Here is a 56,452-nt window from a genome sequence, read left to right on the forward strand (position 1 = left end):
GTGGCAGCGCAGCGAGCGACGCCTCCGCTCGGGGCGGCGTCGGCCCGCCCTCGGAATAGGAGGCGAGTCCCGCGGGATTCAGCCACAGTGGCCGGTCGGTACGGACGGCGTGCGCCGCAGGTGAGCCACCCGACAGGGGCAGACGGTCCGGCAGCCGGTACTCCGAAGTGGCACATCCGGCCGTCTCCACCAACCGAAGCGCCTCATTCCCGACGCCGGACACATAGACGGCTGCCAGCGCCGCTCCGGCGAACGCCAAGGCCCGATCACTCGCGGCGGCCTCCGGCACCGGAGGCGGCGAACCGGTGGCCGCGGCGTCGGCCTCGGATGCCCGCAGCTCCGAGACTCCGGCCCGGGCACGGCCGTCATGAGGCATGTCCGCGACGTACCTCCCGTCCATGCAGCAGGTGCCGGCATGTTGAGATGGCGCACCCACACAATCGAGCATCCACATACCAGAATCGCATATGTGGACCAACCGGACGGATCCACTTGATTGCCATCGGTGGCAGGCCCGGCCACCGGGGTCACCGGTCCTCATGCTTCGGGGCTCGCTCCCCATTCACGTCGCGCGATGCGCACATCGACGGCCGGAAGCGCTGCGTTCGCAGATCACAGACGCCGGTGTCACACTTACGACGTGGCCGTCCTGCCACGTCCACGCCGTACGTTCCGGTGCCCGTTCGGCGCCGGCATCGTAGCCGTCCGACGGCTGCTGGACTTCCGCCCGGCAGTACGCGCGGCCTGGTGAGGAGGCCGGGTATGGGCATGCTCGCTGAGGGAGCCGCCGGTGCCGGGCCGGTCGGACCGAAGGCCCACCTCGCAGGGGCAGGCGACGCCGCTCCGCTGCCGCCACAGCCGCAGCCGCAGCCGCGTGTGAGGACCGGTGTTCGCCCGGATATCCCTGCCGACGTGCCTACCTGGCTCAACGCGGCCCGTGCCCTCGCGTCGCGTCCCACTCGGCCCCCAGACCCGGCTGCCGCACAAACGAACCCTTGACGCCGCACTGCACCCGGACGTCATTCCCTTGGGAGGCCGGTCGCGGTCAACGGTGAGCGCCCCCTCGCCGCACAAGGTGAAGTACAAGGGAGGTCTCGCACATGAAGGCCTGCATCCGGGGCGCGGCCGTCGTCATGACCGCGATCTCGACGGCCGTTGTTCTCGCGGCCTGCGGGCAGGGCGCCGGGAACGACCCCGACGGGGGGAACGCGCCGCGGATCGGTCTGCTGCTGCCCGATGCCGTCACGGCTCGATGGGAGACGCAGGACAGACCCTTGCTGGAGAAGAAGATCACGGAGCTGTGTGCCGACTGCACCATCGAGCACAGCAATGCCAAGGGCGATGTGGCCACCCAGCAGGAACAGATGGACTCGATGATCACCAAGGGGATCGACGCCATCCTGCTCGTGGCGGTGGACGCCAGATCGCTCGGCGTCACGGTCAAGAAGGCGCATGAGGCGGACGTCCCGGTCATTGCCTACGATCGCCTCGCCGAGGGCCCGATCTCGGGTTACGTCTCCTTCGACGGCCAGGAGGTCGGCAGGCTCCAGGGCAGGGCACTGCTGCAGGCCATGGCCGAGAGGGCGAGCGGTGACCAGATCGTCATGATGAACGGCGACCCCAGCGACCCCAACGCGGTGTCGTTCAAGAAGGGCGCGCTGTCCGTACTCCAGGGGAGAGTGAAGATCGGCAAAGCGTACGACACCCTCCAGTGGAGCCCGGAGACCGCGCACCTGAACATGTCCGGCGCCATCTCCGCGCTCGGCGTCGACAACATCGACGGCGTGTACGCCGCCAACGACGGCCTCGCCGGCGGCAGCATCTCCGCCCTCAAAGCGAACAAGGTCGCCCCGCTGCCCCCCGTCACCGGGCAGGACGCGGACCTGGCAGCCTTGCGGCGCATTGTCGGCGGCGATCAGTACATGACCGTCTACAAGCCCTTCGGACCCGAGGCTTCCGCCGGCGCCGCCATGGCCGTGGCCGCTGCCCGCCGTGAAGGCCTCGACCGGGTTGCCACGGGCAAGGTGAAGGCCGGTGGTGGAAAAACGGTTCCGGCCGTCTTGCTCACCCCTATGTCCGTGACCGTCGACAACATCAAGAACACCTTGGTGAAGGACGGCGTGTACACGATCCAGCAGATCTGCACCCCCCAGTTCGGGGCCGCCTGCAGCAAGGCCGGACTGACCTGACAAGCCTGATTCCGACCGGGTCCGGGCCCCGGGGGAAGGAGATGGTTTCCGTGTCGACTCCCCCCTTGCTGGCGCTGCACGGCGTGTGCAAGCGCTTCGGCGTCGTCGAGGTCCTCACGGACATCGAGCTGGAGATTCACGCCGGCCAGGTCGTCGCACTCATGGGCGACAACGGGGCCGGCAAGTCCACCCTGGTCAAAGTGATCTCCGGCGTTGCCCCCGCGGACAAGGGCGCCATCGAGTGGGAGGGCCGGACGGTCCACGTCAGGCGCCCGCACGACGCCCGGGACCTCGGCATCGCCACCGTCTATCAGGATCTCGCGCTCTGCGGGAACCTCGACGTCGTCGGCAATCTGTTCCTCGGGCGGGAGATCTCCCGGTACGGGTTCCTCGACGAGGTGGAGATGGAGCGTCGCACCAGACACCTGTTGGAACGCCTGACCAGAGCCATCCCCGATCTGCGCGCCCCCGTCGTCTCACTGTCCAGCGGCCAACGACAGACGGTCGCCATCGCTCGCTCGCTCCTCGGCGACCCGCGGGTCCTCCTCCTGGACGAGCCGACCGCGGCTCTGGGATTCGAGCAGACCACCGAGGTCCTGGACCTCGTCGACCGGCTGCGCGACCGCGGCGTGGGGGTACTGCTCATCAGTCACAACCTGGGCGATGTCAAAGCTCTCGCGGACCGGGCCGCTGTGCTGCGGCTCGGTCGCAACAACGGCTTCTTCGACGTGAACACGGCGTCTCAGGAACAGATCATCTCCTCCATCACCGGAGCCACGGAAGACTCGTCCCGCCGGACGGCCCCCCACGAGGCGAGGTGGTGAAAGGGATGCACGACATGGCGGACAACACGCGGGCCGAACCCACCGCGCCCGACGCCGATGGCCGTCGGCCGCGCCGCGGGCCGCCCCTCGCCCGTGCCGTGGAGAGCTGCGTCGCCCTCTTCCAGCGCAAGCTGAGGGCCGGTGAACTGGGCTCGCTTCCCGTCGTCCTCGTCCTCGCCGCGGTCTGGATCACCTTCCAGTCCCTGAACGGGAACTACCTCTCACCCCGGAACCTGTCCAATCTCAGCGTGGACATCGTGGGCACGGGTCTGATCGCGGTCGGCATCGTCTTCGTGCTGCTGATCGGTGAACTCGACCTGTCGGTCGGCTCGATCAGCGGTCTCGCGGCGGCTGTGTTCGCCGTTCTGAACGTGAACAACGGCGTGCCGGAATGGCTTGCCGTCATCGTCGCGGTGCTCGCGGGTACCGTGGCGGGGACCGTTCAGGGCTTCTCCTTCGCCAAGACCCGGGTACCGGCGTTCGTCGTCACCCTCGCGGGTCTCCTCACCTGGAACGGCTTCATGCTCTACGTCCTCGGGAGCAGCGGCACCATCAACCTCGACGAGGACGGGCTCGTCGCCTTGCTGACCAGCTATTACTTCAGCAACGACGGCGCCGCCTACGGCCTGGCGGCGGTGGGCGCGGGCATGTACTTCCTGATGTCCTACCAGGACAGGCGGCGCCGCAAGGCCGTAGGCATGCCGCACCGCTCGCTCCGGGGAACAGCGGTGCGCACGGGAGTACTCGCGGTGATCGCGTTCGCCGGCGCGTATGAGCTCAACCGTTTCCAGGGTCTGCCGCTCGCGCTCCTGATCTTCCTGGTGATGGTGGCAGGCCTGGACATCGTTCTCCGCCGCACGCGCTACGGCCGGCAGGTCTACGCACTCGGTGGCGGCGTCGAGGCGGCCCGTCGCGCCAGCCTCGGTGTGACGCGGGTGCGGACCGCGGTGCTCGCGGTCTCGGGCACCATGGCCGCGGTCGGCGGCCTGTTCATGGCCTCGCGCATCACTTCGGTGAGCCAGAGTTCAGGCTCGGGTGTCCTGCTGCTCAATGCCATCGCGGCAGCCGTCATCGGTGGCACGAGCCTGTTCGGAGGCCGCGGTACCACCTGGTCCGCGGTGCTCGGCATGCTGATCATCCAGTCGATCGCCTCAGGCATGGCGATCACGAGCACCCCCGCTGCCGTCCAGTTCATCATCACGGGCGGGGTGCTCTTCGCCGCAGTGCTCATCGACTCACTGTCGCGACGCTCGCAGGAGGCACACGGGCGGGCTTGACGCGTCAGTTCCCCGGCCCGTCCGGGTCGGTTCAACTGCCCCCGAGGCGGTGTGGCGTTCCCATCACCCGCCCGTCCAGGCTCGATGAGCGCAGGGCCCTCATCGGAGGCGACCGGAGCGAGGCGACGGGTACACGAGTCGGCATGGCGGCTGCGAACCGAGCCGCCGCTCTCACGGATTCCCCGAGGTCAACGCACTCTTCCACGCGGCTTCAGCGGCACCGGCGGGAGTTCGGGAGCAGACAGCGGCGCACCGTCGTAGCCCACCACCTCGCCGAACCGGGAACCCGTCATCCAGTCCGAACGAGCCTGCTCGATGTCCTCCTGGGTGCGGCCGATGAAGTTCCACCACATGATCAGCTCCTCCTCGAAGGGCTCGCCGCCCAGGAGCATGACGGACGCGTCCGACTCCGCGCGCAGCGGGAGTTCGGTGCGGCCGCAGCCGAGGTAGAGCATCGAGCCGGGGAGCACCGGTACACCGTCGACGTGGGCCTCGCCGGACATGGAAAGGACGGCGTACTCGAAGTCGGGCTCCAGCGGCAGTCGCACGTCGGTGCCACTCGCCAGGGCCAGGTCGGCGCCCACGATCGGCGTGTACGTCGTGCCGGGCGAGGTGGTGCCGTCGAGGGTGCCCAGGATGAGCGTGGCCTGGAGGCCGGGAGCCGTGACGACGGGCAGTTCGGCGTGGTGCTCGAAGTGCGGGTCGGTGTGGCGGTGGCCGTCCGGGAGGGCGACCCAGAGCTGCGCGCCGTGCAGGAAGCGGGCGTGCGACTTGGGGCTCTCCTCGGAGTGACTGATGGCCCGGCCCGAGGTCATGAGGCCCAGCTGGCGCGGGCGGATCGTCTGGAGGCTGCCCGTGGAGTCGCGGTGCAGCACCTCGCCCTCGTGCAGCCAACTGACGGTCTGCAGGCCCATGTGCGGGTGCGGCGGGACCTGCATGCCGGGCTCGTCGGCGATGTCGTCGGGCCCGTAGTGATCGACGAAGCACCACGCGCCGACCATGCGACGGCCCAGGTTGGGCAGCAGGCGCCGGACTTCGGTGGACTCGCCGAGCTTGACCCGGCGGGGACTGAGGAGTTCGCGCACCGGCTCGGCCACCACGAAACCGCGGCCACCACAGAGGGCGGGAACCGCCTCGCGATCAAGATTGCTCATGGCGCCAAACCTAACCCCGTCGGGGACCGTCCGTCAGGTCATCGACCCGCCCATTGAGGGGCACTTGACTCAGAACAGGCACGGGTCCTACGACCTCGGCCCCAGGCGCGTACGCCGTTGGTCGGACATGTCGTCGGGATAGTAGCCATGGATATAATAGCCATGTACGGTTTCTGGCATGAGTTCGATGAGGTCGGTATCCGAGAACGCGACGCCCGGTTTCCTCGTCTGGCGTCTGTCGATGAAATGGCGCGTGGCCATGGACAGGGCCCTCGCCCCGCTGAGCCTGACCCACGCGCAGTACTCGCTGGTGGCGTCGCTGTACGGCATGCACAGGGACGGGCGACAGCCCAGTCAGCGTCAGCTGGCCGACCACACCGGACTCGAAGCGCTCTACGTATCGAAGCTGGCCCGCGCCCTGGAAGCGGCCGGCCTCGTCGACCGCACCCGTGATCCCGCGGACCCCCGGGCGGTCCGGTTGACCCTCACAGCGGAGGGGCGCGAGATCACCCGCCGCGCGATCGGGGTGGTCCAGGACCTCCTGGACCAGCTCCTCGAACCCCTCGGCGGGCTCGCCGGCGAGCGCACGAAGGCGTTCAGCCACGAGTTGGCCACGCTGCTCGACGTACCACTCGATCCATCGCAAGAGACGACATATTCCCAGCGCGAGCACTCCGAGAAGGAGCAGTCATGACCACCACCACTCCCCCCGTCAACGGCCAGGTCATAGGCCTGGCCCACTACGCGAGCCGCGCCGCCCTGGAGACCGTGCTGGCCCGTACCGGAGCCACCTTCAACCAGTCGGTGGCCCTCAGGGCCGTCTCGGACAACGGCGGGACCGTCGAGCGCGACTGGCTCGTCGGCCGACTGACCGGCGCGCTGAAGATCGAGGAGGCGGCGGCCCGAGAGACCGTCGAGGAGATGACGGTCCTGCAGCAGCTGGCGGAGCCCACGGCCGGGCAGGTGTCGCTCACCGACAGCGGCCGCGAGCTGTTCGAGACGATCCGCGCCGGCGGCAATGAGATCGCGGCCCGGTTGTACGCCGGCATTCCCGCCGAGGACCTGGCGATCGCGGGTCGCGTGCTGACCCTTGTCACGGAGCGGGCCAACGCGGAGCTTGCCGGGGCGTAGTCGACCCCAGGAAGTCGTGGAATATTCAACCACCGCATCCCGTTGTGGCCCGTCGAAGGAGGTCAGCAGTGGAAACGACGTACTACGACCACGGAACGGCCGCGGAGCGCTGGGAGCGGGCGCGGATGTTCTTCGAGGCCAAGGACTACGCCGCCGCGGCGCGGATCCTGGACGGGCTGGTCGAGGAGGTGCCGGAGCAGGTCGGACCCCGGCTGCTGCTGGCGCGCTCCTATTACCACTCGGCTCAGCTGCGCCGCGCCGAGGCGGAGTTGCGTGTGCTCGTGGAGCTCGACCCGGTCGAGCACTACGCCCGGCTGATGCTGGGGCGCACACTGCAGCGCCAGGGGCGGCACGACGAGGCGGAGTCGCATCTGCGCATCGCCTCGGCGTTCGCGGGCGACTTCGCGCAGGTGTGACCACACCGTTCAGGCCCCTTTCGGGGATGGGCCGGTCACTTCGGTGACCGGCCCTTTTGACGCGCAGGGCCGATGAATTCACTGACGCCGGCAACGACGAGTGCGCGTACGTCACCGATGAATTCACCCGCGCCGCCGGTGAGTTCACTACAGCGGCGTGGCCGCGTGCAGGATCAGGATCCTCGTCACGGCCGAGTTCGCCGAGGCCATGGCGGACACGAGTGTGCCGACGGCGGCACCCCAGACGGCCAGCCCCACCGCCGTGAACACGGACGGCCGGTTGCGGGCCGTCGGCGCGGGCTTCGGCAGGGCGGCGACCCGGCGTGGCGCGGGACCCGCGGACGCGAAACCCGCGAACCCTCCGGTTCCGGACAGTCCTGCCGCCCCGGCGAAGGCCGACACCGAGCCGCCGGACAGCAGAGCGGCCTTCCCGATCGCAGCCGCCCAGGCGCTCCTGCACCCAGGCGGCGGTCACCGGGGCGTCCGCCTCGCGCAGCGCCCCGAGCACCTGGACCTCCGACTCGCCCTGCCCGCGGCGCCGGGAGCGTCGGTGCGGCTCCTCGCGGTTGCGGCGCGCCATGTCCGTCTCCCTCCGGGGGTCGCGTGTCCGATCACGCTGCCTGGCCGCCGTGGGTGCGCTTCCCCTTCCAGTACGCGATCTCGCCGAGCAGCACGTCCAGGGCGATGAACACCGCCAGCGGGATGCCGAGCAGCGGGACGAAGTAGCCGAGGACCGCGACGGCCGCCATCGCCGGAACGAGGATCTGCGGCGGGACCTGCTGCCAGGCGCCGCGCGGGATGGGCCGCCCGAACGCGGAGGCGCGGCCACGCTGCCACCACATGCGGTAGCCCCACACGATGAGCAGGATCAGCGAGAGGGCGAGAGCCATCAGGGCGATCTGGTTGACCAGCCCGAAGAGGACGCCCGTGTGGGCGTCGATGCCCCAGCGGGTCAGCTTGGCGAGCAACGGGTAGTCGGCGAAGCGGAGTTCGTCGGTGACCTTGCCGGTCGCCGGGTCCACGGCCACCGAGTCCTGCTTCTCGGGCCAGCTGCGCCGGATCTGCTTGACGACGTAGGCGGAGTCGGCGTCGGCGGGCGCGACGATCTCGACGGGATCACCGAGGCCCTTGGCACGAGCGGCCGCGAGGATCTTGTCGACGTCGAGGGCGATGTCCCGTGCCGTGGCCTCACCGGTCCCCGCGCCGGCGTGGCCCGCGTGCTCGCCGCCCGTCGCCGCCGACACCGAGGGAGTCGCCTGTCCCAGCGAGGTCCGGAGGGTGTCGATGTTCGCGCCGGCATACGTCGACCACGTCAGACCGGTTGCCGAGAGGAAGATGAACCCCGCGGCCGCCCAGACACCGACCGTGCCGTGCAGCCCCAGGGTGCGGCGGCGCCCAGTGGTGCCGCGCACCTTGCGCTGCGAGCGACGGCGGCCGAACCACAGCACGAGGCCGCCGCCCGCGATCACCCACAGCCAGCTCGCGGCGAGTTCGCTGTAGAGCCGGCCGTTGTCACCGAGCTGCAGATTGGCGTGGAGTCCGTCGATCCAGGTGCGCAGAGGCAGCGCGCCGGTGGAGCCGTACTGTTCGAGGTTTCCGCGCACCTTCCCCGTGTACGGGTCCACGAAGACCGCGAGGGTGTGGTCGGCGCCGACGCCCGGGACGCCGGAGATCAGCACGCGCGTGGTCGCGTCCGTCTCGGCCGAGGGACGTACGGCCGAGACCGTGCCCCCGGGGTGGGCCTTGCGGGCGGCGGCCACCTGCTGGGACAGCGTCAGCGTGTGGTCGCCGACGGGGACGGTCAGCTCGTGCGCGTACACGATCTTCTCTGCCTGGAACGAGGCGGCGTACAGGAAACCGGTCGCGGCGGCGACGAGCAGGAACGGGGCGACGAGCAGGCCGGCGTAGAAGTGCAGGCGCAGAACCAGGGGGCGCAGCGGGGACCAGGTTCTTCGGGACGGCGCGGGAGCGCCGGACTGCGGGGACTCGTCCGTCGTGGTCGAGGGAGCGGTGGGCATACGGCGGTTCTCCGGTCGGGCAGGGGACGGAAACGGGCCGTGGGCCGGGGAGTTGGGTTCCCTTCGCCGGTGGCGGTCCAGTAGTCGGGGCGCCACGGCACCCAGTTCCCCGGCAGATACGTGGCGTGCGTCACATGCGGGAAGATGCGGGACGCGCCTGGCTCCGCCTCGCTCAGCGCGATCCGTGTTGGCATCCTGGCGCGATGGCATCCGAACGTGACCCCAGCACCTCCCGCCCCCTGAGCGACTGGGTCGAGGAACTTCTCGCCCACGAAGGCCCCTTGCCGATCGTCGCCGCCGGTGACCCGGTGCTGCGCCGGCCGGCCGAGCCCTTCGACGGCCAGCTGGACCCGGGGCTGCTGACCCGTTTCGTCGCCGCCCTGCGCGCGACGATGCACGCGGCGCCGGGCGTCGGCCTCGCGGCGCCGCAGGTCGGCGTGCCGCTGCGGCTCGCTGTCATCGAGGATCCGGCTCCCGTCTCCGAGGAGGTACGGATGGCACGCGGGCGGGTGCCGCAGCCCTTCCGGGTGCTGGTCAATCCGTCGTACGAGGGTGTCGGCGCGGGTCGGGTCGCGTTCTTCGAGGGCTGCCTGAGCGTTCCGGGCTGGCAGGCGGTGGTGGGCCGGCACGCCGAGGTGCGGCTGACGGCGCTGGACGAGCACGGCCGCGCGATCGACGAGGTGTTCAGCGGCTGGCCCGCGCGCATCGTCCAGCACGAGACGGACCACCTGGACGGCATGCTCTACCTCGACCGCGCGGAGCTCCGCTCACTGTCCTCGAACCAGGCGATGGCCGACCGCTGGAATCAGCCGACGCCGGAGCGGGCGGCCGAGGCACTGGGGTTCGAGCTGCCCGAATGAAACGGCGGACGCCGAAGCCCGGCACGTGAAACGGCGGACGCCGAGGCCCGGCACGTGAAACGGCGGACGCCCAAGCCCGGCACATGAAACGGCGGACGCCCAAGCCCGGGCATGAGGTGAAGCCCGACCGGGACCGAAAGCTCGTACTGGCGGAAAATCCGTCGCTCCCGAGCAGATCCCTCGCTAGCCTGACCGCATGTCTACGCCCCGCATCTCTTAGCTCAAGGACCCGCTTCCACGCCATCCGTGTGTCCTTTTGCTGATTGATTCCCCGGAGCGTATTTCCATGATCACCGTTCGCGGTGTCGACGTGCGCGTGGGCGCCCGTCTGCTGCTGTCCGACATCTCCTTCCACGTCTCCCCCGGCGACCGCATCGGCCTGGTCGGCCGCAACGGCGCGGGCAAGACCACCCTCCTGAACACTCTTGCAGGGCAGTCGCGGCCCGCCGCCGGTTCCATCTCCCGTACAGGAGCGCTCGGTTACCTGCCCCAGGACCCCCGCGCCGCCGACCCGACGGTCACGGTCAGCGACCGGATCCTGTCGGCGCGTGGCCTGGACGAGGCCGTACGCGCGCTGCGTGCCACCGAGGCCGCCATGGCCGACGGATCCGAGCGGGCGATGAACGCCTATGTGCGCGCCGAGGCCGAGTTCCAGGCCCGTGGCGGGTACGCGGCCGAGGCCGAGGCGGCCCGGGTCGCCGCGGGCCTGGGGCTGCCCACGCGAGTCATGGACCAGCCGGTCGGCGCCCTGTCCGGCGGTCAGCGCCGCCGTGTCGAGCTGGCCCGCATCCTGTTCGCGGACCACGGCACCCTGCTGCTGGACGAGCCGACGAACCATCTCGACGCCGACTCGATCGCCTGGCTGCGCGGCTTCTTGACGAACCATCAGGAGGGTCTCGTGCTCATCAGTCACGACACCTCGCTGCTGGCCGATGTGGTCAACCGTGTCTTCCACCTGGACCCGCACCGCGCCACGCTCGACGTCCACAACACGGATTGGCACGCCTACCTCGCTCAGCGGGACGCCGACGAGCGCCGCCGCTCCCGGGAGCGGGCCAATGCCGAGCGCAAGGCGGCGGCGCTGCACGCCCAGGCGGACAAGATGCGCGCGTATGTGTCGACGGCCGTGGCGGCCAAGAACATGGCGCGCCGTGCCGATCGCATGCTCGCCGAGCTCGAGCCGGTCCGGCAGACGGAGAAGGTGGCCAGGATCCGGCTGCCCGAGCCCGCCCCCTGCGGACGGATGCCGCTCGGTGCGGTCGGCCTGACCAAGTCGTACGGGGATCTCCGCGTCCTGAGCGGAGTCGATCTCGCCGTCGACCGGGGCAGCCGGCTGGTGATCCTCGGCCTCAACGGCTCGGGCAAGACCACGCTGCTGCGGCTCCTGGCCGGACACGACACCACCCCGGACAGCGGGCGTGTGGTGCACGGTCATGGGCTGCGCCTCGGCTACTTCGCGCAGGAGCACGACACGCTGGACCCCGCCGACACGGTCCGCGGCCATCTGTCCGCCACGGCGCCGCATCTCACCGACGGCGAGGTGCGGCGGGTGCTCGGCTCGTTCCTGTTCACGGGCGACGACGCCGACAAGCGCGTCGGCGTCCTGTCCGGAGGTGAGAAAACTCGCCTCGCACTGGCGGGCCTGGTGCACTCGGGCGCGAACGTGCTGCTCCTGGACGAGCCCACCAACAACCTCGACCCGGTCTCCCGGGCCGAGGTGCTGGCCGCGGTGGGCGTCTATCCGGGCGCGATCGTCATGGTCACCCACGACGAAGGCGCCATCGAGGCCCTGCGTCCGGACCGGGTGCTGCTCCTGCCGGACGCCGACGAGGATCTGTGGAGCGAGGAGTATCTGCAGCTGGTGTCACTGGCCTGACGCCGAGGGTGCCGCCGGGACCGGCGGCACCCTGTCCCGGCCCGGTCTATGCGTCCCGGTACGCCTCCAGCAGCCGCAGCCACACCTCGCTCACCGTCGGATAGGACGGGACGGCGTGCCACAGGCGGTTGACCGGCACCTCGCCCGCGACCGCGACGGACGCCGAGTGGATCAGCTCGCCCACGCCGGGGCCGACGAGGGTGAGGCCGAGAATGATCTCGCGGTCGCTGTCGACGACCATGCGGGCCTTGCCGCGGTACCCGTGCGCGTACAGGCCCGCGCCCGCCACCGAGGACATGTCCACGTCCACGGCCCGGACGCGGTGGCCGGCCTGTTCCGCCTCGGCGAGCGAGAGGCCCACGGCCGCGGCCTCCGGGTCGGTGAAGACGACCTGCGGGACGGCCGCGTGGTCGGCGGTCGCGGCGTGCGCGCCCCAGCGATCGGTCTCCAGGAGGGGTACTCCCGCGGCGCGGGCGGCGATGGCGGCGCCCGCGATCCGGGCCTGGTACTTGCCCTGGTGGGTGAGGAGCGCGCGGTGGTTCACGTCGCCGACCGCGTACAGCCACTCGCTGCCGACGACCCTGAGGCTGTCGTCGACGTCGAGCCACGACCCCGGCTCCAGGCCGATCGTGTCGAGACCGATGTCGTCGGTGTGCGGCACTCGGCCAGTGGCGAAAAGGATCTCGTCGGCCTCGATACGGTCGCCGGTGTTCGTCAGGACCACCACGGTCGAGCCCTCGCGGGTCACCGAGGCCACCGAGGTACCGGTGCGCACCTCCGCGCCCGCCTCCTTCAGGGCTTCGGCGACCAGTTCCCCGGCGAAGGGTTCCATGCGCGGCAGCAGCCCCTTGCCGCGGACGAGGACGGTGACCTGGGAGCCGAAGGCCTGCCAGGCCGTGGCCATCTCGGTGGCGACCACACCACCGCCCACCACGATCAACCGGCCGGGCGCGGCATGCGCGCTCGTGGCCTCGCGGCTGGTCCAGGGCTTGATCTGAGCGAGCCCGGGCAGATCGGGGAGCTGGGCGCGGGTGCCGGTGCACACGGCGACGGCGTGCCGGGCGGTCAGCCGGTGCTGTTCGCCGTCCGCTCCTTCGACGCTCACCGCGCGGGGTCCGGCCAGCCGTCCGTGTCCGCGGTACAGGACGGCTCCGATGCCGTTCAGCCAGTCGACCTGGCCGTCGTCCTTCCACTGGGAGGTGTAGTAGTCGCGGTGGGCGAGGACCGCGGGGACGTCGAGGGGGCCCTGCACGGCTTGGCTGAGGCCGGGCACGCGGCGGGCGTCGGCGCGGGCGATGACCGGGCGCAGCAGGGCTTTGCTGGGCATACAGGCCCAGTACGAGCACTCGCCGCCGACCAACTCGCTCTCCACGACCGCGGTGGAGAGGCCGGCCGCGCGGGCGCGGTCGGCCACGTTCTCCCCCACGGGCCCGGCACCGAGCACCACGACGTCGTACGCGATGGATTCCGTTTCCGTCATGGGGTCAGTCTGGTTGCTGGTGTGCGCCGTGGCCACACGGGTACGTGCGCGGAATACGCCCCCGGTGGGTGACGTTGTGCAAACCGGCATGACCCGGACGCGAGGAAGAGGGAACAACACATGAGCAGCACCGTGGAGCTCACCAAGGAGAACTTCGACCAGACGGTCACGGACAACGAGTTTGTCCTGATCGACTTCTGGGCGTCCTGGTGCGGGCCGTGCCGACAGTTCGCCCCCGTCTACGAGAAGGCGGCGGAGGCCAACCCCGACCTGGTGTTCGCCAAGGTCGACACGGAGGCTCAGCCGGAACTGGCCGCGGCCTTCGACATCCAGTCGATCCCGACGCTGATGATCGTCCGCGACCAGGTCGCCATCTTCGCCCAGCCCGGAGCGCTGCCCGAGGCCGCCCTGGAGGACGTCATCGGACAGGCCCGGAAGCTGGACATGGACGAGGTCCGCAAGTCCATCGCGGAGCAGCAGGCTCAGCCGACGGGCGAGTAGGACCCGCTACGCGGATCAGAACGGGTACGCCGCCACATCCCCGCGCACCGTCGTCCAGCGCACGTCGGTGAAGGCCTCCAGGTTGGCCTCACCGCCGAAGCGGGCGCCGGTGCCGGAGGCGGCGATCCCGCCGAAGGGCGCGACGGCCTCGTCGTTGACGGTCTGGTCGTTGATGTGCGCGATACCGGTGGGGATGCGCTCGGCGAGGTCGAGGCCGCGGGCGGTGTCCCGGGTCACGATGCCCAGCGAGAGGCCGTACGGACCCGCCGAGGCGAGCGCCGCGGCCTCGTCGAGGGTGCTGAACGAACGGACCGGCGCGACCGGCCCGAAGACCTCCTCCGCGTACGCGGGAGTCGTGTCGTCGACTCCCGCGATGACCGTCGGGCGGTAGAACAGCTTCTCGTGCGTGCCGCCCGCGGCCAGCTTGGCGCCACCTGCCGTGCTGGACTCCACCAGCCCCTGGATCTTGGCGAGTTGGGCGCTGTCGATGATCGGCCCGAGGTGCACCTGCTCGCGATACGGGTCTCCGACGGCGAGTGAGTCGGCCTTGGCGGCGAGCCGCTCGACGTACTCCTCGTAGAGGGAGGCGTGCACCAGGTGGCGCCCCGTCGTCATACAGATCTGCCCCTGGTGGAAGAAGGAGCCCCAGGCCGCCGTGGAGATCACCGCGTCGAGGTCGGCGTCCTCCAGGACGATCAGCGCGGAGTTTCCGCCCAACTCCAGGTGTGCGCGCTTGAGATGACGGCCCGCCGCCTCACCGACCGCACGTCCGGCGGCAGTCGATCCGGTGAAGGAGATCACCGGCACCAGCGGGTCGGCGACCAGTGCCTGGCCGGCCTCGGGGCCGCCGGGCAGGACGTGCAGCAGCCCCTCCGGAAGGCCCGCCTCGGCGAAGACGGCGGCGAGCGCGAGTCCGCCGCACACCGCGGTGCGCGGGTCCGGCTTCAGCACGACGCCGTTGCCGAGCGCCAGGGCCGGGGCCACCGAGCGGATCGAGAGGATCAGCGGGGCGTTGAAGGGGGCGATCACGCCCACCACGCCCACCGGGACGCGCCGCGTGTACGACAGGCGCGGCGCCTCGGACGGCAGGATCTGGCCCGTCGGACGCGAGACGAGCGCGGCCGCCTCGTAGCACTCCTGGGCGGCGACGTGCAGTTCGAAGTCGGCCTTGCCCGGGATGGAGCCGGACTCGCGCACGATCCAGTCGCGCAGTTCGTCGGCGTGCGCGGCGAAGAGGTCCCCCGCCTTGCGCAGCACGGCGGCGCGGACGAAGTGCGGGGCCCCGGCCCACTCCGCCTGGGCGGCGCGGGCGTCCCGCGCGGCCGTCGCGATGTCCTCGGCGGCGGCGAGCGTGACGGCACCGAGCGACTCGCCGGTGGCGGGCTCGGTGACGGCGTACTCACCGCCCGAGAGGGTGGGGGACTGCCAGGTCCTGGGGTCGAGCAGCGGCATGACGGCTCTCCGATCGATCACTGATCACCAGCGGGATTCGGCACAGTCACGAGCCTCGGCGAGCTCACACACTCATCGAGTTCATAACGCGAGCGGAAGTCCCGTGTAGTTCGCGGCGAGTTCGGCTGCCGCGTGACGGGATGCCGTGATCCGACGCAGCCGTGCGAGCTGCATCCGGCGGTCGAAGACATCCCCATTTGGTTGAGTGTGCAACATCCTAGTCATGTCGTACGAGAAACGCGTGGCCTGCCATACCCGCTCCAGGCACAACTCCGAGTAGTGGTCGAGGAGCTGCGTCGATCCCGTGCGGTGGAACTCGGCGAAGCAGCGGGCCAGGACCCGTACGTCGGACACGGCCAGGTTGAGGCCCTTGGCGCCCGTCGGCGGCACTATGTGCGCGGCGTCCCCGGCCAGGAAGAGCCGGCCGTGGCACATCGGTTCGTGGACGCAACTGCGCATCGGGGTCACGGACTTGGAGGTGATCGGGCCGCGCTCCAGCCGCCAGTCGCCGTCGATCGCGAAGCGCGCGGAGAGTTCGTCCCAGATGCGGTCGTCGGGCCAGTCCTTGACGTCGGTGCCGTTGGGGACCTGCAGGTAGAGCCGGGACACCGAGGGCGAGCGCATGCTGTGCAGCGCGAAACCGCCCGGGCCACGGGCGTAGATCAACTCCTCGCAGGAGGGCGGCACATCGGCCAGGATCCCGAGCCAGGAGTAGGGGTAGTCATGCGCGTAGACGCAGCTCACCTCGGCCGGGAAGGCGCCCTGTGCGATGCCGTGGGAGCCGTCGCAGCCCACCACGTAGTCGCAGCTCAGCATCTGCTCGCGGCCCTCGTGCACGAATCGCACGACCGGTGCCTGGCTCTCGGGCTTCTCGACGGCGAGCGCCTCGGCCTCGAACAACAGCGGCGGCCCTTCGGCGAGCTGGAGGGCGATCAGGTCCTTCACGATCTCCGTCTGGGCGTAGATCGTGACGGTGCGGCCGCCGGTGAGCACCGGGAAGTCGATGCGGTGGCGCTCGCGCTCGAAGCGCAGCTCGATGCCGTGGTGGATCAGGCCCTCGGCGTCCAGACGATCCGCGGCGCCGCACTCGCGCAGGGCGTCCACCGTGCCCTGCTCCAGCATTCCGGCGCGCTGGCGCTGCTCGACGTAGGCCCGGGCCCTGCTCTCCAGGACGACGCAGTCGATTCCCGTCCGGTGCAGCAGCCGGGCCAGCAGCAGCCCGGCCGGGCCGCCGCCGATGATGCCGACCGTAGTCCGCATGACGCGCCTCCCGTCTCCGATCCGGCCGGGGACCAGGTACAGCCTCTCTCAGCTCGAGTCGCGATGCACGACCCGCGCGCCCAGCACCTCGTGCGTCTCGGGCGCGGCGCCGGGTTCCCGCACCGCGCGGTCGACCAGTTCGGCGAGGTCGCGTCCGGACGGCAGTTCGATGTGGACGGTGCTCAGGCGGGGCCGCAGCAGCCGGCCGAGCATCAGGTCGTCCGCACCGATGACGGCCGTGTCGTCCGGGATGCCGATGCCCTCGTCCAGCAGGGCGCGCATCAGCAGCATCGCGTACTCGTCGTTGTACGCGAACACGGCGTCGAGGTCGAGGGAGCGCCAGCGGGCCGCGAGACGTGCGGCGGCCTCCTCCTCGTAGGCCAGCGGCAGCACGGTCGCCGACGCGTCCGTGCCGTGCAGGGCGCGGCGTACGCCTTCGAGGCGGGGCTTGGAGAAGATCTCCAGGCCCGTCTCCTCGGGCACCACGACACCGATGCGGCGGCGGCCGCGGGCCACGAGATGGGCGCCCGCGCAGTGGCCGACCCGGTCGTGGTCCATGAGCAGCGCGTGCGCGCCCTCGACACGCTCGGGGCCCAGCGTGACGACGGCCCGGGCACCGGAGCGCTTGAGGACGGCCACGCCCTGCGGGCCGAGCCCGCTGCCGGGGACCAGGACGGCGACCGGACGCAGCTCCGCCCAGACGCTGGCCGCCTCGTCGCCGTGCAGGCCGACGCTGCCGTACTGCACGACGGTGTAGTCGAGGCGGCTGAGGGCCCACTGGAGCTCGTTGAAGAACTGGCTGTAGAGAGGGCCCACGGGCACGGACGGCGCCGGCATCAGGACCATGCGGCTGTGCCCGGCGCGCAGGCTGCGGGCCGCGGCATGGGGGACGTACCCGAGCTCCTTGGCGGCCTCGTGGACGCGGCGGCGGGTGGGTTCGCTGATCCGGACGGCGCTGGTGTTGTTCAGGACGTACGAGACGGTCGCGCGCGAGACGCCCGCGAGGCGCGCCACATCGGCACTGGTCGGCACGGGTCGTTGTGCGGGCGACGTCGGGGCGGACTGCTTCGGTATCTGCACCATGACGTGTCGCATCCTTGCAGAAGCACGGCGCGCCGCTTTGTGCCGGGGGGCTTCGGGACTCCGGAACGGCGGAACTCCCGCTTCCACAAAGGAACTTCCGCTTCCCGTATCCGAGGCGCCATCTGCAGGTTACCGTTCGGTAGACGACATGCTTCGGAGGTGTCCCGGATGGCTCACGACCGTGCCACAGGTCTGACCGAATGTGCCCGCTCCCTCGCCGACGGTGAGGTGACCTCGCGCGAGGTGGTCGAGCGGGCACTGGCCCGGATCGAGGCGACCCAGCCGAGCCTGAACGCCTTCCGGCTGGTGCGCGCCGAGGCCGCGCTCGCCGAGGCCGACGCGGCCGACAAGGAGCTGGCGGCGGGGGTGCGGCGGCCGCTGCTCGGCGTGCCGGTGGCGGTGAAGGACGACATGGACGTGGCGGGCGAGCCGACCGCGTTCGGCTGCCCGGGCGACTTCCCGCCCCAGTCCGAGGACGGTGAGGCCGTACGCCGACTGAGGGCCGCCGGAGCCATCGTGGTGGGCAAGACCAACACCTGCGAACTCGGCCAGTGGCCCTTCACCGAGGGGCCCGCCTTCGGCGCCACCCGCAATCCCTGGCACCACGGCCACACCCCGGGCGGCTCGTCCGGGGGCTCCGCCGCGGCGGTCGCGGCAGGGCTCGTCCCGGCGGCGCTGGGCTCGGACGGCGCGGGCTCGGTGCGCATTCCGGCCTCCTGGACTCATTTGATCGGGATCAAACCCCAGCGCGGCCGGATCTCGACCTGGCCGCGCCCGGAGTCCTTCCAGGGCATCACCGTCAATGGAACGCTCGCCCGCACGGTCGCCGACGCGGCCCTGCTGCTGGACACGGCGAGCGGCAACCACGACGGCGATCTGCACCGCCCGGCCGCGCTGCGCGTGTCCGACGCGGTGGGCCGCGACCCGGGCCGGCTGCGGATCGCGCTGTCGCTGAAACCGCCGTTCACCGCGCTGCCCGCCCGGCTCGACCCACTCGTACGGGCGAAGGTGCTCTCGCTCGCGGAGCGGCTCGCGGCGCTCGGGCACGAGGTGGAGGAGGCCGAACCGCGGTACGGGCAGATCGGGCTCACCTTCATCCCGCGCGCGACCGTCGGCCTCGCCGAGCGGGTGCGCGACGTGCCGTTCCCGGATCTCCTCGACCGGCGCACCCGCGACGCCGCCCGCCTCGGCCGGCTGCTCGGCGGTGCGCCCCTGCGGGCGGCCCGCCGGGCCGAGGCCACGCTGCACCGCCGGATCGGCGCGCTCTTCGACACGTACGACGTGCTGCTGGCGCCGACGACCGCCGCTCCCCCGCCGCGGATCGGCTCGATGGTGAACCTTGGCGGCCTCGGCACCGACCGGGCCATGATCGCCGCCTGCCCGTACGCCTGGCCGTGGAACATCCTGGGGTGGCCCGGTGTGAACGTCCCTGCGGGCTTCGTCGGCGACGGCCTGCCTGTCGGTGCCCAGTTGCTCGGGCCGGCCGACAGCGAGCCGCTTCTGGTGTCGCTGGCCGCCCAGTTGGAGGCGGACCGGCGCTGGCACGAACTGTGGCCGCCGCACGAGGAGTCGGCGAACTCTCCTGCGGCATGAGCGAGTTCCAGCCCTGCGGCGGGTGACAGCGTGAGTCCTGTCCGCGCCCTCAGTAGCGGACGGCGCTCTGCAGCAGGGGTGGATACACGGTCGACCTCTCGCCGTCGACGGTGGTGCCCGCGAACTGCAGCATCGCCCGCAGTTCGCCATGCATCGGTGCCGGGTAGTTCAAGGTCGGGGCCGAGACCTCGTCCAGCGTGTGGAGGTGCTCGAGCGTCAGAGTCACCTCCAGGCCGGCGACGTTGTCGACAAGGTGTTCCACTCGCCGGGCGCCGACGATGGGCACGACGGTGCCTTCGCGGGCGCGCAGCCAAGCCAGCGACACCGCCGCGGACGTGGTGCCGAGCTCGTCGGCGATGGCGGCGACCGTGTCGCCGGCGTCGGACATCTCGTCGGCTACGACAGCCCCTCACAGTTCAACCGCGAGTACCGCCGTCTGTTCGGCGCCCCACCCGGCCACGACGCCGCGCGCCTGCGCGCGGACAGCCACCCGCACGACATCCGACACCTGCCCTGATGAGGACCGGAGTCGACGGTCGACGGGCTGACGCACCGTCAATCCCGACGCGGGCACAGACTCACTCCGCTGCCGGTCGATAGTCTGTGACCATGGACGATGCGTCGATGGTCGGGTTGATGGGGCGGGTGACCGGCACGGTCGGACCCGGGCTCGTCGGCGAGGTGATCGTCCGGGTGCGCGGCGGCGCCGAGCACTTCCTCGCGTATCCCGCGTCGCCGAAGGAGCGCATCGAGCGGGGGACGGTCGTGATGGTGGTGGAGTATCTGCCCCCGAGGACCGTCTACGTCTCTGCGGCGTACGACAGTTGACAGCTCGTCTGTGCGGGTCCCGCCCCAGGTGAGAGCCGTCTGCGTCAAGATTGCAACAAGGATTCGTCAGCGTCTGGATCCCGGCCTTGCGCAGGAGCACACTCCCGTTCGTTCGGTGCCGATAGGGCACCATGCAAAGGGGGCGTATGCCGATGGTTGTCGGCGTCGTGGCGGGGGCGGTTGTCCTCGCAGTGATCTTCATCGTTGTGGTCTTCAAGCTCATGTGGCGCGTCGCGGAGCCCAACGAAGCACTCATCATCTCCGGTTCGAAGCATCGGACCGAAGGCCTTGAAGAAGGCATGGGATTCCGCATCGTGACGGGGCGCGGCACGCTGGTGCTGCCGGGCGTCCAGGCGGTGCGCAAGATCTCGCTCGACCTCAACGAGACCGAGCTGCACGTGGACTGCGTGACCACCCAGGGCATTCCGCTGAAGGTGCGGGGCGTGGTCATCTTCAAGGTCGGCGACGACTTCGTGTCGATCGCCAACGCGGGCCGCCGCTTCCTCGACCAGCAGAAGATGATGTCGGAGCGGGTGCACAACGTGTTCGCCGGTCATCTGCGGTCCATCGTCGGCGGGTTGACCGTCGAGGACATGATCCGCGACCGGGAGAAGCTGACCGGCCAGACCCGGGCCGCGTGCGGTACGGAGATGGAGAAGCTCGGTCTGATCGTCGACTCGCTGCAGATCCACGAGATCGAGGACCCGACCGGGTACATCAAGAACCTCGCCATGCCGCACGCCGCCGCCGTCCAGCGGGACGCGCGCATCGCACAGGCCGAGGCGAATCGTCTCGCCACCGAGGCCGAGCAGCAGGCCGCGGCACGGATGTCGGAGGCGACCCGGGACAGCGAGATCCTGCAGGCCGGTTACCAGGCCGAGCGGGACAAGGCGGCCGCCAAGGCCCAGCAGGCCGGACCGCTCGCCTTCGCGGCCGCCCAGCAGGACGTCGTGGTCCAGGAGACGCGCGTCGCCGAACTCGAGGCGCACCGCCGCGAGCAGCAGCTCCAGGCAGACGTGCGCAAACCCGCGGACGCCAAGGCGTACGAGATCCGCGCCCGTGCCGAGGCCGAGCGCGACGCGCGTATCTCTGCCGCGCAGGCCAACGCCAGGGAGACCGAACTCGCGGCCGCGGCCGAGGCGACCCGGGTCACGACAGCCGCCAACGCCGAGGCGGAGGCGACCAAGGCCCGGGGTGCGGCCGCCGCGACGGCGACCAAGGCGACGGGTGAGGCCGAGGCCGCCGCGGCCCAGGCCAAGGGTCTCGCGGCAGCGGAGGCGACCCGGGCGCAGGGTCTCGCGGAGGCGGAGGCCATCAAGGCGCGGGCCGCTGCCCTCGCCGAGAACCAGGAGGCCGTCGTCGCCCAGCAACTCGCCGAGAACTGGCCGGAGATCGTCCAGGCGGGCGCGAGCGCGTTCGGCAACGTCGAGCACATGGTGCTGCTCAACGGCGCCGACGGCATGTCGGACATGTTCGCCAAGGCGCTCACCATGGGCGGCACGGGCCTGGGCCTGGCACGCCAGTTGCTCGCGTCGATGAACCAGAACGGGGCGGCGGGCAGCGGCGCGGTGGCCGGGCTCAACGGGTTCGTACCGCCGCGTGCGGAGAAGGTGCCGGTGGAGGAGGACCAGGGATGAATGGCTGAGGCGTGAGGCTTCGGGCGTACGGGAGTTGATCTCCGTACGCCCGACGTCACGTCTCTACGGCCCTGCTCGGCGAGCCGTGGGGCGCAGGCTCTAACGTGGCCCCCGTGACTGCCTTTACCGACGAAGACGTGCCCGGCCGCTACGGGCCCACCGCGACCACCGAGGCCGAGCCCCGCGAGGTGGGCCGGGTTCGGACGGAGTACTCCCCCGCGCATGACGGCGACCCCGACCCCGGTGAGATCGTCTGGACGTGGGTGCCCTTCGAAGAGAATGACGGGCGGGGCAAGGACCGTCCGGTGCTCGTCGTCGCCCGAGAGGCCGCCGGTACCTTCCTCGCGGTGCAGCTCTCCAGCAAGCGGCACGACGGCGACCGGGAGTGGGTGCCGATCGGTTCTGGTCCGTGGGACCGGTCCGGGCGGGACTCGTGGGTGGATGTGGATCGCGTGCTGCGGCTGCATGAGGAGGGGATGCGGCGGGAGGCGTGTGCGCTGGATCGGATGCGGTTCAATTCGGTCGTGCACCGGTTGCGGGAGCGGTACGGGTGGCGGTGAACTCCGCGTTTCCGGGGCCGTGAAGACACCGCGGTTCCGTTGCGGCTGGTCGCGCCCACGTGGCCGAGCCGCATATGTCACAGCCCCGCGACCCGGTGGCTGATCGGCAGTTGGTCGGGGCCGCGTGTCCGTGACATCTACGACTGGAGGAGTACGCGGGCTCTGAGCAGGGTGAACGAGGCGCGGCCGCACATCTGACGCTTGATCGTTTCAGTTCTGTTGACGTGGCCTTCGACGATGCCGGAGCTGGGGTCCGGGCCAGACGGCCGAGGCGTCGTCACGGTGGGGGTCGGGCAGCCGGATCGGGCGTACCGGGATCGTACGGCTGTGTTCTTCGGTGACGGCTGTCCACGGGGCGGGATGCCCGGAGTAGCACAGGGTCGTGAGGGCGAAGACGTTGTCGGCGTAGACCTCGACGTATTCGCCGACGGTGAGGATACGCAGGGTGGCGGCGGGCTCGGCCAGGACGGTCTCGCCGATGCGGGTGCCACCGGGGCCGGTGATCCAGAGGTTCTTGCCGTCGCAGGCCACGGCAAGGACGGATCGGCCGCTGCCGAGGGTGTCGGTGCGCAGGGTGATGTCGACGGGCCCGGTGATGTCGATGTCGCCGACGGCGTGCAGGGCGGGCTGATCGGTCTCCTCGCCGAGCCAGGCGTCCAAACCGGGCCACCATTCGAGGCGGGGCGCTGAACCCTCCTGTACGACAAGGGACTTGGGCTGGGCGAGCATGCCCCGGCAGCGGTCACCGGTGTCGGTGAGGCCGACCTGGCGGGGGGTGGTGTGCAGGACGACTCGGGAACCGTCGGGCGCGGCCAGGACGCGAGGGGCGTAGGAGCCGGTCGGTCCGAGAGGGCCGCGCCGGGTCCAGGGGCCCCGCAGACTCGGGGCGGTCCACGTCTCGAAGCCACGGGTCGCGCCGATGGAGCCGAGCAGCAGCCAGCTTCCGTCGTCGAGGCGTTCCAGGACCGGGCACTCCAACTCGTCGACGTCGCCGGGTGAGATGAGCGGCGGGTGGACGGTCCAGTGCTCCAGGTCGTCGGAGGTGGCCCAGGCGACGCAGCCGCTGACCTCGACCGGGAGGGAGGCGTCGCTCGCGCAGACGACCATCACCCAGCCGTCCGTCTCGTCGTCGCGTACGACGAAGGGATCGCGCCAGGCCATCTGCTCCCCGGTGCGGTACCAGCGCGGGTCCGCCTCGACCACCGGCGCGGTGCCGTGGCGGCGCCAGCCGGTGCCGTCGGTGCGGTCGGAGTACGCGAGGCCGACGGACTGGAGCGGCCGGCCGCCCGGCGTCAGCCCGCTCACCCCGGTGTAGAACATCGCCATGCCGTCGCCGTGCCGGACGGGGTGCATGGTCCACACCGCCTGCTGGTCGAAGCTGCCGGGCAGGCCGACCCCGAAGGCGGTGCCCTGCGGCTGCCAGCCGACCAGGTCGGTGGAGGTGGCCCGGCCATAGGAGGTCTCCATCCGCAGATGGTCGAACTCGGCCGTCCAGGGCCCCTGCAGGTGCAGCACCACGTAGGTGCCGTCCTCGTCCCGCAGCAGGGCGAAGTCGTTCACGCAGAGGCCGGGCGGGGCGTATCGCATGCACAGTTCCTGTCGGCTCACAGCGCCCAAACGCGTGCGCTGACCATCGATCAAAACGGACTCTCTTTGGAATCGGCCCAAGTAAATATGAACGCAAACGCTTGCGCAACAAGGTGGTCGGGTTTACGGTCACGTCACCCACAGATCACACCGACGTGAAATCAACGGGAGGAACTGAGCCGTGACGGCCAGCATCAACGACGTCGCCCGCGCCGCCGGCGTCTCCGCGTCCACCGTGTCCCGCGCGCTGCGCGGCCGACCGGGCGTCTCCGACGAGGTGCGGGACCAGATCGCGGCAGTCGCCGCCCAGCTCGGCTACACCGCCTCCCGCTCCGCCTCCAGCCTGGCGAGCGGCCGGACCTACACCATCGGCGTCCTGGTCCCGTATGTCGGCCGCTGGTTCTTCGGCACCGTGCTGGACTCCGCCGAGAAGGTGTTCAGCGCCGCCGGATACGACGTGCTGCTGTACAACCTGGGCTCGCCGGAGACACGCAAGCGTTTCTTCACCAAGCTGCCGGTCCGCAAGCGAGTGGACGCGGTGCTGACGCTCCTCATCCCTGACGAAGAGGAGTCGGCCGCACTGCGCTCACTGGGGGTGCCGCTGGCCACCACCGTCGGTGGCATCCGGCCCGGCTTCACCGTCGTCGGCATCGACGACCGGGCCGGCACCGAAAGCGCCGTACGGCATCTGGTCAACCTCGGCCACCGCCGCATCGGAATGATCAGCGGGGCCAGCGGGCCGCTGCACTGGACCACCCCCATCGAGCGCCGCAACGCCTACCTGGATGTCCTGGCCGACGCCGGGATAGAGCACGACCCGGCCCTGGAGGCGGACGGCGACTACACCGTCGAGGGCGGCGAGCGGGCCATGACCGAACTGCTGGCCGCCTCCCGCCCGCCGACCGCCGTGTTCGCGCAGTCCGACGAGATGGCGATGGGTGCCTTGCGTGCCCTGCGCCGCCACCGACTCAAGGCGCCGGACGACGTGTCCGTCGTCGGCTTCGACGACCACGAACTCGCCGACGTGGTCGGACTGACCACCGTCGCCCAGCCGGTCGCCGAGCAGGGCGCCGAGGCCGCCCGGCTGCTGCTGCGCCAGCTCGACGAACCCGACGCCGAACCACCGGGGCATGTGCAGATGCCCATCCGGCTCGTCCTGCGTGAGACCACCGCCCCGCCCCGTCCGCGCGGGCCGCAGTAGACCCACCCCCCTTGAGGCCCACACCCCCACGCCTCGAAACACGCCCGCACCACGAACCCTCGCCACAGCACGGAGGCACACACATGAGCTCGACCAGCAGAAAGTACCGCCGCACAGCCTGTACGGGCCTGGCTCTAGCCCTGCCCCTGGCGGCACTGGCCGCCTGCGGCGGGGGCAGCGGCACCGACGCCTCCGCGGAGGCAGGCAGCGGCAAGGGCACCATCAGCGTCTGGGCCCACCAGGGCCAGAAGAGCGAGGACGCCGCGCTGCAGGCCGCGGTGAAGTCCTTCAACTCCTCGCAGAGCAAGATCGAGGTCGAGCTGAAGCTGCTGCCCGGCAACGACTACACCAAGACGATCACCACCACCGACGCGTCCAAACTGCCGGACGTGCTGGAGTTCGACGGCCCGACCATGGCGAACTTCGTCTACAACAAGAAGCTCGCCCCCATAGACGACTACGTCTCCTCCAAGACGATGGCCAACGCCACCGACGCCGGCAAGACGCAGGGCGAGATCGGCGGCAAGCACTACGGCCTGGGCATGTACGACTCCGGCCTGGGGATCTACGGCAACAAGAAGCTGCTGGACGCGGCCGGGGTGAAGTACCCGACGAGCGTGGACGACGCCTGGACGGCGGACGAGTTCACCGCCGCGCTCAAGGCGCTGAAGGCCAAGGACTCCGACGGCAAGACCCTCGACATCCAGGAGAACAACGGACTCACCACCGAGTGGGGCACCTACGGCTTCGCCCCGATCGTCTCGTCGGCCGGCGGCTCGCTGCTCAAGGACGGCAAGGCGGAAGGCGCCCTCGACTCGCCGAAAGCCGTGTCGGCGCTGAAGACCTTCCAGTCCTGGAAGACGTACGTCGACCCCAACACCGACGGCAACGCCTTCACCAAGGGCCGCGTCGCCCTGAGTTGGGTCGGCCACTGGATGTACCCCACCTACAGCAAGGCCCTCGGTGACGACCTCGTCGTGCTGCCGCTGCCCGACTTCGGTAACGGTCCCAAGACGGGCCAGGGCTCGTGGGCATGGGGCATCGGCGCCGACAGCAAGAACGCCAAGGCCGCCGGCGCGTTCATGGACTACCTGCTCAACGACACCAATGTCTCCGCGATGACGACGGCCAACGGCGCCCCGCCCGCGACCAAGTCGGCGCTCGCCGCGAGCTCTCTGTACAAGCAGGGCGGCCCGCTCCAGCTCTTCGCCGACCAGCTCGCCAAGCCCTGCGGCGACAGCGACATCACCAAGTCCTGTGTCGCCGTCACCCGCCCGGTGACCGCCGGATACCCCACCATCACCACGAAGTTCGGTGAGGCCCTGAACTCGATCTACGGCGGCGCCGACCCGAAGAGCGCCCTGTCCAAGGCCGCTCGCGCCATCGACCAGGACTTCTCCGACAACGCCGGCTACAAGATCCCGTAGGACCATCGGCCGGGGGCGGGCCCGTTTGTGCCGCGCCCGCCCCCGCCGGGAACAGGACCCATCCGTGACATCCGTCGAACCGGCGCACGCCGCGCCCCACGCTCGGGAGAAGTCCCCACCCGTGACCGCCGTCAAGCCCGCGCGTCCGGCGCGCTCCGTGCGCAAGAACCGCGACCGGTTGCACGGACTGCTCATGTCCACGCCCGCCGTCGCAGGACTCATCGCCTTCGTCGGCATCCCGTTCGGCTATGCCGTCGTCCTCTCCTTCTACAACGTCCGCCTCGGCTCCCCGCTCGCACCGTCCTTCTTCGGCCTGGAGCAGTACCGGCGGCTGTTCACCGACCCCGACCTGTCCGGCCCGTTCCTGCGGGCCCTGCTCAACAACCTGACCTTCGCCGTGGTCGTCGTCCCCGTCCAGACGGCTCTGGCACTCGGGCTGGCGATCCTGCTCAACCGCAAGCTGAAGGCGATCGGTCTGTTCAGGTCCCTCTTCTTCATGCCGGTCGTCTTCCCGATGGCGCTGGTCGCCGTGATCTGGCGGCTCATCCTCGCCCGCAGCGACCAGGGCATGCTCAACTCCGCGCTGCACGCGGTGAGTTTCGGCAACTGGGGCGCCTTCGACTGGCTCGGCGACTCCGCCACCGCGATGGCCTCGATCATCGTGCTGTCCATCTGGCAGGGCGTCGGCTTCCAGATGGTCATCCTCCTCGCCGGCCTCCAGCAGATCCCGGGCGAGCTCTACGAAGCCGCCGAACTCGACCGGGCCTCCCGTCGGCAGCAGTTCCGCCATGTCACCCTGCCCGGCATCCGCGGCACTCTCGTCTTCGTCGCCATGCTCACCTCGGTGCTCTCCTTCCGCGTCTTCGACCAGGTCTACGTCCTCATCCGCGGCGGCGGCCTCAACGAGGACGCCACCCGCACCGTGATGTACCAGGCCGTCACCACCGCCTTCGACCAGAACAACGTCGGCCAGGCATCCGCGATCACCGTCGTCTTCTTCCTGATCGTCGTCGCCCTGACCCTCATCCAGCGCCGCGTCGTCCGGCCCGACAACGAGGACTGACCATGAGCACCAACACGGGCCTCACCCGCACACCCCTGCGCCGCTTCCTCGACTACGCCGTCCTCTCCGTCCTGGCGTTCATCTTCGCGCTGCCCGTCCTCTACCTGTTGATCGGCAGCCTCAAGCCGTCCGACGACGTACTCAACGGCCTGTCCGGCTTCCTCCCCACCCACCTGTCCTTCGACAACTACACCGCCGTCCTCGACAGCCTCAACTCCGACAGCACCGGCTACTTCTGGCGCTTCATGGGCATCTCAGTGCTGCTCGCGTTCGTCGTCGTCACCGGCGGCCTGTTCGTCAACTCGATGGCGGCGTACGGGTTGTCACGGCTGAAGTGGCGTGGCCGGAACGCGGTCTTCACCCTCGTCCTGCTGCTGATGCTGGTCCCGTTCGAGTCGGTGGCCGTTCCGCTGTTCTACATGTTCAACGACCAGCGCAACACGCTCTACGTCCTGGCGCTCCCGTTCATCGCCAACGCCTTCTCGGTCTACCAGTTCCACACGTTCTTCCGCTCGATCCCGCCGAGCATCGAGGAAGCCGCCCGCATCGACGGCGCAGGTCCCTGGCGCACCTTCTTCGCGATCGTCGTCCCGATGTCGAAGCCGGCCTTCGCCTCCGTGGCGATCCTGACCTTCCTCACCCAGTGGGGCTCCTTCCTCTGGCCGGTCCTGATGGTCTCCGACCCCTCGGTACGCCCGCTGCCGCTGGAGATGAGCGTCTTCCAGGCCCAGCTGCCCCCGGACTGGGGTCAGACCCTCGCCTTCGGCGTCCTGCTCGTCCTGCCCGTACTGATCGTCTTCGCCTTCTTCCAACGCTGGTTCGTCCAAGGTGTCGCCAGCTCCGCCGTCAAGGGCTGAGGATCCGTTCCGGCGGAAAGGCAGTTGCCACCGTGGGCGGCTGCGCTGTAGCCCGACACCTCGCTGAGCTTCGTAGTTCAGAGCGCGGTCGCCGTGTGCCCCGGATCTTGGCCTCTTACCGTCTCCTTCTCCGCCCCCCATGCTGTCCCGTTCGGCCGGACGATCATCCGCCGGACCGATCAGCCGAGGACGAGCGGGAGTTTCGCGGCCACCTCACCCAGTTCGGCCTTCTCCGCCACGGCCGGGGCACGCCGCCCGGTGCCGATCAGTAGCGCGTCCTTGTCGGAGAACGACGGGGGAAACGCCGCACCGGCGATCTTCTCCAGCAACTCGCGTGACCGGGCGAGCCCCTCGGCCGGCGGTTCCGCCGCGTCCGGGAGGTACGCGATCAGGTCGAGGTGGTGCAGCGTCCATTCCAGGACGTACGCGCAGAGGTAGTCGCCCGCGGTGAGCACCTCGTCGCGGGTGCCGACCCGGACGGCGGGATCCGCGAGTTCGGCGGCGCGGCCGGCGGCCGAACCGACGTCGTCGAGATGGAACTTGAGCAGCCATGGCTCTTCGTACGCGGCGGCCAGACGGACAGTCAGCGCGTCGAGCGGGTCGTCGCCGGTCGGGGGCGTTTCGGCGACTTCCCAGTAGGTCACCGCGTCCCGGGTCGGTTCCGATTCGGCGGGGGTGACGAGGGTGATGAGGACGTCCTGAGCGTCGATGATCAGGTGGCACACCAGGTCCCGCACGAGCCAGCCGGTGCAGCCGGACGGCCGCGCGAAGTCCTCGTCCGGGAGTTCTGCTACGGCTGCGCGCAACGCTGTCCAAGAACGTGAGAAGAGATCCACGGCCGCAAGCTAGTGACGTGAGTCGGAGATTCTGTGGCAGTAGGCGGCGACTTTGTCGAGGATCTCGTCGGCTGTCTTGGTCCAGATGAAGGGTCTGGGGTGTTCGTTCCAGTCGGCGAGCCAGGCTCGGATGTCGCGCTCGAGAGCCTGGACGGAGCGGTGGACACCGCGGCGGAGTTTCTTCGAGGTCAGCTCGCCGAACCATCGCTCCACCAGGTTCAACCAGGATGAGCCCGTGGGTGTGAAGTGCAGGTGGAAGCGGGGGTGTGCCAGGAGCCACTTCTTGATGGCAGGTGTCTTGTGGGTGGCGTAGTTGTCCAGGATCAGATGGATGTCGAGGCTTGTCGGGACTTCCTTGTCGAGTTTGGCGAGGAACTTCTTGAACTCGGCGGCCCGGTGCCGGCGATGGATCGAGCCGATCACCTTGCCGGTGGCCACCTCCAGGGCCGCGAAGAGGGTGGTGGTGCCGGCGCGGACGTAGTCGTGGCTGCGGCGTTCGGGGACCCCGGGCATCATCGGCAGCACCGGCTGCGAACGGTCCAGGGCCTGGATCTGGGATTTCTCATCCACGCAGAGGACCAGTGCTTTCTCCGGCGGGTCGAGGTAGAGGCCGACGACATCACGGACCTTGTCGATGAACAACGGGTCCGTGGACAGTTTGAACGTCTCGCTGCGGTGCGGGGCCAGGGCGAAGGCACGCCAGATCCTGGACACCGCCGACTGGGACATACCGGTCGCGGCTGCCATGGAACGGGTCGACCAGTGAGTGGCGTTCGCCGGTTTCTCCTCGAGTGTCTTGACGATGACCCGTTCCACGTCGGCATCGGTGATCTTCCTGGGGACACCCGACCTGGGCTCGTCGGACAGGCCGTCCAGGCCACGGTCGAGGAAGCGTCTGCGCCAGGTTCGGACCGTGTCCGGAGCGACGCTCAGCCGCCGTGACACCTCCATGATCGAGTGTCCCTGGGCGCACTCCAGCACAATGCGGGAACGCAGGGCCAGAGCCTGTGCTGTCGAGCGGCGACGTACCCACCCCTCAAGCACAGCGCGCTGGGCATCCGTTACCGACAACGGCGGGATCTTCGGTCCACGACGATTCACGCCCAACCAACGACGAACCTCTGACTCACGTCACTAGCAGCCCCCGCTGCGACCGAGATCCGGGGCGCTCAGTCACCGCCCCTGGTCGCTCGGTCAGGGCCCCTGAAGGGGCACTTCAGCGGGCCCGCACCACAGATGCGAACGCTTGATCGAAGGCGCCGCGCGTCGACTGCCCCGCCGTACGGTCCAGAATGCCGAACACGACGTGGTCGAAGCGGCCCTCGAAGCGGCCCTTGACCAGCAGGTCCTTGAACGCCTCGGCGACCTGCGCCGGATCGTTCCGGAACACCCCGCAACCCCACGCACCGAGCACCAGCCGCCGGTAGCCGTGGGCCGCGGCGGTCTCCAGGACCCGCTCCGCACGTCTCGCGAGGGCCCCCGGCAGCTCGGGCGCGCGCTCCGGGGCGGCGCGCAGGACCACGCCCGCGTTCGGTGCCGCGGCGGTCAGGAATCCGACCGCGTACGGCTCGTCGAGGAGCCGGCCGCGGTCGTCGCGGAAGACGGGCACGGCGGGTGAGTGGATGACACGGTCCGTGTAGAACGGGTCGCGGTGGGCGCGGTGATGGTCGTAGAACTCCCGGGCCCGCAGGAGACAGGTGTACAGCGCGGAGGCCCGGCACAGGGCCTCTTCCTGGGCCTGCGCGCCGTTCAGATAGCCGCCGCCGGGATTGCGCGCCGAGGAGAAGTTCAGAACGGCGACGGGGCCGCTCTCCCCCGTGAGCCTTCGAACGGCCTCCAGGCTGCTCTCGCCGGTCACCTCGAACACGGTGTCGACCGCAATGGCCGGCGGTGTCTCCACCGGCTCCGGCCCGTGCATCCGCGTCCCGGCCCGGGCGGCCTCGATCGCCGCGGCGATCGGCACCTCACGACCGTCGGACGCGCGGTACGCCCCCGCCGTGACGATTTCCTGCGTCTGCTGCGCGATCGCGCGCAGGCGCGCGCTCATGGCGCGACCCCCGTACACGCCATGAGCGCGCCCTGTGCGATCTCCCCCGCCGTGCCCATGAACGCATCGTGAGCGATGCTGGTCTTCCGGCGCAACAGAGTTTCGCGGCGCCGCAAACAGTGTTTCCCGGTCCCGACAACGACGATCTGCACCCTTGTGCGAACCGCCGCGAGGGTCTTGGGTGGGACGGACGATTGCCGGTTCGGCCCACAAGACGCCGGGCCGGCGACATGGTGGAATCTCAGGAGGATCCCGACTTGTCCGATTCGGTGAGTGACTGTACGGAGCGCCGCTCCGCTGTCACCGAGGCCGAGGTGGAGGCGCTGGTCCGTGGCATCTGCTTCAAGACCGGTCCACCTCGCTACCTCGGTGTCGAAGTGGAATGGCTCGTCCACCAGCTGCGGCTGCCGCAGCTCCCGGTACCACCCGCACAACTCGAAGCGGCATACGCCGCACTGCGGACCCTGCCTCTGCGTTCGGCGCTGACCGTCGAACCCGGCGGCCAGCTGGAGCTCAGTTCCGCTCCCGCCGCCTCCCTGATGGAGTGCATCGGGTCCGTCTCGGCCGACCTCGACGCCGTACGCGCGACGCTGCGTGAGGCGGGCCTCGGCCTCAGTGGTTACGGCCACGATCCCTGGAACCCCCCGAGCCGGTTCCTCCATGAGCCGCGCTACGACGCCATGGAGCGGTACCTCGACCGGGCGGGACCCGAGGGCCGCGCCATGATGTGCAGCTCGGCCTCCGTCCAGGTGTGCCTGGACGCCGGATACGAGGAGCCCGGCCCGCTCGGGCACGGGCGCCGCTGGTGGCTCGCGCACCAACTGGGTGCGGTCCTGGTGGCCGCGTTCGCGCACTCTCCCCTCGCCCGGGGACGGCACACCGGCTGGCGCTCCACGCGGCAGTCGCTGTGGGCGGCGATGGACCCCGGGCGGTCCAGCGCGCCTCCCTTGGTCGGCGACCCACGCGCGGCCTGGGCCCGGCGTGTGCTGGACGCTCCGGTGATGTGCCTTCGGGCGCCGGACGGCCCCTGGGACGTGCCGGAGGGCCTGACTTTCCGGGAGTGGACCCGGTCCGACGCACCACCGGACCGGGCGGACCTCGACTATCACCTGACGACCCTGTTCCCGCCGGTGCGTCCGCGCGGCCATCTCGAACTCCGCATGATCGACGCGCAGCCGGGCGACGACGGGTGGATCGTGCCGCTCGCCGTCACCGCGGCTCTCTTCGACGACGCGGAGGCCGCCGAGACCGCCTACCGGACCGTCAAGCCCCTCGCCGAGCGGGCGGACTCCCAGCCGGCCCCGTGCAACCCGCTGTGGCGGGAGGCGGCGCGGAACGGCCTGGCCGATCAGGAGCTTCACGAAGCGGCCGTCACCCTTTTCGCGGCCGCGGCCGAGGCTCTGCCCCGGCTCGGTGCCACCACCGAAGTCCTCGACGCCGTGGCGGAGTTCACCGACCGCTATGTGGCCCGGGGCCGTTGTCCCGCCGACGATCTGCTGGGCCAACTGCACGGTCGATCCAACGGCCAGTCGCACGGTCAGTTCCACGGTCAGTTCCACGGGAAGGACATCCGCACATGACCGCCCCCGAAACCCTCCCCGAATCACTCACGGACCCGGAGTCGCTCAGGGAGCGCGCGCTGGACGCGCTCACCACGGCACGCGACCGCACCGCGCTCCTCACGTCCTGTGTGGAAGAGCCCGAGCTGACCGCACAGCACTCGCCGTTGATGTCCCCGCTGGTCTGGGACCTCGCGCACATCGGCAACCAGGAGGAGCTGTGGCTGCTGCGCGCGGTCGCGGGGCGTGAGGCGATGCGTCCCGAGATCGACGGACTGTACGACGCGTTCGAACATTCGCGCGCCGAGCGGCCCTCACTGCCGCTGCTGCCGCCCGCCGAGGCCCGCCTGTACGCGGCCGAGGTGCGCGGCCGGGCGCTGGACGTCCTGGAGAGCACCGCGTTCCAGGGCACGCGGCTGACCGAGGCGGGCTTCGCCTTCGGGATGATCGCGCAGCACGAGCAGCAGCACGACGAGACGATGCTGATCACTCATCAGCTCCGCAAGGGACCGGCCGCCCTGACGGCACCGGATCCCGCGCCGGCGCCCCTGTTCACCGGACCCGCCGAAGTCCTGGTGCCCGGCGGCCCGTTCATCATGGGCACGTCCACCGAGCCATGGGCACTGGACAACGAAAGGCCCGCGCACCGTCGTACGGTCCCGTCGTTCTTCATCGACACCACGCCGGTCACGAACGCCGCGTACCAGGCCTTCATCGAGGACGGCGGCTACGGCGACAGGCGCTGGTGGACTCCGGAGGGCTGGGACCACATTCGCGCCCACGACATCGAGGCTCCGCTGTTCTGGCGCCGCGAGGGCGGGCAGTGGCTGCGACGGCGCTTCGGTGTCACCGAGGTCGTCCCGCCCGACGAGCCGGTGCTGCACGTGTGCTGGTACGAGGCGGACGCGTACGCGCGCTGGGCGGGGCGGCGGCTGCCCACCGAGGCCGAGTGGGAGAAGGCGGCCCGGCACGACCCGGCGTCCGACCGTTCCACCCGCTATCCCTGGGGCGACGCCGACCCCACTCCCGAGCACGCCAACCTCGGCCAGCGCCATCTGCGCCCGGCCCCGGCCGGCAGCTATCCGGCGGGGGCATCGCCCCTGGGCGTACGCCAGTTGATCGGCGACGTGTGGGAATGGACGTCGAGCGATCTGACGCCCTACCCGGGCTTCGTGGCCTTCCCCTACCGGGAGTACTCGGAGGTCTTCTTCGGGCCGGAGTACAAGGTGCTGCGCGGCGGCTCGTTCGCGGTGGACCCGGTGGCCTGCCGCGGCACGTTCCGCAACTGGGACTATCCGATCCGGCGGCAGATCTTCTCCGGCTTCCGTACGGCCCGGGACGCCGGGTCCGGGGGTTCCTGATGTGCCGTCATCTGGCTTTCCTGGGACCCGAGGAGCCGCTCGGCGCGCTCCTCGTGGAACCGCCGCACAGCCTGTTCCGGCAGTCGTGGGCACCCCGGCGGCAGCAGCACGGGACCGTCAACGCCGATGGTTTCGGGGTGGGTTGGTACGCCGAGGGCGACCCCGCGCCCGCCCGGTACCGCCGTACCGGGCCCATCTGGGGCGACCAGTCCTTCGCCGACCTGGCGCGTGTCGTCAAGGCTTCCGCGCTGCTCGCGGCGGTGCGGGACGCGACCGTGGCGGGCGCGGACGGGGAGGCCGCGGCGGCGCCGTTCGCCGCGGGCCCCTGGCTGTTCAGCCACAACGGCGCCGTGGCCGGGTGGCCCGGCTCCCTCGCACCGCTCGCCGCGACCCTGCCCGCGGCGGAGTTGCTGTCGCTGGAGGCCCGCTGTGACTCGGCGCTCGTGTGGGCGCTGGTCCTGCACCGGCTGCGCGCCGGCGACGACGAGAGCCAGGCGCTGGCCGACACGGTCCTGGAGGTCGCCGAGGCGGCCCCCGGGTCCCGGCTCAACCTGCTGCTCACCAACGGCGACACGATCACCGCGACCGCCTGGGGCGACACCCTCTGGTATCTCACCCGACCCGGCCGCCGCACCGTCGTGGCCTCCGAGCCCTACGACGACGATCCGCACTGGCAGGAGGTCCCCGACCGCGCACTCCTCATGGCGAGCCGCACCGAAGTGCTGCTCACCCCGCTCAAGGACATGACCGACGACATGGCATCCTCCCCCACTCTCGGCTCCGCTCGACCGGGGGGACCCCCATCACCGAAGGAGCCCCGTACGTGAGTCCGTTCCTTCTCACCCGCACCCTGCCCGAGGACGCCACGGACGCCGCGCTGCGCGCGGACGTCCTGCACGGCCTCACCCGCACACCGAAGACGCTTCCACCGAAGTGGTTCTACGACGCGTACGGCAGCGAGCTCTTCGAGAAAATCACCGAACTGCCCGAGTACTACCCCACACGCGCCGAGCGCGAGATCCTGATCGCCCGCGCCGACGAGATCGCCCGGGCGAGCGGCGCGCGCACCCTCGTCGAACTGGGCTCCGGCTCGTCCGAGAAGACGCGCTATCTGCTCAAAGCGCTGCCCGAGCTGCACACCTACGTACCCGTTGACGTCAGCGAGAGCGCCCTCACTCAGGCCGGGCAAGCGCTGATCGGCGAGCATCCGGACCTCAGCGTGCACGCGCTGATCGCCGACTTCACCGGTGGTCTCACGCTTCCCGGCACGCCAGGGCCGCGGCTTGTGGCGTTCCTCGGCGGCACGATCGGCAATCTGCTGCCCGCCGAGCGCGCCACGTTCCTGGCGTCCGTACGGTCCCTGCTGTCGCCCGGCGACGCGCTGCTGCTGGGCACGGACCTGGTCAAGGACGAGTCGGTCCTCGTCGCCGCGTACGACGACGCGGCCGGGGTGACCGCCGCGTTCAACAAGAACGTCCTGACCGTCGTCGACCGCGAGCTCGGCGCCGACTTCGACCCCGACGCGTTCGACCACGTCGCCCTCTGGGACGCCGAGCAGGAGTGGATCGAGATGCGCCTGCGGTCGCGCACCGCGCAGACCGTGAAGATCCCCGCCCTCGACCTCACCGTCGACTTCGCGGACGGCGAGGAACTGCGCACCGAGATCTCGGCGAAGTTCCGCGAGAACGGGGTGCGCGGCGAACTGGCCGCCGCGGGCTTCGAGTTGACCCATTGGTGGACGGATCAGGAAGGCCGCTTCGCACTGTCGCTGAGCACGGCCGCCGGTAGTTCGTGACGATCCGGCATGTGACTACCGCCGACAGTTGTCACATGCCGCAACCTGTGATCACCGTGATCATCTCTCGGCAGCAGCGTGAGAGACCGCCCGGGTGGTGAACCCGGTCGGCCACGGGCGTCGGCGGGTGGTTACCGCCGGCGCCCGTTGCGCGATCGAGGTCGGCTTCGGCGGCAGAAGGCGATCACCACCGCCGGCAGGACCGTGTCGCGCCGTTCGCAGATGTCCGCGAGGGCGAGGGCGACCGAACAGTACTGCCGACACCGCTCGTGGAAGCGGCCGCACTCCGCAGCACGCGTCAGGCAGGTTCTGCCGTGGTGCCGCGCAGGACGAGGCGCGGGTTGAGGACGACTTCGCGGGGCTCGGTGCGGTCCTGGTCGAGGCGCTCGACGGCGGCGGTCACCGCGTACTGGGCCTGCTCCCTGGCGCTCTGACTGACGGTGGTCAGGTTGAAGCAGCTCAGCCGGGAGAGCGTGTCGTCGTCATAGCCGGCCACGGACACCTCGCCCGGGACGGCGACACCGGCTCGGGCGAGGGCGGCCAGGACGCCGATGGCGCACTGGTCGTTGAACGCGACGACCGCGGTGGGCAGTTGGGGACCGCCGAGGATGTGCCGGACGGCACGTTCGCCGGCCGCTTCGGTGTGGTCGCCGGTGAGCACCCGGACGTGGTCGTCCAGGCCGTGGCGACGCATGGCGGTGCGATAGCCGCGGCGTCGGTCGGTGGCGATGACGCCCTTGCCGCCGTCCACGTAGACGATCTCGCGATGGCCGAGTCCGACCAGGTGGTCGACGATCTGACCCACACCGTCGTCGTCCGCCGTGCGTACGACGTCCAGGGGGGCGTCCGTGATCCGGCGACCGACGGCGATGACGGGGGCCTTGTTGTCGAGGGCGGCGAGCGCGTCCGCGGGTGCGGTCGGGCCGAGCAGGATCAGCGCCTCGCTGCGGAAGGCCAGCAGGGTCTCCACCGCGGTGTGCTCGTCGCGAGTGCGGGTGAGGGTGCTCAGGACGAGGTCGTAGCCGACCTCCTCGGCCGCGGTGTGCAGGTGCTCGACCAGTTCGGCGTGGAAGGGGCTGTGGATGTCGACCATGACACCGAGCAGCCGGCTGCGCCTGCTGGCCAGCGTGCTGGCCGTGCGGTCCACCTGGTAGCCGAGGTCGGCGGCCGCCTTCAGGACACGCTGCCGGGTCCGTTCGCTCGGGCCTGACACCCCGCGCAGCACCAGGGACACCGATGCCGTGGACAGCCCCACCCGCGCGGCCACGTCCTCCAACCTGGGACGTTTGTGCGTGCCGTTCCGGTGACGCGCGGAACCGACGTCGTCCACATGTGCCTCCCCGCGGCAAATCTCCTTGCGCAACACCCTTGACACCCTCGCGAAGCAAGGCCGATAGTACCAGAACTTAAAGCGCTTTAAATTGTCCTGTTGTTCGAATGAAGTCATCCCAAGAGCGCGGCAGCCATCCCCACTGATCGCGTTGTCCGACTCCGCCTCCAGGCGGCACCCCGCCCCTGAGACCGGCCACACCAGCGAGGCCGCGCGCTCCGCCCGGAGCGCGCCCCTGACCCGGGCCGTCGCGTCCACCCGCACCCACCCGGCGGCCGGCGATCCACACACCCCTTCCAGTTGCACAGTGAGGTGCACGCAGCATGAACCCCACAGCTCTTCCCCGCTCCCGCAGAATCGCCCCCGTGGTGGCCGTGGCCGCCGCGGCCGCCCTGGCCCTGGCGGGCTGTTCCAGCAGCGCCGGTGGCAAGAAGGCCGAAGAGCAGGCCGGTGACGTCGGGGCCGGCAAGGCCGACACCCCGCGCATGACGATCGCGATGGTCACCCATGCCCCCTCCGGCGACACCTTCTGGGACACCATCCGCAAGGGCGCCGAGGCCGCGGCCGCCAAGGACAACGTCAAGCTCATCTACTCCAACGACGAGAGCGCCGGCGACCAGGCCAACCTGGTGCAGAACGCGATCGACCAGAAGGTCGACGGCATCGCCGTCACCCTGGCCAAGCCGGACGCCCTGAAGTCCGTGGTCGCCAAGGCGGAGAAGGCCGGCATCCCGGTCGTCGGTCTCAACGCGGGGCTCGGCGTCTGGAAGCGGCAGGGCCTGTTGTCGTTCTTCGGCCAGGACGAGTCCGTCTCAGGCCAGGCACTCGGCACCAAGCTCAACGGCACCGGCGCCCAGCACGCCCTGTGCGTGATCCAGGCTCAGGGCGACGTCAACCTCGAAGAGCGCTGCGCCGGAGTGAAGAAGACCTTCAGCGGCAAGACGGACATCCTCTACGTCAACGGCACCGACATGCCGTCCGTGAAGTCGACGATCACCGCCAAGCTCAAGCAGGACTCCTCCATCGACGAGGTGGTCACCCTCGGCGCTCCCATTGCGCTGACCGCCGCTCAGGCCGTGTCCGAGGGGGGCAGCAAGGCCAAGGTCGCCACCTTCGACCTCAACAAGGACCTCGTCTCCGGCATCGAGAAGGGCACGATCCAGTTCGCCGTCGACCAACAGCCGTATCTGCAGGGCTACCTCGCCGTCGACTCGCTGTGGCTGTACAAGACCAACGGCAACTTCAGCGGCGGTGGTGAGCAGCCGGTGCTGACCGGCCCGGCCTTCGTCGACAAGTCCAACGTCGACACCGTCGCCAAGTTCGCGGCGAAGGGTACGCGGTGATGAGCATGACGCGGCAGGCCGAGCCCACGGTGACCACACCGCCGGTCTCCGGCCCGAAGGAAGCCGACCTCCGGACCACTCAACGCTCCCTGGCTCTCCGTCTGTTGGCCCGACCCGAGGTCGGTGTCTTCCTCGGTGCCGTACTCGCGGCCCCCAAGCACGAGTTGGCCCAAGTCCGCGGCGTCGACGTCGAAGAACTCCCCGAAGAGGAAGACCTCACGGCCACTGCGGCGGCCACTGCACCGGAAGGCACCCTCTCGTGAAGATCGCCCTCGACCCCTACATGATCCGCAGCGTCCCGTTGCTCGAACTGCCCTCGGTAGTCGCAGAGTTGGGCTACGAGTGGATCGAGCTGTCCCCTCGGGAGGACTTCATTCCGTTCTTCCGGCACCCGCGCGTCGACGACGCGACGGTTCGGAAGTTCCGCAAGGCCCTGGACGCGGCCGGAGTCGGCATCTCCTCGCTGCTGCCCCTGTTCCGCTGGTCCGGTCCGGACGAGGACGCGAGGCAGGCCGCCGTACGGTACTGGAAGCGCTCGATCCAGATCGCCGCCGACCTCGGTGTGGACAGCATGATCTCGGAGTTCAACGGGAGGCCGGAGGATTCCGACCGCAGCGAGGCCCAGTTCTGGACGTCGCTGGACGAGCTGCTGCCGGTGTTCGAGCGGGAGGGCATCCACCTCGCCCTCGAACCCCACCCCGACGACTTCATCGAGAACGGTTACGACGCGGTCAACCTCATCCGGGGCATCAACCACTCCCATGTCGGCTTCCTCTACTGCGCCCCGCACACCTTCCACATCGGCAACGACGCCCCCGGCATCATCAAGTACGCGGGTGACCTGCTCACCCACGTCCACCTGGCCGACGCCTTCGACCACACGGCGTCCTCGGGCAACCGCTACATCCTCAACCCGCCCGGCACCCCCGCCCGCATCCACCAGCATCTCGACATCGGGCAGGGCGAGGTCGACTTCGACGAGCTCTTCCGCGAACTGCGCGCCAACGGGTTCGACGGCACCCTGACCGCCTGCGTGTTCGCCTGGGAGGAACGGGCCAAGGAGTCCTCGCTGTTCATGCGCGAGAAGATCGCCGACTACCTGGCCGACGGGTCCTGACGAACCCCGGCCCTCATGGGCGGGGTACGGGCTCTCCGCTCACCGGATTTAAAGCGCTTTAATGCCGACCTCGCCACCCCGGGATCTCCCGAAGCGGAAGCCGTTCTCGCGGCCGTCGATCTTGAGGCCGCGGCCGCCGACGATGCGCCACACGACCGCCGGCTTCAACTCCCCCACCTCCAGCTGACGCCCCCACATGTCCTTTTGAAAGGCACCCCATGACAACCTCCGCCAAGCCCCTGTCGGTCGCGGTGATCGGAGCCGGCATGGCCGGCCGCAGCCACGCCGCCGGATATCGCAACGTCAACACGGTCTTCGGGGCCGGCCTGCCGCCGGTCCGCCTGGCCGCGATAGCCGATGCCAACGTCGCCCTCGGCGAGGACGCCGCCCGCCGCTACGGATACGAGAAGGCGCTCCCCAGCTGGGAGGCCGTCGCCGAGGACCCGACGATCGACGCCGTCAGCATCGTCGTCGGAAACGATCTGCACCGGCCGATCGCCGAGGCGCTGGTCGCCGTGGGCAAGCACGTGCTGTGCGAGAAGCCGCTGGCCGGATCGCTCGAAGACGCCCGCGCGATGGCCGAGTTGGAGCGCGGCGCCGATGTCGTGACGGCCGTCGGCTACACGTTCCGCCGCTCCCCCGCCATCGCCGCGATCCGCGACCATGTCCACCGCGGCGAGGTGGGAGATCTCACGCTGTTCAGCGGCCGGTACTGGTGCGACTACGCGACCGACCCGAACGGGCCGCTGAGCTGGCGGTTCAAGGGCGGCCCCGGCTCCGGTGCGCTCGGCGACATCGGCGCCCATGTGATCGACGCCGCCGAGTACGTCGCCGGTCCCATCACCGCCGTCTCCGGTGCCTCACTGTCGACGCAGATCCCCAAGCGCCCCCTCCCGCTGGGCGCGGTCGTCGGGCACAACGCCGCGCCCGTCTCTGACGAGGTGGGCGAGGTGGAGAACGAGGACACCGCCTCCTTCACCGCCCGCTTCGAGTCCGGCCTGGTGGGCACGTTCTCGGTGTCCCGCACCGCCTTCGGCCTGCCCAACGGGCTGTCCTTCGACGTCCTGGGCCTCGGCGGCCGGGCCGCGTTCGACCAGCACCGGCCGGCCGAGTACCTCTTCGACGACGCGCAGCCCGAGGCCCGCACGCGAGGCGTCCGTCAGATCATCGCCGGACCGCAGCTGCCGTATTTCGCGGGCGGCTACCCGATGGAGGCCCCGGGCGTCGGCGGCGGCAACGCCGAGATGTTCACCTACCAGGCCCGTGCCTTCCTCGACCAGGTCGCGGGCGGCGCCGAGCCGCTGCCCGCCTGCGCCACCTTCGCCGACGCGCTGCGGACCATGGAGATCATCCAGGCAGTCGTCGAGTCCTCCCGCAACGGCGGCGCCGCCGTCACGGTTCCGCCCGCCGCCTGACCACCCGCATCGAAGGAGCACCCACATGGCCCTCAAGCTCGGCGCCTACACCGCCTGTCTGCACGACCGTCCCCTCGCCGAAGCCCTCGACATCCTCAAGGAGAACGGCCTGACCTCCGTGGAGGTCAACACCGGCGGCTTCATCCCCTCCCCCCACTGCCCGGTCGACCTCCTCCTGTCCTCGGCCACCGCGCGCGAGGAATACCTGGCGGCCTTCGCCGACCGCGGCATGGAACTGACCGGACTCAACTGCAACGGCAACCCGCTCAACCCGCTCCCGGGGGTCGGCCCGAAGCACGCCGACGACCTGCGCCGCACCATCCGCCTCGCCGGCCTGCTCGGCGTGAAGCACATCGTGACCATGTCCGGCACCCCTGGCTCCGACCCCGACGCCAAGTACCCCTCCTGGGTGGTCAACCCGTGGGACGGCGTCTACATGGACGTCCTGGACTACCAGTGGGGCCTGGCCGTCGAGTTCTGGAAGGAGATCGACGCGCTCGCCCGGGAGAACGACGTCCGGGTCGCCATCGAGATGCACCCGCACAACCTCGTCTTCTCACCGATCACCCTGAAGCGGCTCGTCGACGAGGTCGGCGCGACGAACATCGGCGCCGAGATGGACCCCTCGCACCTGATGTGGCAGGGCATGGACATCGTCGCCTCCATCAAGTGGCTCGGCCCACTGGTCTTCCACGCCGCCGCCAAGGACGCGACACTCTGCCCCGGCGCCGACATCCGCGGTGTACTGGACACCTCGTTCACCCGCGTCCCCGCCGACGCGCCCGGCAAGGTGCCCACCGGCTACGACTTCTGGTGCAACGCCTGGCCGGAGAACCCGGCCTGGAAGTTCGTCGCCGTCGGCCTCGGAAACGACGTCCCCTTCTGGACCGAGTTCCTTGGCGCCCTCGCCGAGGTCAACCCCGACATGGCCGTGAACATCGAACACGAAGACGCGGCCTACTCCCAGACCGACGGACTGGCCCTGGCAGCCAAGAACCTGCACAGCGCCGCGGCAGCCCTCTGACCCGCCCGGGGGCGTGACCCCCGCTCCTGCCGACCCGGTGGGCGCGGGGCCCTCGTCTCCACACCGAACGGGGAAGTGCCCGAGCGCTGTGCCGTAAGCACGCCCACGAAGGCCTCCGGTCGTGCCGCATCGGCCCGGTGTCCCGGTCAGCCGCATCGGCCCGGTGTCCCGGTCAGCCGCTCCCCCGCAGCACCCGGGACAGTCCCAGTGCCGCGGTTCGCACAGCGGGGGCCAGTTGGGCGGGGCTGAAACGTGAACGCGGGACGGCCACCGAGAGGGCGGCCACCGTGGTGCCGCCGGCGAAGACGGGGGCCGCAATGCAGCTCACATCGAGCGCGGCCTCCTGCTCCTCGTAGGCGAGGCCCGACACCTGGATCTTCTCCAGGGCCATGCGCAAGCGGGTCGGGTCGGTGATCGAGTACGGGGTGAGGCTCGGCAGCGGCCGGGACAGCACCTCCTCCATCAACTCCGGGCCGGAGAAGGCCAGCAGGGCCTTCCCCACGCCGGTGCAGGTCAGCGGCAGGCTGCCACCGATGCGGGAGGGAAGCCGCAGGGCCTCGTGGCCGTGGATGCGTTCGAGGTAGACGACCTCCATGCCCTCACGGACGCCGAGGTGGACGGTCTCGCGGGTGGCCTCGAACAGGTCCTGCAGGAACGGCAGCGCCGTCTCCCGCAGATCGAGTCGGTGCGGGACCAGCGAGCCGAGCTCGAACAGCTTCGCGCCGAGCCGGTACTGGGGACCCGATCGCTCCAGCCAGCCCAGCCGGACGAGGTCCCCCGCCAGCCGGTGCACTGTCGGCTTGGGCAGACCGGCGCGCTCTGAAAGTTCCGACAGACGGTACGGACCCCCGCTTGGGCTGAAGCATTCGAGGATGACCGCGGCTTTGTCCAACATGCTGCCGCCCATACTGTTCCGTGTCACGGAACAAAGTTTGTTCCATCGGTGGGGTGCTGTCTATACCGATGGGGGTACCGCGAGACGCCAGACGCACCGCCGGCCGCTCACGGGTACCACCCCCGCACCGCTCCCCTTCTGGAGGTAACCCGTGTCGACCGTGCTCGACGGCATCCGTCCGGACGCCGTTCCACCGACGGTGGTCAAGGCCGCCGACCTGCTGGCGGAGGCCGCCCGCACCGGGGCCGCCTGCCCGCCGGTGCGTGACCTGTTCGACGGCAACGGCGATCTGGAGACCGCGTACGCCGTGCAGCAGCTGAACGTCCGGCGCGGCCTGGACGCCGGCCGCCGGATCGTCGGCCGCAAGATCGGCCTGACCTCCCCGGCCGTGCAGCGTCAGCTCGGGGTGGACCAGCCCGATTTCGGCGCGCTGTTCGCGGACATGGCCGTGCCGGACGGGGGCGAGGTACCCGCCGGGCGGCTGCTGCAGCCCAAGGTGGAGGCCGAGGTCGCGCTCGTCCTCGGCCGCGACCTGGCGCACCGTGAGTGCACGGTCGTCGACGTGCTGCGGGCGGTCGACTTCGCGCTGCCCGCCCTGGAGATCGTCGACAGCCGGGTGCGGGGGTGGGACATCTCCCTCGTCGACACCGTCGCCGACAACGCTTCCTGCGGCCTGTACGTCCTCGGCGGCACACCCGTACCCCTCACCGGAATCGACCTGCGCTCCGTGACGATGACCATGACCCGCGGCGGCGAGACCGTCTCCGAGGGCACCGGCGCCGACTGCCTCGGGGGCCCCCTCAACGCGGCCGTCTGGCTGGCTTCGGCCCTCGCCGAGCGGGGCGACCCGCTGCGCGCGGGCGACCTCGTGCTGACCGGCGCTCTGGGCCCGATGACCCCCGCCGCCCCCGGTGACGTGTTCGAGGCCCACGTCTCGGGCCTGGGCTCCGTGCGAGTCGGGTTCGCCACGGAAGGGAACGACCAGTGAGCGGCACGACGAAGGTCGCCATCATCGGCTCGGGCAACATCGGCACCGACCTCATGATCAAGGTCCTGCGGCTCTCGGAGAGCCTCGAGATCGCCGCCATGGCCGGCATCGACCCCGAGTCCGACGGCCTGGCCCGCGCCCGCCGCCTGAAGGTGGCCACCACCCACGAGGGCATCGAAGGGCTTGTCGCCCTGGACGAGTTCGCCGACGTCGAGATCGTCTTCGACGCCACCTCGGCCGGGGCCCACCGCCACCACGACGAGGTACTACGACCCCTGGGCCGTACCCTCGTGGACCTCACCCCCGCCGCGCTCGGCCCGTACGTGGTGCCGCCGGTCAACGGTGACGTCCACCTCGACGCCCCGAACGTCAACATGGTCACCTGCGGCGGCCAGGCCACCATCCCGATCGTCGCCGCCGTCAGCGCCGTCACCCCGGTCCACTACGGCGAGATCGTCGCCTCCATCGCCTCCCGTTCCGCCGGGCCCGGCACACGCGCCAACATCGACGAGTTCACCGAGACCACCTCCTCCGCCATCGAGCAGGTCGGCGGCGCCGCCCGCGGCAAGGCGATCATCGTCCTCAACCCGGCCGAACCTCCGCTGATCATGCGGGACACCGTGCACTGCCTGGTCTCCGGCTGCGCCACCGAGGCCGTCACCGCGTCCATCGAGGCGATGGTCGGCCGCGTCCAGGCCTACGTACCCGGCTACCGGCTCAAGCAGAAGGTGCAGTACGAGAGCGTCGCGGCGGACGATCCGCTGCGCACCCTCGCCCCGAGTGCGGGCAACGCCCTCAAAGTCTCGGTGTTCCTGGAAGTCGAGGGCGCCGCCCACTACCTCCCGGCCTACGCCGGAAACCTCGACATCATGACCTCGGCCGCGCTGCGCACCGCGGAACGCATGGCCACCCATCGCACCCCGGAGGTGGCCAAGTGACCGCCTTGTACGTCCAGGACGTGACCCTGCGGGACGGCATGCACGCCGTCCGGCACCGCTACACCGTCGACCAGGCACGCGCCATCGCCGCGGCCCTGGACGCCGCCGGTGTGGCCGCCATCGAGATCGCCCATGGTGACGGCCTGTCGGGCTCGAGCATCAACTACGGCGTCGGCGCCCACACCGACTGGGAATGGATCGAGGCCGTCTCCGACGTCGCGCATCACGCGGTGCCCACCACGCTGCTGCTGCCCGGCATCGGCACCCTGCACGACCTCAGACAGGCCCACACCCTGGGCATCCGCTCGGTACGCGTCGCCACCCACTGCACCGAGGCCGACATCTCCGCCCAGCACATCGCCGCCGCCCGCGAGTTGGGCATGGATGTCGCCGGGTTCCTGATGATGTCCCACATGGCCGAGCCCGCCGAACTGGCCCGCCAGGCCAAGCTGATGGAGTCCTACGGCGCCCACTGCGTCTACGTCACCGACTCCGGCGGCCGCCTCACCATGGACGGCGTACGCGACCGGGTCCGCGCCTACCGGGATGTGCTCGACCCGTCCACCGAACTCGGCATCCACGCCCACCACAACCTCGCCCTGGGCGTGGCCAACACCGTCGTCGCCGTCGAGAACGGCGTCACCCGGGTCGACGCCTCCCTGGCCGGGCAGGGCGCCGGGGCCGGCAACTGCCCCCTGGAGGCGTTCGTCGCGGTCGCCGATCTCATGGGCTGGGAGCACGGCTGCGACCTGTTCCCGCTCATGGACGCCGCCGACGACCTCGTACGACCGCTGCAGGACCGCGAGGTACGGGTGGACCGCGAGACCCTCAGCCTGGGCTACGCGGGCGTGTACTCCAGCTTCCTGCGCCACGCCGAGACCGCTGCCGCCCGCTACGGTCTCGACACGCGCCGCATCCTCGTCGAGGTCGGCCGACGGGGCATGGTCGGCGGCCAGGAGGACATGATCACCGACATCGCGCTGGACCTGGTCGCCCGCGCCGAGTCCACGTCCTGATCCCGTACGCCACAGCGGTGAGCCCCGGCCGACGTGGCCGGGGCTCATCGCTGCCTCCGAGCTGGTGCACGACGGGGGCGAAGGCGGTGCTCGTGGCGACGCCGCCGGTGAACGGTCCGAGAGTCAGGGCGCTGTGGCTGACGGCATGGGGCCCGGTAGGCACGGAACGGGCCGGACCGGGAGGAGACCGGTCCGGCCCTGGATGCTCTCAGTCGTCGGAGATGCCGGCGCCGCTGAGGGCCGGGACGGTGTTCTCCGGGCGGGCGAGGGAGCGGGCTCCGAAGCGGAACTGGTCGAGTTTGTCGACGATGGTCTGGCCGACCGGGGTGTGGCCCCAGATGCTGATGCCCTGGTGGGTGCTGGGCTCCCAGGTCGTCTCGTCGATGACGATGGGGTTCCAGCCCACCTCCCACTCGAAGCCCGAGGGGGTGCGGGCGTAGTAGGACAGCTCCTTGTCGTTGGTGTGCCGGCCGACCGAGAGGGCCATGTCGAAGCCGAGTTCGTGCACCCGCTGGTAGCTCTGGGCGACGTCGTCGAGCGTGGCTGCCTGGATGTTGAGGTGCTGGACGCGGGTGCGGACGGGGTCGATGCGCAGGCCCTGGACGGCGGCGATCGCGATGGAGTGGTGGCGTTCGTTGACGCGCAGGAAGCGGATCTTGAGTTTGACGCCGCTGATCGTCTCGTCGATGTAGTCCGTCAGCCGGGCATCGAAGACCGTGTTGAAGTAGCCCCGGAGCTGGGTGGGTCTGGTCGAGGTGATCGCGATGTGGCCCATGCCGGAGTCGCCGGTGACGAAGCCGGAGGAGAGCATACGGAGCGGCTCCGCCGACTTCACCGGGGTGGTGTAGATCTCCTGGGTGATGCCCTTGGGGCCGGGGAAGCGCAGGAGGCGCTCGACGCCTCGCAGCGCGGCCTCCTCGGCGCTGCCGTGGATGACCGGGACGCCGTGGGCGCGTATGCGGGCCTCGATCTGTTCGAAGCCGGCGTGGTCGTCGATGTGCCAGCCGGTGGCCACGACGTCCTCGGCCGGGCCGCGCTGGATCAGGAAGCGGCATTCCTGGTCGTCGAGGCGGAAGCGCATCAGGTCGCGGGACAGGTCGTCGTGGTGCATGCCGATGGCGTCGGTGCCGAAACGTCGCCAGTCGGTGAAGCGATCGGTCTCGATGACGATGTATCCGAGGTGCACCGAGCCGAAGACGGAAGCAGTGGTGTTCATCGACGGCCCGCCAGGAAGTCGGCACACAGCCGGTTGAACAGCTCGGCGCGTTCGAACTGCACCCAGTGGCCGGTGTTGGCGACCTCGTACAGATCGCAGTTGGGCATGCGCTCGGCCAGCATGCGCCCGCCGGACGGCCGGTTGACCTTGTCGGCCGCGCCCCACAGCACCAGCGTCGGCACGGGCAGCCGGGACAGGCGCGCATCGCGGGTGAAGTCCATCTTCCACAGGGTGCGCAGGGCGTCCCGGCCGGACGGGCGGCGCAGCGGCGGAGCCGCGACGACCTCGGGGTCGATGCTGTCCCGGTAGCGCGCGTCGATGACGCTGTCCGGCACGTCCGCGGCGTTGAAGACGAGGTAGTTGCGGATGAACTTCTCCAGCTTCAGCCGCGAAGGTCCGTCCCCGGAGTAGTAGTTGAGCAGACTGTTGAGACCCGGTGTGGGCAGGGCGCGGGTGGTACCGATGCCGCCGGGTCCCATCAGCACCATGCGGTCGACCCGGTCGGGGGTGTCCAGGGCGAGGCGCAGCGCGCAGGCACCGCCGTAGGAATTGCCGACCAAGTGGGCCTTGTCCAGGCCCAGTCGGTCGAGCAGGCCACGGATACCGTCGGCGAGGTAGCCGAAGGGGTCGGCGCCGTCCATGCCCTTGGCGCTGCGGCCGTAGCCGGGCAGGTCGGGGACGATGACCCGGTATTCCTTCGCCAACTCGCCGATGTTGCGGGCGTAGTTGGAGACGCCGGAGGCACCGGGGCCGCCCCCGTGCAGGAGCAGAACGGGCGGACCGTCGCCGGTTTCGGCAACGAAGATCTTCTTGCCGTCCACGTCGAGCAGCGACTCCTGCATCGACGGCAGTTCGGTCTGCGTGGTCATGATCGTCCTCACTGAGCTGAGTTGGTGGCCGGTCGCGAAGTGGGCGCGAACCCGGCCGGTGGTCCCGGGAGTTGGGCACCCGCGGGCGCCGCGGCGTAGACATAGGCGTCGGGGCGCACGGCGAGGGTGGTCACGCGATGCTCGGCCAGCCAGGGCAGCAGCACGCCGTCACGGTCGACGACCGTGCCCTCGGCCGGGCGGCATCCGGCAGGCGTCATGGTCAGCGAGGGGACGCCGGAGCGGTCCCACTCGGGCTGGGGCACGGGCAGTCCACTGTGCAGGAGCAGCCAGCGGCCGCCCAGTACGTCGTCCAGGCGGACGCGGTCGCCGTCGGGCCCCGTCACCCAGGGCTGGGGGATCTGGTGTCCGGTGGCCCTGGTGCGCGGGCCGGCCTGCAGGCCGTCGGCGTAGTGGGCGACGGGGATCCAGTTCGCGTCCTGCATCCAGTTGGCGAAACCCGGCACCCGGCTCAGGACGGGAAGCACGGAGTCACGGACGCCGGTGACCGAGCGGCGCCGTTCGGTGATGATCCGGCCGACGAACACCGCCCGCCTGGTCACCTCCTTGACATGCGGCTTGCGCTCGGCCTCGTAGCTGTCGAGCACCGCCTCGGGCAGCTCGCCGCGCAGCACCGCATCCAGCTTCCAGCACAGGTTGGCGACATCACGCACCCCGGCGGCCATGCCCTGTCCGATCCACGGCGGCATGGCGTGGGCGGCGTCACCCGCGAGGAAGACCCGCCCCACCCGGAAGCGGGCGGCGAAGCGGACGTGGTGGCTGTACACGGTGGCCCGCAGGATTTTGATGCTGTCCCGACTGATCCCGTACCGGGACACCATCGCGTAGATCGCGTCATCGGTGGTCAGGTGCTTCTCGTCGTCCCCGGGCAGGACCGGGAACTCCCAGCGGTGGTGGCCGAGCGGCGTCGGACAGTCGACCGCGGGCCGCGCCGGGTCGCAGCGGAAGCGCAGCCGGTCGTGATCCGGCCAGGGCTTGAGCATCTCGGTGTCGACGACCACCCAGCGGTCCTCGTACGTCCGGCCCTCGTAGCCGACGTTCAGCTGGGCGCGGGTGAGGCTGGAGCCGCCATCGGCCGCGATCACGTACGAGGCGCGCAGGCGTCGTACGGAGTCGTCGGCGGTGGAGAGCACCGTCAGTTCCACGCCCTCGCCGTCTTGAACCACGCGCAAGCACTCATGGCGCAGGAGCACCTCGACGTTCGGATGGCGATCGACGCCGTCGCGCAGGACCTGCTCCAGGGCAGGCTGGTAGATGAACATCTGCGGCGGATGGCCGTGACCGCGCGGGGTGGGGTGAGCGCTGAGGAAGGTGCGGCCACGGGCGTCGACGAAGTCGAGGGCCCGCTCGGCCAGCATGTCCTGCTTCAGCCGGTCCGCCAGGCCGATGCGCTGCCAGATCCTTACGACCTCCTCGTCGGTGGAGATGGCACGCGCGCGCGAGAAGACCTCGGCGTCGCGCTCCAGCACGACGACCTTGAGCCCCATCCCTCCCAGCAGGTTCGCGGCAGTGACCCCTGTGGGGCCGTAGCCGATCACCGCCACGTCATACGCACTGTCCTCGGCTCTGCCCTTGGCGCTGATCTCGCCCACCAGGCCACCTCACTGTCGTCCCTGTTGCGTTACGGCTCTTGCTGTAGCGTTCACTCCAATTGGAATGGCTGCTACATTAAAGACGGTGTACGAAGGGGTCAAGTGCCGGCGACGCGAGAAAGGGCACATCCGATGACCAGGCCGCAGACGACACGCAAGAAGCGTGCGAACGGGGTGGAGTCGCGGCAGCGCATCCTCGACGCCACCGTCGAGATCGCGGGCGAGCGCGGGTACGAGGGCACGTCCATCGCGGCGGTCAGCGCCAAGTGCGGACTGCCCGCGAGCTCGATCTACTGGCACTTCAAGGACAAGGACGACCTGATCGCCGCGGTCATCGAGCGCAGCTTCGAATCCTGGCTCGCTGCCGTGAAGCTGCCGGGCGAGGAGGCCGGTACACCGCTGGAGCGGGTCAGCACCATGGCGGCGAACGTGGCCAAGTCACTGGTCGACGCACCGGACTTCCTGCGCCTCGGCCTCATGCTCGCCCTGGAGCGGCGGCCGGCCGAGCCCCGGGGCCGGACGGTGTTCCTGCAGGTCCGCGACATCGCCCGCCAGAAGATCGCCGAAGTGGTCGAAACCCTCTTCCCGGACCTGGACGAGGACGCCGTACAAGCCCTCACCACCTACACCGTGGCCGGTGCCGACGGCCTGTTCATCCATCGCGAGATCTCCGGAGACGCCGTCGACCTGGTGGCCATGTTCGAGCTGCACGCACGCATGGTCTTCGACGGGGCCACCCGCATGGCGGCGCGGAGCCCGGAGTGACCCTGACGGCCGGACAACGGGCGGAGGCCGCCGCGCTGTTGCGCCGCGCCGAGCACCACGTGGCACCGATCGAGCCGCTGTCGGCCCAGTTGCCCGGCCTGGACCTGGCTGACGCCTACGCCGTTCAGCGGGACAACATCGCCCGCCGTGTGACCGACGGCGCTGCGGTCGTCGGCCACAAGGTCGGCCTCACCTCGGCCGCGATGCGGCAGCTCCTCGGCGTCACGGAGCCCGACTTCGGCCATCTGCTGGACGACATGGTCCACCGGGACGGCACCCCGGTCTTCGCAGGCCACTACTGCGCCCCGCGCATCGAACCCGAGATCTGCTTCCGCCTCGCCCGGCCCCTGCGCGGCCCGGGCATCACCGTCGAGGACGTCCTCGCGGCGACCGAGGCCGTCGCCCCTGCCCTGGAGATCGTCGACAGCCGCATCCGCGACTGGAAGATCACTCCGGTCGACACGGTCGCCGACAACGCCAGCTCCGGGGGCCTGGTCTGCGGCCCCTGGACGCCGCTGGAACACGCTCCCTGCCTCGCTTCCGTCACGGCCGACCTGCTCGTCGACGGTGAGCAGGTCGCATCCGGCAGCGGCTACGAAGTACTGGGACATCCGGCCGCCGCCGTCGCCTGGCTGGCCAACACCCTCGCCGACTTCGACACCGCCCTCGATCCCGGACACCTCGTCCTGCCCGGCGCCCTGACCACCGCCCCCTTCGTCCGCGCCGGCCAGCAGATCGAGGCACGCTTCAGCACCCTGGGCCCGGTGGCGGTGACGTTCGTCTGACCCGCCTTCCGATCCGTCCGGGGACAACCGGCGCACGTCCGACGCACTGACGTGACCACGTGAGGAACTCGGCTGTCCGCCCGCGGTGTTGTCCGATCAGGCTGCCGCGAGCCGGGGGAAGAGGACCTCGGCGCTGCCGCGGTTGATCGCGTCGAGTTGGCCGGGCTCGAAGCCCTCGTAGCCGTCCAGCATGGAGTCGAGGAGACCGCCGTGCTCCTCCGGGGCGAAGGGGAAGTCGCTGCCGTAGAGGATGTGCCCGGGGGCGGCGAAAGCGAGGAGGGAGGGCAGGGCGGACGGCGTGGAGGACAGCGCGGTGTCGAAGTAGAAGCGCTGCAGGTCGGTCAGGATGCCGATGGGCGTGGTGCCGGGGTTGAATTGGGCGCCGCCCGTGAATCGCCAGGCAGCGTAGGGCAGGAATCCGCCGGCGTGGGAGAGGATCACCTTCATCCGGGTGTGACGACTCATCACGCCGTTGAGCGTCATGTGCACCGCGGTGCGGGTGGTGTCGAAGGGGAAGTCCAGCAGGGGGCTGGGCATGCCCTCCAGCATGGGCATCGGCGGCGCGTCGGGATGGATGAAAACCACCGCGGCGCGGGCGTCGAGCTCGGCCCAGAGCGGCTCGAACTCCTTGTCGCCGAGGTAGCGGCCGCGGACGTTGGACATCAACACCACGCCGTCGGCGTGCAGTTCGTCCAGCGCGTAGGCGGCCTCGGAGAGGGCGCCGTCGACGTCCGGCAGCGGCAGGCCGGCGAAGAACCCGAAGCGGTCCGGCCGGTCCTTGGCCAGCTCCGCGCTGTACTCGTTGACGCCACGGGCGACCGCGCGGGCCTCGGAGTCGTCGCCGAAGTGGGTGCCAGGTGAACTGATCGAGAGGATGCCGGTGGCGATCGACCGGCGATCCATCATCGCGATCGCGCTCCTGGCGTCCCAGGCGGGTGTGGGCCAGCCGGCGGCCGTCGCCCCATGACGGTCCATCACTTCCCGGTAGGCCGGCGGGATGAGGTGCTGGTGGACATCGACGCGGTACGGAGAGGGCACGTTCCCTCGCTTCCTAATATTTAGGGAGCTAATGATTGCTCTGGTAAGTTACCACCCATGGGCAACAGCGGCAATGTCGAGCACATGACGAAGGACGGCGACGTCGACGGTGAGGAGATCGCGCAAGCGGCCGACGCGCTCTTCGTCGCCATGCGGCGGGCCCGTTCGACGGGTGCCGAGCACTTCGGCGGACTCTCCCTGGCCCAGGTCGCACTTCTCGAACCACTGGCCGCGGAGACGGACATCCCGGTGGGCCGACTGGCGAGCAGCGCGGATGTCAGCGTCCCCACCGCCACCCGCATGCTGCAGCAGCTGGAGACGAAGGGCATCGTGGTGCGCCGCCGGTCCCCCGAGGACGAACGGCGAGTCCTGGTCAGCCTCACCGACGAGGGAGCCGAGCGGCTCGCCCTGCTCCGGTCCCGGTTGCGGGAGCGACAGACCCGCGCCTACGAAGCGTTCACGCCGACCGAGCGCGTCCAGCTCGTCACGCTCTTGCACCGTCTCACCGAACTCGTCTCCGATTCCGGCACCGGTGCCGGAACCGGTTCCGGCACCGGTTCTGGCTCCGCCTGATCCGGCCCCGCCGCCGCATCCGTCGGGGACCGATCCGCGACGCCGCGGAGTTCGCCCTGAAGGCTCGCTGCGGGTCGACGCCTCGACGATCGGGCTCGGTCCCGGGCGAGTGGGCTGCTCAGTGGTCGACCGCGGCTTGCGCGGCTGCTGTCGACACGAGGTCCTCGACCGCGGCCACCTGGAGCTACAGGGAGGCCAGTGCCGGCAACCCGGCGGAGTCGCCCAGCTCGGCCCAGACCGTCTTGCCGTGGCGGGCGTGGCGAGTTCCCCAGTGCTCGGCGAGTTGGGCCACCAGGAGCAGGCCGCGTCCTCCCTCGTCGAAGACACGGGCCCGGCGCAGGTGCGGGGTGGTACTGCTGTCGTCGGAGACCTCGCACATGAGGGTGCGGTCGTGAATCAGGCGCAACCTGATGGGCGGCCGGCCATAGCGGATGGCGTTGGTGACCAGCTCGCTGACCACCAGTTCGGTGGTGAAGTCGAGCTTCTCCAGGCCCCAGGCGGTCAGCTGCCGGGAAACGCTCGACCGGGCTCCGGAGACGGCGGCGGGATCTGCTTCCAGCTCCCAGGTGGCGACCTGGCGGGCCCCGAGTCCGCTGGTGCGGGCCAGGAGCAGCGCGACATCGTCCTCCGGTCGAGCCGGCAGCAACGCGTCGAGCACGGTGTCGCAGGCGGCCTCCAGGGAGGCCACGGGCTGGGCAAGGACATGGCGCAGCCTGGTGAGGCCCGCCTCGATGTCGTGGTCGCCGGCTTCGAGCAGGCCGTCGGTGTAGAGGGCGAGGAGGCTGCCTTCGGGCACATCGAATTCCGCCGCCTCGAAGGGCAGGCCGCCCAGACCCAGTGGCGGGCCTGGCGGCAGGTCGAGGATGTCGACGGCGCCGTCCCGGGGCACCACGGCGGGCAATACATGCCCGGCACGGGCGAGGGTGCAGCGGCGGGAGACGGGGTCGTAGACGGCGTACAGGCAGGTGGCGCAGATGTCCCCTTCGCCTTCCCCGTCCTGGTCGGCAGTGGCCTCGGAGGACAGACGGATAACAACGTCGTCCAGATGCGTGAGCAGTTCGTCGGGCGGCAGGTCGATGTCGGCCAGGGTGCGTACCGCGGTCCGCAGGCGGCCCATGGTGGCAGCGGCGTGGATGCCGCGGCCGACCACGTCGCCCACCACCAGGGCGACACGGGCGCCGGACAACGGGATGACGTCGTACCAGTCGCCGCCCACGCCGAACTCGGCGCCCGCCGGGAGATAACGGAAGGCGACCTCCACGGCGGACTGCCGCGGCATACGCCGTGGGAGCAGGCTGCGCTGCAGGGCGAGTGCGGTGGCACGCACTTGCGTATAGCGGAGGGCGTTGTCGACGGCCACGGCCGCCCTGGCGGCGATGTCCTGCACAGAGAGCAGATCCGCGTCGTCGAAGAGTTCGCGCCTGCGGTATCGGAAGAACTGGGCGACACCCAGGGTGGTGCCACGCGCGCGCAGCGGTACCACCAGCCTCGAGTGAATTCGGTGGGCACCGACGGCGAAGCCGGGATCAACGGCCGCCGCCGAACGGTCCGGAAGGTGGGAGGCGTCGAAGTGGTGTCGGGAGGGCCGCCCGGTGGTCAGAGCGCGGTCCGGTGGAGAGCCCACCGGGTAGGTGTGAAGCTGCTCCAGGGCAATCGTCGGTTCCGGGGAGCCCTCGGCCACGGACCGCTGCGCGGTCCGGCGCAGCACGAGCGGGCTCTTTGCCGGGGTGTCGCGACCCTCGAGCGCGGAGTCGAGCAGGTCGACGGTGACGAGGTCGGCGAAGTGCTCGATGGCGAGGTCTGCCAGCTCGTCGGCAGTGCGGGTGATGTCCAGGGTGGTCCCGATGCGCATGCTCGCCTCGTTCACCACCGACAGCCGCCACCGCAGCCGGCGTTCCCTCTCCTCCTGGAACGCCAGGGCGCCCCGCTCGGACGTGCGGTCCACGTAGTCGGTCGCCCCCGCCATCAGCTTGCGCGCGGCCGCGCTGATCAGCTCGGGATCGTTCGTCAGCCGGGGCATCTCCTCGAGCAGTCTGTCGACGATGACTCCCTGCCCGAGGCGAAAGGCCCGCAGCATGACGCTGACGGGCTTCCCGTGCCGAGCCAGCAGGCGCGCACGCTCCATATCCGCGGCCGGCGGTTCGATCTCGCCCGGATCGATGCCGTGCTCAAGGCCGAACAGAACGGCGGCAACGTGCTCGGCGATGTTCCGCGATGCCATGACGTCCGGGTCTTCCCACAGCTCGGGAAGGTCACGCCGCAGGGCCCCCTCCACTTCCCGGGTCAGCGCGGCCGTCTTCAGGCTGAGCTCACGCGCGGCACAGGACAGAAGACTGTCGGCGGTGAAATCCACACTTATGACGTTACGCCGTGCACATGCTCATGCGTTCCCGTGCGGTGCGGCACCCCACCAAAGGGGCTGGAACTCTCGTCAGCCCGTGGCACGGCGTCAGCGAGCGGAATCCGTCACTCGCCCTCTTCCGCCAGCGCCCGTGTGATGCGGTCGGAGGCTCGCCGGGCCTCCGTCGTCGGGTCGGATCCGGCGAGGACCTTCGTCATGTAGGCCTTGATCGGGTTGTCGGCCTCGACGGCGGCCCACTGGGGCGAGGAAGGGGTCGCCCGGCCCTGCGCGGCACCCGCCGCCATGGCCGCGACTCCCTCGTCACCCGCCACCGCTCCGGCGAGGGTGGTCTTGTTGGGCACGTAGCTCATCGTCCGGGCCAGCTCGGTCTGCCATGTGGCGCCGGCCAGGGCCGCGACGACGGCTGTGGCACCGGGCCGGTCGTTCGTGTTCTTCGGTACGACGAGGTCGGAGCCGCCGGTGAAGACCGCGCCGGGCTCGGCGGCCGTCCTGCCGGGCACGGGGAAGAAGCCCAGCTTCCCCTTGAGTGCGGGGTTCGCCCGCTCGATGGCCTGAGCGAGCCCGGGCACGGCCACGAGCTGGGCGACTCTCCCCTTCGCGAACACTCCGGCCTGCGGCGGGTGTTCCTCGTCGGCGTCCACAGGTCCTTTGCCGAGTGCTTGCAGCCGCCGGTAGAAATCCATGCCCCGCAGCGCGGCCGGCGTCTGCAGCGTGCCCTCCCAGGTCCCGGCGGAGGCCTTCTTGGCGAGGTCGCCGCCCTCGTCCCAGATGAATCCGGCGAGGGTGTACCAGTCCTGTCCCGCGAGATAAATCCCCTGGTTTCCGGAGGAGTTGAGTCGCTCGGTGTCCGCGAGCCACTCGTCGCGGGTCTTCGGCGGCTGCTTGACACCGGCCCGGGCGAACAGGTCCTTGCGGTAGATGACGACCCGGTTCGCCGCGTACCAGGGGATGCCGAACTGGCGGGTGTTGAAGCGGCCGGGCTCGGCGAGGCCCGGCAGCCAGTCGTTCATGCCCCAGTCGCGCATCGACTCGAGGGTCAGGTCGCTCAGTCCGCCGCCGTCCACGTACTGAGCGACCTGGGTGTTGCCCACCTCGATGACGTCGGGCGCACCCTTGTCCTCCCGTTTGAGCGCCGCCTGGACCTTCTCGCCGATCCCGGTCCATTCCTGAATGCGGATGTCGAGGCGCAGATCGCCATGCCTCCGCTCGAAGTCCGCGGTGAACCGCTTCAGGAAGTCCTTGGACGCGCTGCCCTTCATCAGCCACACCGTCACGGTCCGCCGGTCCGTACCGCCT

Annotated in this window: 50 protein-coding genes and 4 pseudogenes (2 of these 54 running past the window's edge); 33 read left to right on the forward strand and 21 right to left on the reverse strand. The window is 70.3% G+C overall.

What is annotated here, in order from left to right; translation table 11 throughout:
- Positions 1-376: the 5' portion of a SpoIIE family protein phosphatase gene (locus IEY95_RS09900; protein ID WP_189185558.1), read on the reverse strand. 2,159 nt of this gene lie to the left of the window's left edge; 376 of the gene's 2,535 nt are visible here — the first part of the coding sequence; it begins with the start codon at positions 374-376; its stop codon lies off the left edge, out of view.
- Positions 377-1,100: 724 nt separating this feature from the next.
- On the opposite strand from IEY95_RS09900, the gene IEY95_RS09905 reads away from it, so the two are divergent.
- The 3 genes from IEY95_RS09905 to IEY95_RS09915 are packed head-to-tail and all read left to right on the forward strand — an operon-like array spanning position 1,101 to position 4,290.
- Positions 1,101-2,189 carry a substrate-binding domain-containing protein gene (locus IEY95_RS09905; protein WP_189185559.1) on the forward strand — a complete coding sequence of 363 codons (1,089 nt, stop codon included), beginning with the start codon at positions 1,101-1,103 and terminating at the stop codon, positions 2,187-2,189.
- 41 nt (positions 2,190-2,230) lie between these two features.
- Positions 2,231-3,013: an ATP-binding cassette domain-containing protein gene (locus tag IEY95_RS09910; RefSeq protein WP_189185560.1), complete on the forward strand. Its 783-nt coding sequence runs from the start codon at positions 2,231-2,233 to the stop codon at positions 3,011-3,013.
- 14 nt (positions 3,014-3,027) lie between these two features.
- Complete coding sequence (locus IEY95_RS09915) at positions 3,028-4,290, forward strand: sugar ABC transporter permease (protein ID WP_229702777.1); 1,263 nt, start codon at positions 3,028-3,030, stop codon at positions 4,288-4,290.
- A gap of 188 nt (positions 4,291-4,478) precedes the next feature.
- Here the strand turns inward: IEY95_RS09915 and IEY95_RS09920 are convergent, their stop codons facing one another.
- A complete protein-coding gene (locus IEY95_RS09920; RefSeq protein ID WP_189185562.1) occupies positions 4,479-5,444 on the reverse strand; it encodes a pirin family protein in 966 nt (321 codons plus the stop codon).
- Positions 5,445-5,631: 187 nt separating this feature from the next.
- Between IEY95_RS09920 and IEY95_RS09925 the strand changes: the two genes are divergently transcribed.
- The 3 genes from IEY95_RS09925 (at position 5,632) to IEY95_RS09935 (ending at position 6,991) form a co-directional block, all read left to right on the forward strand.
- Positions 5,632-6,138 (forward strand): MarR family winged helix-turn-helix transcriptional regulator, encoded by a 507-nt coding sequence (locus IEY95_RS09925; RefSeq protein ID WP_189185997.1) that lies wholly within the window; start codon positions 5,632-5,634, stop codon positions 6,136-6,138.
- The gene (locus IEY95_RS09930) at positions 6,135-6,575 is read left to right on the forward strand and encodes a winged helix DNA-binding protein (RefSeq protein ID WP_189185563.1); all 441 of its coding nucleotides are present in this window, start codon (positions 6,135-6,137) and stop codon (positions 6,573-6,575) included. The genes IEY95_RS09925 and IEY95_RS09930 overlap by 4 nt, the downstream gene beginning before the upstream one ends.
- Before the next feature lie 68 nt (positions 6,576-6,643).
- A complete protein-coding gene (locus tag IEY95_RS09935; protein ID WP_189185564.1) occupies positions 6,644-6,991 on the forward strand; it encodes a tetratricopeptide repeat protein in 348 nt (115 codons plus the stop codon).
- 147 nt (positions 6,992-7,138) lie between these two features.
- Here IEY95_RS09935 and IEY95_RS09940 read toward each other — a convergent pair.
- Both IEY95_RS09940 and IEY95_RS09945 read right to left on the reverse strand, forming a co-directional pair.
- Positions 7,139-7,453, reverse strand: a pseudogene (locus tag IEY95_RS09940) (M56 family peptidase); the annotation flags it as partial.
- A gap of 149 nt (positions 7,454-7,602) precedes the next feature.
- Positions 7,603-9,009 carry a PepSY-associated TM helix domain-containing protein gene (locus tag IEY95_RS09945; RefSeq protein ID WP_189185565.1) on the reverse strand — a complete coding sequence of 469 codons (1,407 nt, stop codon included), beginning with the start codon at positions 9,007-9,009 and terminating at the stop codon, positions 7,603-7,605.
- Between the two features lie 203 nt (positions 9,010-9,212).
- Between IEY95_RS09945 and IEY95_RS09950 the strand changes: the two genes are divergently transcribed.
- A complete protein-coding gene (locus tag IEY95_RS09950) occupies positions 9,213-9,869 on the forward strand; it encodes a peptide deformylase (protein ID WP_189185566.1) in 657 nt (218 codons plus the stop codon).
- Between the two features lie 286 nt (positions 9,870-10,155).
- Positions 10,156-11,745 (forward strand): ABC-F family ATP-binding cassette domain-containing protein, encoded by a 1,590-nt coding sequence (locus IEY95_RS09955; RefSeq protein WP_189185567.1) that lies wholly within the window; start codon positions 10,156-10,158, stop codon positions 11,743-11,745.
- A gap of 46 nt (positions 11,746-11,791) precedes the next feature.
- On the opposite strand, the gene IEY95_RS09960 is transcribed toward IEY95_RS09955, so the two are convergent.
- Entirely contained in the window at positions 11,792-13,225 is a 1,434-nt protein-coding gene (locus IEY95_RS09960; RefSeq protein ID WP_189185568.1) for a dihydrolipoyl dehydrogenase family protein, read from the reverse strand.
- Positions 13,226-13,336: 111 nt separating this feature from the next.
- On the opposite strand from IEY95_RS09960, the pseudogene trxA reads away from it, so the two are divergent.
- Positions 13,337-13,726, forward strand: a pseudogene (gene trxA, locus IEY95_RS09965) (thioredoxin); the annotation flags it as partial.
- A 15-nt stretch (positions 13,727-13,741) separates the two neighbouring features.
- Here the strand turns inward: trxA and IEY95_RS09970 are convergent.
- The 3 genes from IEY95_RS09970 to IEY95_RS09980 form a co-directional block, all read right to left on the reverse strand.
- Complete coding sequence (locus IEY95_RS09970; RefSeq protein ID WP_189185570.1) at positions 13,742-15,178, reverse strand: aldehyde dehydrogenase family protein; 1,437 nt, start codon at positions 15,176-15,178, stop codon at positions 13,742-13,744.
- Positions 15,179-15,259: 81 nt separating this feature from the next.
- A complete protein-coding gene (locus tag IEY95_RS09975; protein WP_189185571.1) occupies positions 15,260-16,438 on the reverse strand; it encodes a 4-hydroxybenzoate 3-monooxygenase in 1,179 nt (392 codons plus the stop codon).
- A gap of 48 nt (positions 16,439-16,486) precedes the next feature.
- Positions 16,487-17,521: a LacI family DNA-binding transcriptional regulator gene (locus tag IEY95_RS09980; protein WP_229702779.1), complete on the reverse strand. Its 1,035-nt coding sequence runs from the start codon at positions 17,519-17,521 to the stop codon at positions 16,487-16,489.
- A 159-nt stretch (positions 17,522-17,680) separates the two neighbouring features.
- Between IEY95_RS09980 and IEY95_RS09985 the strand changes: the two genes are divergently transcribed.
- Positions 17,681-19,114 carry an amidase gene (locus IEY95_RS09985; protein ID WP_268240446.1) on the forward strand — a complete coding sequence of 478 codons (1,434 nt, stop codon included), beginning with the start codon at positions 17,681-17,683 and terminating at the stop codon, positions 19,112-19,114.
- A gap of 49 nt (positions 19,115-19,163) precedes the next feature.
- Here the strand turns inward: IEY95_RS09985 and IEY95_RS09990 are convergent, their stop codons facing one another.
- Positions 19,164-19,502 carry an aldo/keto reductase gene (locus IEY95_RS09990; RefSeq protein WP_229702781.1) on the reverse strand — a complete coding sequence of 113 codons (339 nt, stop codon included), beginning with the start codon at positions 19,500-19,502 and terminating at the stop codon, positions 19,164-19,166.
- Positions 19,503-19,723: 221 nt separating this feature from the next.
- Between IEY95_RS09990 and IEY95_RS09995 the strand changes: the two genes are divergently transcribed.
- The 3 genes from IEY95_RS09995 (at position 19,724) to IEY95_RS10005 (ending at position 22,139) form a co-directional block, all read left to right on the forward strand.
- Positions 19,724-19,942: an NfeD C-terminal domain-containing protein gene (locus tag IEY95_RS09995; protein WP_505993121.1), complete on the forward strand. Its 219-nt coding sequence runs from the start codon at positions 19,724-19,726 to the stop codon at positions 19,940-19,942.
- Between the two features lie 146 nt (positions 19,943-20,088).
- Positions 20,089-21,579 (forward strand): SPFH domain-containing protein, encoded by a 1,491-nt coding sequence (locus IEY95_RS10000; RefSeq protein ID WP_189185575.1) that lies wholly within the window; start codon positions 20,089-20,091, stop codon positions 21,577-21,579.
- A 113-nt stretch (positions 21,580-21,692) separates the two neighbouring features.
- Positions 21,693-22,139, forward strand: a complete 447-nt coding sequence (locus IEY95_RS10005) for a type II toxin-antitoxin system PemK/MazF family toxin (RefSeq protein WP_189185576.1) — start codon at positions 21,693-21,695, stop codon at positions 22,137-22,139.
- A 210-nt stretch (positions 22,140-22,349) separates the two neighbouring features.
- Here the strand turns inward: IEY95_RS10005 and IEY95_RS10010 are convergent, their stop codons facing one another.
- Positions 22,350-23,726: a glycoside hydrolase family protein gene (locus IEY95_RS10010; RefSeq protein WP_189185577.1), complete on the reverse strand. Its 1,377-nt coding sequence runs from the start codon at positions 23,724-23,726 to the stop codon at positions 22,350-22,352.
- A gap of 181 nt (positions 23,727-23,907) precedes the next feature.
- Between IEY95_RS10010 and IEY95_RS10015 the strand changes: the two genes are divergently transcribed.
- The 4 genes from IEY95_RS10015 (at position 23,908) to IEY95_RS10030 (ending at position 28,274) form a co-directional block, all read left to right on the forward strand.
- A complete protein-coding gene (locus IEY95_RS10015) occupies positions 23,908-24,927 on the forward strand; it encodes a LacI family DNA-binding transcriptional regulator (RefSeq protein WP_189185578.1) in 1,020 nt (339 codons plus the stop codon).
- 83 nt (positions 24,928-25,010) lie between these two features.
- Positions 25,011-26,354 carry an ABC transporter substrate-binding protein gene (locus tag IEY95_RS10020; protein ID WP_189185579.1) on the forward strand — a complete coding sequence of 448 codons (1,344 nt, stop codon included), beginning with the start codon at positions 25,011-25,013 and terminating at the stop codon, positions 26,352-26,354.
- Positions 26,355-26,418: 64 nt separating this feature from the next.
- Positions 26,419-27,417 (forward strand): carbohydrate ABC transporter permease, encoded by a 999-nt coding sequence (locus IEY95_RS10025; RefSeq protein ID WP_189185580.1) that lies wholly within the window; start codon positions 26,419-26,421, stop codon positions 27,415-27,417.
- A 2-nt stretch (positions 27,418-27,419) separates the two neighbouring features.
- Positions 27,420-28,274, forward strand: a complete 855-nt coding sequence (locus IEY95_RS10030; protein WP_189185581.1) for a carbohydrate ABC transporter permease — start codon at positions 27,420-27,422, stop codon at positions 28,272-28,274.
- A 179-nt stretch (positions 28,275-28,453) separates the two neighbouring features.
- Here IEY95_RS10030 and IEY95_RS10035 read toward each other — a convergent pair whose 3' ends face one another.
- The 3 genes from IEY95_RS10035 to IEY95_RS10045 all read right to left on the reverse strand — a co-directional run bounded on the left by IEY95_RS10035 (position 28,454) and on the right by IEY95_RS10045 (position 31,157).
- Positions 28,454-29,110 carry a maleylpyruvate isomerase N-terminal domain-containing protein gene (locus tag IEY95_RS10035; RefSeq protein WP_189185582.1) on the reverse strand — a complete coding sequence of 219 codons (657 nt, stop codon included), beginning with the start codon at positions 29,108-29,110 and terminating at the stop codon, positions 28,454-28,456.
- Between the two features lie 9 nt (positions 29,111-29,119).
- Positions 29,120-30,211, reverse strand: coding sequence for an IS630 family transposase (locus tag IEY95_RS10040; RefSeq protein ID WP_189185583.1), 1,092 nt, complete (start codon positions 30,209-30,211; stop codon positions 29,120-29,122).
- Positions 30,212-30,326: 115 nt separating this feature from the next.
- Entirely contained in the window at positions 30,327-31,157 is an 831-nt protein-coding gene (locus tag IEY95_RS10045; RefSeq protein ID WP_189185584.1) for a TIGR02452 family protein, read from the reverse strand.
- Between the two features lie 257 nt (positions 31,158-31,414).
- Here IEY95_RS10045 and egtA point away from each other — a divergent pair, with 257 nt between their 5' ends.
- The 4 genes from egtA to egtD are packed head-to-tail and all read left to right on the forward strand — an operon-like array spanning position 31,415 to position 35,872.
- Positions 31,415-32,737 carry an ergothioneine biosynthesis glutamate--cysteine ligase EgtA gene (egtA, locus tag IEY95_RS10050; RefSeq protein WP_189185585.1) on the forward strand — a complete coding sequence of 441 codons (1,323 nt, stop codon included), beginning with the start codon at positions 31,415-31,417 and terminating at the stop codon, positions 32,735-32,737.
- Entirely contained in the window at positions 32,734-34,077 is a 1,344-nt protein-coding gene (egtB, locus tag IEY95_RS10055) for an ergothioneine biosynthesis protein EgtB (protein ID WP_189185586.1), read from the forward strand. The genes egtA and egtB overlap by 4 nt, the downstream gene beginning before the upstream one ends.
- The gene (gene egtC, locus IEY95_RS10060) at positions 34,077-34,904 is read left to right on the forward strand and encodes an ergothioneine biosynthesis protein EgtC (protein WP_189185587.1); all 828 of its coding nucleotides are present in this window, start codon (positions 34,077-34,079) and stop codon (positions 34,902-34,904) included. The genes egtB and egtC overlap by 1 nt, the downstream gene beginning before the upstream one ends.
- Complete coding sequence (egtD, locus tag IEY95_RS10065) at positions 34,901-35,872, forward strand: L-histidine N(alpha)-methyltransferase (RefSeq protein WP_189185588.1); 972 nt, start codon at positions 34,901-34,903, stop codon at positions 35,870-35,872. Before egtC ends, egtD begins: the two co-directional genes overlap by 4 nt.
- A 298-nt stretch (positions 35,873-36,170) precedes the next feature.
- Here the strand turns inward: egtD and IEY95_RS10070 are convergent, their stop codons facing one another.
- Positions 36,171-37,202, reverse strand: coding sequence for a LacI family DNA-binding transcriptional regulator (locus tag IEY95_RS10070; protein ID WP_229702782.1), 1,032 nt, complete (start codon positions 37,200-37,202; stop codon positions 36,171-36,173).
- A gap of 323 nt (positions 37,203-37,525) precedes the next feature.
- Here IEY95_RS10070 and IEY95_RS10075 point away from each other — a divergent pair, with 323 nt between their 5' ends.
- The 6 genes and pseudogenes from IEY95_RS10075 to IEY95_RS10100 all read left to right on the forward strand — a co-directional run bounded on the left by IEY95_RS10075 (position 37,526) and on the right by IEY95_RS10100 (position 42,101).
- A complete protein-coding gene (locus IEY95_RS10075; protein WP_189185590.1) occupies positions 37,526-38,545 on the forward strand; it encodes a sugar ABC transporter substrate-binding protein in 1,020 nt (339 codons plus the stop codon).
- Positions 38,545-38,688 (forward strand): annotated as a pseudogene (locus tag IEY95_RS10080) (ABC transporter permease); the annotation flags it as partial. The gene IEY95_RS10075 and the pseudogene IEY95_RS10080, both read left to right, overlap by 1 nt.
- A pseudogene (locus tag IEY95_RS10085) lies at positions 38,680-38,808 on the forward strand (sugar ABC transporter ATP-binding protein); the annotation flags it as partial. The pseudogenes IEY95_RS10080 and IEY95_RS10085, both read left to right, overlap by 9 nt.
- A complete protein-coding gene (locus IEY95_RS10090) occupies positions 38,805-39,662 on the forward strand; it encodes a sugar phosphate isomerase/epimerase family protein (RefSeq protein WP_189185591.1) in 858 nt (285 codons plus the stop codon). The pseudogene IEY95_RS10085 and the gene IEY95_RS10090, both read left to right, overlap by 4 nt.
- 218 nt (positions 39,663-39,880) lie before the next feature.
- Complete coding sequence (locus IEY95_RS10095) at positions 39,881-41,077, forward strand: Gfo/Idh/MocA family protein (protein WP_189185592.1); 1,197 nt, start codon at positions 39,881-39,883, stop codon at positions 41,075-41,077.
- A gap of 25 nt (positions 41,078-41,102) precedes the next feature.
- On the forward strand, positions 41,103-42,101 hold the full coding sequence (locus IEY95_RS10100; protein WP_189185593.1) for a sugar phosphate isomerase/epimerase family protein: 999 nt from the start codon (positions 41,103-41,105) through the stop codon (positions 42,099-42,101).
- 172 nt (positions 42,102-42,273) lie between these two features.
- On the opposite strand, the gene IEY95_RS10105 is transcribed toward IEY95_RS10100, so the two are convergent.
- Positions 42,274-42,996: an IclR family transcriptional regulator gene (locus IEY95_RS10105; RefSeq protein WP_189185998.1), complete on the reverse strand. Its 723-nt coding sequence runs from the start codon at positions 42,994-42,996 to the stop codon at positions 42,274-42,276.
- Positions 42,997-43,147: 151 nt separating this feature from the next.
- Between IEY95_RS10105 and mhpD the strand changes: the two genes are divergently transcribed.
- Genes mhpD through dmpG form a run of 3 tightly spaced genes read left to right on the forward strand, consistent with a single transcriptional unit; the run spans position 43,148 to position 45,938 of the window.
- Positions 43,148-43,984, forward strand: a complete 837-nt coding sequence (gene mhpD / locus IEY95_RS10110; RefSeq protein WP_229702784.1) for a 2-keto-4-pentenoate hydratase — start codon at positions 43,148-43,150, stop codon at positions 43,982-43,984.
- The gene (locus IEY95_RS10115; protein ID WP_189185594.1) at positions 43,981-44,922 is read left to right on the forward strand and encodes an acetaldehyde dehydrogenase (acetylating); all 942 of its coding nucleotides are present in this window, start codon (positions 43,981-43,983) and stop codon (positions 44,920-44,922) included. The genes mhpD and IEY95_RS10115 overlap by 4 nt, the downstream gene beginning before the upstream one ends.
- Positions 44,919-45,938, forward strand: coding sequence for a 4-hydroxy-2-oxovalerate aldolase (gene dmpG / locus IEY95_RS10120; RefSeq protein WP_189185595.1), 1,020 nt, complete (start codon positions 44,919-44,921; stop codon positions 45,936-45,938). The genes IEY95_RS10115 and dmpG overlap by 4 nt, the downstream gene beginning before the upstream one ends.
- Before the next feature lie 208 nt (positions 45,939-46,146).
- Here the strand turns inward: dmpG and IEY95_RS10125 are convergent, their stop codons facing one another.
- The 3 genes from IEY95_RS10125 to IEY95_RS10135 are packed head-to-tail and all read right to left on the reverse strand — an operon-like array spanning position 46,147 to position 49,633.
- Complete coding sequence (locus IEY95_RS10125; protein ID WP_189185596.1) at positions 46,147-47,154, reverse strand: VOC family protein; 1,008 nt, start codon at positions 47,152-47,154, stop codon at positions 46,147-46,149.
- A complete protein-coding gene (locus IEY95_RS10130) occupies positions 47,151-48,023 on the reverse strand; it encodes an alpha/beta fold hydrolase (RefSeq protein WP_189185597.1) in 873 nt (290 codons plus the stop codon). Before IEY95_RS10130 ends, IEY95_RS10125 begins: the two co-directional genes overlap by 4 nt.
- A gap of 8 nt (positions 48,024-48,031) precedes the next feature.
- Positions 48,032-49,633, reverse strand: a complete 1,602-nt coding sequence (locus IEY95_RS10135; RefSeq protein WP_229702786.1) for a bifunctional 3-(3-hydroxy-phenyl)propionate/3-hydroxycinnamic acid hydroxylase — start codon at positions 49,631-49,633, stop codon at positions 48,032-48,034.
- A 132-nt stretch (positions 49,634-49,765) separates the two neighbouring features.
- On the opposite strand from IEY95_RS10135, the gene IEY95_RS10140 reads away from it, so the two are divergent.
- Positions 49,766-50,398 carry a TetR/AcrR family transcriptional regulator gene (locus IEY95_RS10140; protein ID WP_189185598.1) on the forward strand — a complete coding sequence of 211 codons (633 nt, stop codon included), beginning with the start codon at positions 49,766-49,768 and terminating at the stop codon, positions 50,396-50,398.
- Positions 50,395-51,183, forward strand: a complete 789-nt coding sequence (locus IEY95_RS10145; protein ID WP_189185599.1) for a 2-keto-4-pentenoate hydratase — start codon at positions 50,395-50,397, stop codon at positions 51,181-51,183. Before IEY95_RS10140 ends, IEY95_RS10145 begins: the two co-directional genes overlap by 4 nt.
- Before the next feature lie 96 nt (positions 51,184-51,279).
- Here IEY95_RS10145 and IEY95_RS10150 read toward each other — a convergent pair whose 3' ends face one another.
- Entirely contained in the window at positions 51,280-52,221 is a 942-nt protein-coding gene (locus IEY95_RS10150) for an amidohydrolase family protein (protein WP_189185600.1), read from the reverse strand.
- Between the two features lie 57 nt (positions 52,222-52,278).
- Here IEY95_RS10150 and IEY95_RS10155 point away from each other — a divergent pair, with 57 nt between their 5' ends.
- Positions 52,279-52,794, forward strand: coding sequence for a MarR family winged helix-turn-helix transcriptional regulator (locus tag IEY95_RS10155; protein WP_229702788.1), 516 nt, complete (start codon positions 52,279-52,281; stop codon positions 52,792-52,794).
- 184 nt (positions 52,795-52,978) lie between these two features.
- Here IEY95_RS10155 and IEY95_RS10160 read toward each other — a convergent pair whose 3' ends face one another.
- Both IEY95_RS10160 and IEY95_RS10165 read right to left on the reverse strand, forming a co-directional pair.
- On the reverse strand, positions 52,979-55,147 hold the full coding sequence (locus IEY95_RS10160; RefSeq protein ID WP_189185601.1) for an ATP-binding SpoIIE family protein phosphatase: 2,169 nt from the start codon (positions 55,145-55,147) through the stop codon (positions 52,979-52,981).
- Positions 55,148-55,260: 113 nt separating this feature from the next.
- On the reverse strand, positions 55,261-56,452 hold the 3' portion of the coding sequence (locus IEY95_RS10165) for an extracellular solute-binding protein (protein ID WP_189185602.1). 71 nt of this gene lie beyond the right edge of the window; 1,192 of the gene's 1,263 nt are visible here — the last part of the coding sequence; its start codon lies off the right edge, out of view; its stop codon occupies positions 55,261-55,263.

This window comes from Streptomyces albiflavescens (assembly GCF_014645835.1).
Lineage (GTDB): Bacteria > Actinomycetota > Actinomycetes > Streptomycetales > Streptomycetaceae > Streptomyces > Streptomyces albiflavescens.

What these genes read in the sequence shown, in the direction of transcription:
- IEY95_RS10130 (WP_189185597.1), bottom strand. Translation starts at nt 48,023, where the DNA reads ATGACCACGCAGACCGAACTGCCGTCGATGCAGGAGTCGCTGCTCGAC.
- IEY95_RS09915 (WP_229702777.1), top strand. Translation starts at nt 3,028, where the DNA reads ATGGCGGACAACACGCGGGCCGAACCCACCGCGCCCGACGCCGATGGC.
- IEY95_RS10095 (WP_189185592.1), top strand. Translation starts at nt 39,881, where the DNA reads ATGACAACCTCCGCCAAGCCCCTGTCGGTCGCGGTGATCGGAGCCGGC.
- IEY95_RS10030 (WP_189185581.1), top strand. Translation starts at nt 27,420, where the DNA reads ATGAGCACCAACACGGGCCTCACCCGCACACCCCTGCGCCGCTTCCTC.
- IEY95_RS09960 (WP_189185568.1), bottom strand. Translation starts at nt 13,225, where the DNA reads ATGACGGAAACGGAATCCATCGCGTACGACGTCGTGGTGCTCGGTGCC.
- IEY95_RS09925 (WP_189185997.1), top strand. Translation starts at nt 5,632, where the DNA reads ATGAGGTCGGTATCCGAGAACGCGACGCCCGGTTTCCTCGTCTGGCGT.
- IEY95_RS09970 (WP_189185570.1), bottom strand. Translation starts at nt 15,178, where the DNA reads ATGCCGCTGCTCGACCCCAGGACCTGGCAGTCCCCCACCCTCTCGGGC.
- IEY95_RS09990 (WP_229702781.1), bottom strand. Translation starts at nt 19,502, where the DNA reads ATGTCCGACGCCGGCGACACGGTCGCCGCCATCGCCGACGAGCTCGGC.
- IEY95_RS10155 (WP_229702788.1), top strand. Translation starts at nt 52,279, where the DNA reads ATGGGCAACAGCGGCAATGTCGAGCACATGACGAAGGACGGCGACGTC.
- IEY95_RS09955 (WP_189185567.1), top strand. Translation starts at nt 10,156, where the DNA reads ATGATCACCGTTCGCGGTGTCGACGTGCGCGTGGGCGCCCGTCTGCTG.
- IEY95_RS10075 (WP_189185590.1), top strand. Translation starts at nt 37,526, where the DNA reads ATGAACCCCACAGCTCTTCCCCGCTCCCGCAGAATCGCCCCCGTGGTG.
- IEY95_RS10010 (WP_189185577.1), bottom strand. Translation starts at nt 23,726, where the DNA reads ATGCGATACGCCCCGCCCGGCCTCTGCGTGAACGACTTCGCCCTGCTG.
- IEY95_RS09930 (WP_189185563.1), top strand. Translation starts at nt 6,135, where the DNA reads ATGACCACCACCACTCCCCCCGTCAACGGCCAGGTCATAGGCCTGGCC.
- IEY95_RS09920 (WP_189185562.1), bottom strand. Translation starts at nt 5,444, where the DNA reads ATGAGCAATCTTGATCGCGAGGCGGTTCCCGCCCTCTGTGGTGGCCGC.
- IEY95_RS09975 (WP_189185571.1), bottom strand. Translation starts at nt 16,438, where the DNA reads ATGCGGACTACGGTCGGCATCATCGGCGGCGGCCCGGCCGGGCTGCTG.
- IEY95_RS10020 (WP_189185579.1), top strand. Translation starts at nt 25,011, where the DNA reads ATGAGCTCGACCAGCAGAAAGTACCGCCGCACAGCCTGTACGGGCCTG.
- egtB (WP_189185586.1), top strand. Translation starts at nt 32,734, where the DNA reads ATGACCGCCCCCGAAACCCTCCCCGAATCACTCACGGACCCGGAGTCG.
- IEY95_RS10045 (WP_189185584.1), bottom strand. Translation starts at nt 31,157, where the DNA reads ATGAGCGCGCGCCTGCGCGCGATCGCGCAGCAGACGCAGGAAATCGTC.
- IEY95_RS09995 (WP_505993121.1), top strand. Translation starts at nt 19,724, where the DNA reads ATGGACGATGCGTCGATGGTCGGGTTGATGGGGCGGGTGACCGGCACG.
- IEY95_RS09945 (WP_189185565.1), bottom strand. Translation starts at nt 9,009, where the DNA reads ATGCCCACCGCTCCCTCGACCACGACGGACGAGTCCCCGCAGTCCGGC.
- IEY95_RS10125 (WP_189185596.1), bottom strand. Translation starts at nt 47,154, where the DNA reads ATGAACACCACTGCTTCCGTCTTCGGCTCGGTGCACCTCGGATACATC.
- IEY95_RS09910 (WP_189185560.1), top strand. Translation starts at nt 2,231, where the DNA reads ATGGTTTCCGTGTCGACTCCCCCCTTGCTGGCGCTGCACGGCGTGTGC.
- IEY95_RS10100 (WP_189185593.1), top strand. Translation starts at nt 41,103, where the DNA reads ATGGCCCTCAAGCTCGGCGCCTACACCGCCTGTCTGCACGACCGTCCC.
- IEY95_RS10000 (WP_189185575.1), top strand. Translation starts at nt 20,089, where the DNA reads ATGCCGATGGTTGTCGGCGTCGTGGCGGGGGCGGTTGTCCTCGCAGTG.
- IEY95_RS10105 (WP_189185998.1), bottom strand. Translation starts at nt 42,996, where the DNA reads ATGTTGGACAAAGCCGCGGTCATCCTCGAATGCTTCAGCCCAAGCGGG.
- egtC (WP_189185587.1), top strand. Translation starts at nt 34,077, where the DNA reads ATGTGCCGTCATCTGGCTTTCCTGGGACCCGAGGAGCCGCTCGGCGCG.
- IEY95_RS10140 (WP_189185598.1), top strand. Translation starts at nt 49,766, where the DNA reads ATGACCAGGCCGCAGACGACACGCAAGAAGCGTGCGAACGGGGTGGAG.
- IEY95_RS09950 (WP_189185566.1), top strand. Translation starts at nt 9,213, where the DNA reads ATGGCATCCGAACGTGACCCCAGCACCTCCCGCCCCCTGAGCGACTGG.
- IEY95_RS09905 (WP_189185559.1), top strand. Translation starts at nt 1,101, where the DNA reads ATGAAGGCCTGCATCCGGGGCGCGGCCGTCGTCATGACCGCGATCTCG.
- IEY95_RS09980 (WP_229702779.1), bottom strand. Translation starts at nt 17,521, where the DNA reads ATGGTGCAGATACCGAAGCAGTCCGCCCCGACGTCGCCCGCACAACGA.